Below are 55,571 nucleotides of genomic sequence, written 5' to 3' on the forward strand. Positions count from 1 at the left end.
CCGGCACGGCTCACGCCCAATACCCGGCAGGCGCGGCTGATCGATACGGCCTTCTTCTGCAACGCGCTGACTGCGTGATAGATCACTTCAGTTCGCGGGCGAAGAAGGCCGAGGCCTTTTTTAGGATCAGGTTGTCCTCCTTGAGCCGCCGGTTCTCCTCCTCCAGCTGGCGAATGCGCACCTGCTCCGGCGTGAGCGGCCTGCCCACGCCCTTGCCGCCGGCCAGCTCCACTTCGTATTGAGTCAGCCAGCGTCGCACCGCCGTCTCTCCAATACCCATGGTCTGGCACACGTGCGCCACTGAGAGGCCCTGGTCCTTAACCATCCGGACCACTTCCAGCTTGAAGTCGGGGTCGAATTTCCTGCGTGCTCTAGTCATCTGATTTCCTCGTCGATGGTGATTTTCCACCTATCGACCTGTCTGAGGAAATTGGACCACTACAGGGGAACACCGGGAGCAATGGAAACACCGCTGGTTTGCTCCCCTCGCCCGCTTGTGGGAGAGGGGGGAACACCGAAAGCATTGGAAACACCGCTGGTTTGCTCCCCTCGCCCGCTTGCGGGAGAGGGGCCGGGGGAGAGGGCAACGAGCGTCGGACTATCCCCACACCCCCTCAAGTCCTTCCCAGCCTTTCCCTCGTCAACGCCGCCACCCCACGGCACCAGGGCTCCGCTTCGCACCGCTGCCGTGCAAAGACCTCGATCTGCTGCCGGTATTCCAGCGATAGCCCGATCACGTCCACGCCAAGCCGGAACATGTCGTGATGCCGGGGCGAGATGGTAAAGCTGGCTTCGACGGATGGGCTGCGCACCCGCATCGCCTCCAGATCGATCGACACCGGTCCGCCGCCGTGCCGCTCGACGTCGTCCATCATCGCGGCCACCTGCTCGGGTGGCAGCATCACCAGCAGCAAGCGGTTGTTCATCGCGTTCGAGTAGAAGATCTCGCCGAAGCTTGGCGCGATCACCGCCCGCACGCCATATTGCAGCAGGCCCCAGACCGCATGCTCCCGGCTGGAGCCGCAGCCGAAATTCGCGCCGCCGATCAGGATGCGCGTATCGGCGAAGGTGGGCTGGTTCAGCACGAACGACGGGCGAGGGTTGCCTTGCGGATCGAAGCGCAGGTCATACAGCAGGCCCTGGGCCAGTCCCGACTTGTCGATGCCGCGCAGAAACTGCTTCGGCATGATCTGGTCGGTGTCCAGGTTCTCGATGCGAAGGGCGGCGGCGCGCCCCTCGATGCGCAGGGATTCAGACATGATGGCGCTCCAGCTTGCGAACGTCGGTGATCTTGCCGGTGACGGCGGCGGCAGCGGCCATCGCCGGGCTCATCAGGTGGGTGATGGCGCCACGGCCCTGGCGGCCCTCGAAATTGCGGTTGGTAGTGGACGCGCAGCGCGTGCCGGCGGCCAACACATCGTCGTTCATCGCCAGGCACATCGAGCACCCGGGCTGACGCCATTCGAAGCCTGCCTCGGCCAGCAGGGCAGCGATGCCTTCGGCTTCCGCCTGCGCCTTCACGGCACCGGAGCCGGGCACCACCATCGCCCGCACACCAGGCGCGACGCGGCGGCCGCGCACGACCTCGGCCACCGCGCGCAGATCCTCGATCCGTCCATTGGTGCAGGAACCGATGAACACATGCTGGATGGGCGTGCCGTCCAGCCGGCTGCCCGCGGCAAGGCCGGTGTAGGTCAGTGCCTGGGCGGCGCTGCGCCGCGCCGGTTCGTCAGCGAGGGTTTCGGGCGCGGGCACGGCGCCATCGACGGGCACCACCTGGTCCGGACTGGTCCCCCAGGTGACATGAGGGACCACCTCGGAGGCATCGAAGCGGTGCTCGATATCGAAGACGGCACCATCGTCGCTGTGCAGCGTTGCCCAATGCGCCAGCGCGCGCTCGCGCAGCTCGCCTTCGATATCCGGCGCGCGGCTCAGCACGTAGTCCATGGCGAGCCGGTCCGGCGCGACCAGCGCACCGCGCGCCCCGGCCTCCACCGCCATATTGCAGACGGTGAAGCGCGCTTCCACGCTCAGCGCCTCGATCGCCGAACCGCAGAATTCGACCACGTAGCCGCGCGCGCCCTGTGCGCCGATCCTGCCGATGATCATCAGCACCAGATCCTTGGCGGTGGTGCCAACCGGCAGCACGCCGTCGATGCGGATGCGCATGTCGCGGGCCATGCGGTAGACCAGGGTCTGCGTCGCCAACACGTGTTCGACCTCGGACGTACCGATGCCAAAGCCCAGTGCGCCAAGCGCGCCGTAGGTGGTGGTGTGGCTGTCGCCGCAGATCACCACCATGCCGGGGCGGATCATGCCGTGCTCGGGCGCGACCACATGCTCGATGCCCTGGAGCCGGTCATTGGTGTCGAACAGGGCGATGCCATGCCGCTCGCAGTTGGCCTTCAGGTTGGTGGCCTGCAGCGCGGAGGCCGGATCGGCGATCACCCGGACCGCGCCAGGGTGGGTCGGGATGATGTGGCTCACCACGGCGACATTCTGCCCAGGCATCAGCACCGGCCGGCCCTGTTCATGCAGGCCGGCAAAGGCCTGCGGGCTGGTGTACTCGTTCATCAGATGCAGGTCGCAGAACAACAGGACGTTGTCCTCGTCCAGCCGGGCGACCGTATGGGAATCGACGAGCTTGCGATATAGCGTGCGCGGGGTCATGCGGGATTCCAGGAGATTCGATGCGCCGGCAGTGGTATGCGACCGCCGGCATCCAGGGACGTCGATAGCGAAGCGGGATGACTCAGGGGATCATTCGGCGGTAATGCCGCGCTCCTTGATCAGCTTTGCCCACACCGGCATTTCCCTGGCCAGCCGCTCGCGCGCGGCCTCCGGGGTCGTCGGCATCGGGTCGAAGCCTTCTCGCACCATGCGCTCCTTCAGCGCAGGGGCGTTCAGCGCCGTATTGAGCGCGGCATTCAGCCGGGCGATCACCGGCTGCGGCGTGCCCGCCGGCGCGAACACCATGAACCACGTCTCGAAGGCGTAGTCGGGCAGCCCCGCCTCGGCGATGGTGGGCACAGTGGGCATCAGCGCCGAGCGTTTCGGTCCGGTCACGCCGATCGCGCGCAGCTTGCCGGCCTGCACCTGCTGCTGCGCGGCGGATAGCACCGGGAAGCTCATGTTGACCTGCCCGGCGATGGTGTCGACCAGGGCCGGGCCGCCGCCGCGGTAGGGAATATGTTCGATCGGAACGTTGGCTACGCTCTTGAACAGCTCCGCCGCCATATGGAAGGTACTGCCCGGTCCCGCCGAGCCGTAGGTGTACTTGCCGGGCTCGGCCTTGAGCATCGCCAGCAGGCCCTTCAGGTCCTGCGCGGGCAGCTTGTTGTTGACCACCAGCACGTGCTGCGAGCTGGCGACCATGCCGATTGGCGCCAGGTCCTTCTGCGTGTCATACGGCATGCGGGCGAACAGCGCCGGATTGATGGCCAGCGACACGGTCTGCAGGCCGATCGTGTAGCCGTCGGCGGCGGACTTGGCAACGGCGTCCACGCCGATATTGCCGCCCGCGCCGCCCTTGTTCTCGATCACGATGGTGCCACCCATGGCCTTGGCCCATTCGTCGGCCACCAGGCGCGCCGCGATATCGGCGCTGCCACCCGGCGCGTACGGCACCACCAGCTTGATCGGGCGTTCGGGGTATTTCGTTTGCGCCTGCGCCGCGCCAATCGCGCAACAGGACAGGACGAAGGTAGCGGCAAGCCATTGGGGTGTCATGGGCGTCTCCATCGTGGTGTGGTTATGCGAGGCATCCTATCATTGATAAAAACACGCATAATTTCCGGTTGGCACATTCTTGATTAACTGAAATTCATCAATGGACGGCTTCTCGGACATCGCGTTTTTCGCCATGCTCAATAAACACGGCAGCCTCGCCGCGGCGGCGCAGGAACTGGGCGTTACGCCGCCCGCGGTCAGCAAGCGGCTGGCGGCGCTCGAGCGGCGGCTCGGCGTGCGGCTGCTGCAGCGGACCACCCGCAGGTTGAGCCTGACGCCCGAAGGCGAAACCTATCTGGTGGAAGGCACGCGGGTGCTGGCGGAGCTGCAGGCGCTGGAGCAGACCGTGACGGGCAGCAGCGCGACGCCGCACGGCCTGCTGCGGGTCAGCGCGACACTCGGCTTCGGGCGGCGCCATGTCGCACCCGCGCTCGCGGCCTTTGCGCGGGCCTACCCGCGCGTCGAAGTGCAGATGCACCTCAGCGACCGCCCGGTCAATCTGGTCGAGCAGGGCTTCGACCTGCAGATCCGCTTCGGCGATCTGCCCGATGCCCGGCTCACGGCGCGCCTGCTCGCCAACAATCGCCGGCTGCTGTGCGCGACGCCCGGCTACCTGAAGGCGGCCGGCACGCCAGCCACGCCGCAGGACCTGACCCGGCACGACTGCATCTTCATCCGCGAGAGCGATGAAACCTTCGGTACCTGGCATCTGCGCAATGGTGCGCGCCACGAGACCGTGAAGGTGCGGGGACAGCTGAGCACCAACGATGGCGAATCGGCGCTGGCGTGGGCGCGCGAAGGCAGGGGGATCCTGCTGCGATCCGAATGGGACGTCGCGCCGCTGCTGCGCAGTGGCGAACTGCGCGTGGTGCTGCCGGAATGGTCGCTTCCCAATGCCGCCATCTATCTGGTCTTTCCCACGCGCAGCCACCTGTCGGCCAAGACGCGGGCGCTGGTGGACTTCCTGCTGGAGCGGTTCGCTGCGCACCGCCAACGCGGTACGCAGGCACCGTATCACGGCTGGTGACCGCCCCAAAGGCAGGCGGACGGGTCCCGCACCGGGCTTGACTGGCCCTCGAATCCCACTGCGCAACGCCGGCAGCTGTTGCCCTGGAGCAGATTCGGCGCCAGAGCCATCGATCAGGATGAGGATTCCCCGGGGCTGAATGCGCCAGCGGGGCCGGTGCTTCAGCCCACCCGGCGGTCGCGCCCCGCCCAGAACGGCTCGCGCACTTCCTTGCGCGAAATCTTGCCATTCGGATTGCGCGGCAGTTCGGCGACGAAATCGACCGACCTGGGCTTCTTGAAGTCGGCGAGCAGCGCGCGGCAGTGCTGGATCAATTCGCCTTCGCTGGCCTGCATGCCGGGACGCAGCACCACCACGGCTTTCACCGCTTCGCCGCAGGTCTCGTCGGGAACGCCGACGACGCATGCCTCGTAGACCGCCGGATGGCTGTACAGCGCCTGCTCGACTTCGGTGGGGTAGATATTGAACCCGCCGGAAATCACCATGTCCTTGCTGCGGTCCACGATGTAGATGTAGCCCTGGTCGTCCACGCGTGCCAGATCGCCGGTGCGCAGCCAGCCCTGTGCATCGAAGGCCTTCTGCGTCAGTTCGGAGCGGCCAGTTCGTCGATGCGGACATTTTGATGCACGAGGTCCGCGTGCCCGCGGCCAACCTGATCGGCAGGGAAGGAGACGGCTTCCGGATCGCCATGAATCGCATCAACGTCAACCGGCTGCTGCATTGCCCGACCATGATCGGCCTGGCCCGCCAGGCGCTGCGGCACACCATCGCCTATGCCAATACGCGACGCCAGTTCGGCGGCCCGATCAGCCGCTTCCAGGCGATCCAGCACATGATCGCCGACATGGCGACCGCGCTCTACGCCTGCGAACAGATGGTGCTGGCTACTGCCACACGCACCGATGCGGGCGAGGACATCCGTACCGAAGCCTCGATGTGCAAGCTGTTCGTATCCGAGCGTTGCTTCGAGATCGCGGACAAGGCAGTGCAGATCCACGGCAACGTTGGCGTTACCCGCAACCACCCGGTGGAGTTCGTCTTTCGCCGGCTGCGGATGTACCGCATCGTCACGGGCACCAGCGAGATCCAGCGCAATACCGTCGCCAAGGGCGTCCTTGCCGATGACGGCAGGGAATAGACCATGCGCTGGAAACGCAATTAACCGCCAGCGGCTTCGTTCACCCCGAACATTGGCCTGCAGGCAGACGGGCGGGCGCCCCGCTCCTGCGTCAGGTACCGCTGCGGCGCGGTAGACCCGGTTTGACCTGGCCCGCTTCGCGTCGCCGCCGCACCCCGTCCACCAGCGTTCGAACCATGGCATCGGCGAGGCGGTCCTTGCTTGCCGCGTCCCGGTCCGCCTCCGGCCGGTACCAGATCAGCGACCACTGGATGCCGCCGAGCAGGGTCTTGACCGCAACCGATACGTCCAGGTCTGGGGCCAGCGAACCGTCGTCCCTTGCCGCCTGCGCCTGATCCTTGAAGAGCTGCTCGAAGCGGTCGCGGCTGGCGATCAGCTCGTCGAGCGTCTGCCGCTGTGCCGGCGTGGTGGCGCCGAATCGATGCATCTGGACGCCTTGCGCCACCACGCTTTCGAAGGTGTGGTGCGTCAGTACCGCCATCGCATGCGCGCGCAGCATCGCCGCCAGCACCGTCATGGCATCCCCGCCTGCTTCCCGCGCCGGTTCGACTGCCTCGAACAGGCGGCGCATGCCCTCCCGATGCACGTCGAAGAACAGGTCGATCTTGGACGCGTAGTGGTGGTAAATGCGGCCCTTGGTCGCGCCGAGCCGGCGGGCGACATCGTCGATGCTGGTGGCGTGGAATCCCTGCTCCATGAAACAGGCGGCGGCTTGTTCCAGGATCTCTTGCTTGCTTGGAGTCATTCAGGTTCGGCGGGGGGACGAGCGGGAGCGATGGCAGGCGGCCTATCGTACACGATCGACGTCAGGTGTCCCCCCGTAAAGACCGGAATGCGGTGGTTGCGTTGCTAAAACCTACCGAGTAGTATGTTCCAGAAGAAGGGGCAGCAGTCCTCTCTGACACAACCGCCGGGTCCGACCGGCGGGCATGGGAGACAAGCGATGCGCGTGTTGATAACCGGTGCAGCGGGGTTCATCGGGGCGGCCTTGCTCAGGGCGCTCGCCTCGCAGCCCCGCCTGGTCGGCAGAAGCGGCGAGAGGGTGCCTGTCGAGGAGGTGGTGCTTGCTGACCGCGCCCAACCAGCGGTGCCAGCGTCGGCGCCATTTCAGATCCGCGCGGAGCAGGGCGATTTCGCCGACCCGGCCTTCATCGAGCGGCTGGCGGCATACCGGCCCGATACGGTCTTCCATCTCGCCGCCAGCCTGACGCTGGATGCGGAAACGGACGAGCCGCGCGCCTATGCGGTCAATGTGGAGGCGCTTCGTGCGTTGATACGGAGTACGTCGCGCGAGCCGATCCGGCTCGTGTTCGCCAGCTCGGTCGCGGTGTTCGGCGGCGTGCTGCCGCCCTCGGTGGACGAGAGCGTCCCGCCGGCACCCGATACGGTGTACGGCACGCACAAGGCCGTCGCCGAGCGTCTTCTCGCCGATGCCAGTCGGCGCGGCACCGTGGACGCCCGCGCGCTGCGGCTACCGGTGGTGCTGGTGCGCTCCGGCTCGGCCACGCCGTCGGTGTCGGACCGTATCGCCGCCATCGTGCGGGAGCCGCTCGCGGGCCGCGATGTGACCTGCGGCCTCGCGACGGATACGCCGATTGCAGTGGCCTCGGTGCAGGCCGTCGCCCGCGCGCTGATTGCCCTGCACGACGTTGCGCCTGACCGATTGCCTCACGGCCGCGTGCTGAACCTGCCGTCGCTGACAGCCACCGTGGGCGAGATGGTGGCGGCCGTGGCTCGCGCCGGCGGCGCGCAGGCCGCGGCGCGCATCCATTTCGAACCCGATGCCGGCCTGCAGCGCATCGTCCAGAGCTGGCCCCGCGCGCTGATTTCTCCGGCGGCGGAACGGCTGGGCCTGCGCGCCGACGCGAGCTTCGACCAGATCGTCGCCAACTATCGAAACAGCCAGGAGGGGCCATGACCGACCTCTTCGCGGGCGCCGCGCGAACCGGTAACGGCGACACAGCCGAAATACCCTCCGCCGCTGCCGGCGGGGCCGGATACGATGCCCATGCCCCGCGTGAGGCGCTGCCGGTTTGCATCGTGGGCGCAGGCTCTTCCGGCGTGGCGGCGGCCAAGGCGCTGAAGGAGCAGGGCGTCGCCTTCGATTGCTACGAGACGGGCTCTGCGATCGGCGGCATGTGGCGCTACCAGAACGACAACGGCATGTCGTCCGCCTACCGCAGCCTGCATATCGACACCAGCCGGATCAATCTCGGCTACTCAGATTTTCCGATTCCAGCGCACTACCCCGATTTCCTGTCCCATTTCGAGGTGATGGAGTACCTCGACGCGTATGCCGACCGCTTCGCCGTCAAGCCGCATATCCAGTTCCGCCGGCCCGTGAAGAGGATCGACCCGCTGAACGATGGCAGCTGGCGCGTGACGCTGGAAGACGGCGCCAGTCAGCGCTATCGCGCGGTGATCGTCGCCAACGGCCACCTGTGGGACCCGCGCTGGCCCAGCTTCGAGGGCGAGTTCAGCGGCGAGCAGATCCATTCGCACGACTACCGCACCGCCGATCCGTATCGGGACAAGACTGTTGTGGTCGTTGGCATCGGCAATTCCGCCGTGGATATCGCCGTGGATGTCTGCAAATCGGCGAAGCGGACCTTCCTGTCCACCCGGCGTAGCGCCTGGGTCATCCCCAAGTACATCATGGGGTATCCGACCGACCGGTGGTCCGCATTCTTCTCCCGCCGACTCAAGCTGCCGACGCGCGCGACCCGAACGCTGATTCGCTGGCTGGCATGGCTTGCCATTGGGGACCAGGCTCGCGTCGGCATCCCGCGGCCCGCACATCCGATCTGGCGCGAGCACGCCACGCTCAGTCAGGAACTGGTCCCCTATTGCGGGCACGGCTGGATCCGCATGAAGCCGAACATCGACCGGCTCGATGGCTCGTCTGTGCGATTCGCCGATGGCAGCCGCGAAGCGGTAGATGCCATCATCTACGCGACCGGTTACAAGACCACCTTCCCGTTTCTCGACCCCGGCGTGTTCCAGGTCGAAGACGGCAAGGCCGAACTGTATCGCCGCATCGTCGCCCCTGGCCGGCCGGGTCTGTTCCTGCTTGGCCTGGTGCAGCCGATCGGCCCAACGATTCCCCTGGTCGAGATTCAGTCCAAATGGATCGCCGCCGCGTTGTCGGGGCAGATGCGGCTGCCCGAAGCGCACGACATGGCAAGAGAGATCGACGCCCATCGGGCCGAGGTCGCACGCCGGTATGTCGGCTCCGCGCGCTATACGCTGGAAGTGGATTTCCGCGCGTATGCGCGGCAGATGGCGCGGGATATGCGGCGGGGCAGGGCAGGGGCCTAGCGGCCGGCACTGGCGGGAGACGCGCAGCCGCTGCCGCGCGTCCGCGCTGCGAGTCCATCAGACGGGGGCGGCGGCTGCGCGTTCCTCGAATGGCAGATACCAGAAGAGGGCGACTTCCCGGGTTCCCGGTTCCAGTCCCCGGTACAGATATCGGTCGTATCCGCCAAGGCGAAAGCCGTACCGGCGGTAGAAGCGGCACGCAGCGATATTGTTCGATTGGGTTTCGAGCCGCACCCCTGCAAGCGATGCGTCTTTTGCCCATGCAACGGCCGCGTCCATCAGCAGCCGGGCCGCGCCTGCGCCGCGGTAGGCGGCGTCCACAGCGAGGTCGTCGACGACGGCATAGCGGTTCCAGTCATGGGCGACTGCAAGGTAGCCAATCGCAGCGCCTGCAACCTCTGCTGTCCACAGCTGGCGATCAGGCCGCTCCAGGTACTCGGCGAGTTCGCCGGGATGGAAGGGATAGCGCTTTTGATAGGGCGGTTCAACCGGCACAGTGGTGTCCATGTCGAACGGTTCTACCAGCTCCGCCGCAACCTGAAAGGAAAAATCGCACCCCGCGAGCGAGGGCAGGGAATCTGCGTCGCCTTGCCTCACTGCGGGGGAGGCGCTGCGGATATGGAGTGGCCCTGTCGTGTCCATCGTTGTCTTGCCATCGGATCTGTCGCTGCCCGCGGCAGCGGATGTTCGGCGAGAGAAACGGCCGGCACCATGCCAGCCTGAAGGAGAGGGGTTTGAGTTTACGTTATCTTTCCATCATCGCCGTCACGTGAGTGTCCTGCCCATCTTCGCCATGCCAGCCGGTGAATTCCAGGTCCTTCCCAGCGCCATGCGCGGCGTGCTTGCCGTGCGGGCCAGCTCGCGCCATCGCTTTGCACGGCATACGCACGAGCAGTTCGGCATCGGCGTGCTCGAGCGCGGTGCACAGCGCTCGGCCAGTGGACGAGGGGAGGTCGAAGCGGTAGCGGGAGACATCATCACGGTCAATCCGGGCGAAGTGCATGACGGGGTGCCGCTTGACGATCGCGGCCGCGCCTGGCGCATTCTGTATTTCGATCCGGGTGTGCTGGCGCCCGTCTGCCAGGAAATCGACGAAAGCGGGCGCGCAGCGGGCGAGTTCACCCTGCCGGTACTGCGCGATGGCGCCACGGCGGCGACCCTGGTGCAGTTGTTCGATGCAATCACCTGCGGCAGCCGGAACGCGCCGACCGACGCGGCCTTGCACCGCGAGAGTCTGCTGCTGATGGTGATCGCCCGCGCCATGGACGAACCGAGCCTCCACCAAGGTGACCGTCCTCGCGTCGCCCAGACGCCGTCGTCCATCGTTCACGCGCTCGCACGCATTGACGACGATCCTGCCGCTCCTGTCGCGCTGGACGATCTGGCAGCGGCCAGTGGCCTGAGCCGGTTCCAGGTGCTGCGCGCCTTTACCCGGGCCACCGGCATGACGCCGCATGCTTACCTTGTGCAACGCCGCATCGATCTGGCGCGCCGGCTGATGGCTTCCGGTCTGGCTTTGGTGGATGCCGCAGCCGAAAGCGGCTTCGCCGACCAGAGCCACATGACGCGCGTTTTCGTGCGCAAGTACGGCCTGTCCCCTCGGGCATACGCCGCTGCCGTCGGTGGACTTGATCGGCGCTGACGCGGTTTTGCTTCGCGATCCACCGGCGGGCCGCGGCCCGCTGCAATTTCGTTCAAGACGCCCTCGACACCGCCGGGCTACGCTGCGACCGTCCAATCGTCGGGAGGCAGCGCACCATGTCCAGCAAGAGTCAAGGCTATCTGTATCTGACACTGGCGATGATGCTGGTCGGCAGCACCGTCATTGCAAGCAAGGTCATTGCCACCGGGCTGCCGCCGTTTACCGCGACGGCCCTTCGCTTTGCCGTGGCCCTGCCGGCCTTCGCCTTGCTGATGTGGCTGACCGGCACGGCGTGGCCCATCATCGCGCGCGCTGACTGGCCTCTGCTCGGGCTGCAGGCCGTAGCGGGCAGCGTTGGCTATACCACGCTGCTGATCTCGGGATTGCGGCTGACCTCGGCCGCGGACGCCGGGGTCATCATCGGCACCCTGCCAGTGGTGTCGGCCCTGGTTTCCATGGTGGTGCTGAAGGAGCGGCCCGGTCGTGCGGTCCTGCTCGCCATCGCGCTGGCCACGGCCGGCGTGCTGACGGTGGCCGTGCCGGGCGAGGGCGGCGGGGGCGGAGGAAACGCCGATAGCGCGGATAGCGCGCAGGCCGCCTGGGCGGGCAACGCCCTTGTGCTCGGCGCGGTGGTTTGCGAGAGCCTGTTCATTCTGTTGAACAAGCGGCTGCGGGAGCCACTGCAGCCGCTTGCCCTGTCTACCTTGATGACAGCGATCGGGCTGGCTGCTTCCCTGGGTTTCGCGCTGTTCGAGGCGCCGTGGTCGATGACAACGACGGCGGGCGCGGCAAGTGCCACGCGTGGAGAAGCGCTGGTTGCGGTGCTGTACTACGCCCTGCTGCCGACCGTCGCCGGTTTCCTGCTGTGGTACGCCGGCGCTGCGCGCACCAGCGGTACCGAGGCATCGTTGTTTACCGCGCTGGCGCCCGTGTCCGCCGTGGCGATGGCGTTCCTGCTGCTGGGCGAGCCGGTAACCGCGCTGCAGCTCGCCGGCATCGCGTGCGTGGTGGTCGCCGTGGTCACCCTGATGCTGGCGGGACGGCGGTCCTAGCGGGCCACCTCCATCGACGCATCCACCACCATCACGCCGTCGGGGTTCGCCATTACCGGGTTCAGGTCCACCGAGCGAACGGTCCCGCCCGCCTCATGCACCAATCGGCCGACCGCCACGGCGGTGCGGCACAAGGCGGCCAGGTCCACTGCCGCCTCGCCTCGCACACTGGCGAGCACAGGTGCGATCCGCAGGCCGCGCAGCGCCCGCTCGACTTCGTCCTCGGTGCAGGTCGCGAGCAGGACCGCGGTGTCCCGCACCACCTCCACATACTTGCCGCCATCGCCGACCACCAGCATGGCGCCGAACACCGGGTCCCAGCGCGCGCCAATCATGCATTCGCGCTGGCCGCGCACCAGCGCCGCGACGATCACCCCTTCGGCCTGCACGCCCATGCTGCGCAAGGTCGCCATCTGCTGCTCGAATGCCGCCGTTACCGTCGCTTCATCGTTGCAGCCCAGCGCGACCAGGCCGTGTTCGCTCTTGTGCGGCACGGCGGCCGCGCACGCCTTGACCGCCACGGGTCCGCCGAAGCCGCGCCATGCCGCTACGGCCTCCTCCGCGCTGCGGCACAGGCGATGCGGCACCACCGGCACCCCCGCTGCGGCGAGCTGCGCCAGGCTCGCGGCTTCGCTGAGCGTCGCCGTGCCGGCAGGCGTTTCCGCGCGGGCGGGACCGGGAAGGGCCGGTGGACGGGCCGCCAGCTGCACCAGCCGCAACCGATGCTGCCGCCATTGACTCAGGGCCGGCAGCGCTTCGCTGGCGTTGGCGAAGACCGGGACGCCTCGCCGACGGAAGGGCTCGGCCACGCCCGGCTGCCACGCCGCGACGGCGATCGGCTTGCCACTGCTGTCCGCAAAAGCGGCTGCGTCGGTGGCGAAGCGCTCGATGTCGTACCCCATGCCAGCGACCGGAATATCGAGCAGCACCATGTCGGCGGCGGCATCGCGCGCGATCATCGGCAGCACGTCGCCGAACAGCCCGCTGTTGGTCAGCAGTGCGGCGGTGACATCGACCGGATTGGCCGTCGCAGCGAAGCTCGGCAGACGGCCGGCCAGTGCCGCTTGCGTGTCGGTCGACAGCGGGGCCATCTCCAGCCCCGAGGTTTCAGCGGCATCGGCGGCCACCACGCAGCTCGCACCGGAGTTGCTCACCACCACCAGGCCGCGCCCCTTCGCCTGCCATTCGCGCAGATACAGCGGGGCGCAGCGTGCCAGCGCGTGGCCATCGTCCACGCGCCAGATGCCGTGATGCGCGAGGAAGGCATCGACCGCGCGGTCTTCGTTGGCCAGGGCGCCGGTGTGCGATGCGGCAGCCCGTTGCCCGGCACTGGTGCGCCCGGCCTTGACCGCAACTACCGGGACGCCGCGTTCGCGTGCCACCGCGGCCGCCTGGGCCAGCGTCGCCGGATCGGACAAGGTTTCCAGATACAGCAGCATCAGCCGGACGTCATCATCGTGCGCGACCGCCAGGGCCAGATCGCTGACGGTGACATCCGCCTGGTTGCCGGTCGCGTGCATGTGGCGCACACCCAGCCCTTGCTGCCTCAGCAGCCCATAGACCATGGCGCCCATGCCGCCGCTCTGGCTGATCACGGCGATCGGGCCGTCCTGCGGCGGCACCTCGATGAACATGGTCGAAAAGCTGGCGATTGCACCGCTGCCGAAGTTGGCCAGCCCCTGGCTGTTGGGACCGACCAGCCGCATTCCTGCAGCGCGGGCGAGGTCGACCATCTGCTGTTGCTGACGCTTGCCTTCCTCGCCGGCTTCGCCAAAGCCAGAGGCGATCACGATGGCCGCCGCCACGCCGAGCCCGGCGCAATCGCGCACGGCCTGCACCGCGGCCTCGCCGGAAACGACGACAATCGCCAGTTCGGGCGCTTCCGGCAGCGCGTCCAGCGACGGGAAGCTGCGCAGCCCCTGGATGGTGTCGCGCTGCGGATTGACCGGATATAGGGTGCCGCGATAACCGTGCTGCCGCATGTAGTAGATCGGCCGGCCGCCGATCTTGTGGATATGGTCCGACGCACCGATCACGGCAATCGAGCGTGGCGTCAGCAGGGCGTTCAGGTTCCCGGAAGGAGCGGATGGCATGGCGGCTGTCCTGATGCGCGAAAGAAAAGGTAGGGTCAGTCGATGGTGGCGCCGGAGGCCTTCACGACGCCGGCCCATTTGTCGATCTCGGTTGCCAGGAAGCGGCCGGTCGCGTCCGGCGCGGTCCATTCCGCGCCGAAGCCTTGCGCCGCGAAGCGCGAGCGGACGTCGGCTTCGTCCAGCACGCCGCGCAAGGCCTGGCTGATGCGCTCCACCACCGGCGCGGGGGTGCCGGCGGGCAGCAGCAACGCGTTCCAGGCGGTGGCCTCGTAGCCGGGCAGGCCCGATTCCGCGATGGTCGGAAGCTCCGGTGCGGCCGGGGAGCGGCTTGCTCCCGTCACGGCCAGCGCCCGCAGCTTGCCGTCGCGCACGAACGGCATGGCCGACAGCATGGTGTCGAACATGACCGTGGCCTGGCCCCCGATCACATCGGTCAGGGCCGGCGCGCTGCCCTTGTACGGTACGTGGGTCATCCGGATGCCGGCCATGGTGTTGAACAGTTCCGCCGACAGGTGCGTGGACTGACCGTTGCCTGAACTGGCGAAGGTCACCGCGCCCGGCTTGGCTTTCGCCAGGGCGATCAGCTCGCCAACGTTTTTTGCCGGCGTGGTCGGGGCGGTGACCAGCACCAGCGGGCCGCGCGTCAGCAGGCTGACCGGAGCGAAGTCGCGGCGCGTGTCGTAGCCCGGCTTGCGGAAGAGCGTCATGTTGATCGCGTGCGCCGTCGTGGCAACCAGCATGGTGTAGCCATCGGGCGCCGCGGTGGCCACCGCTTCCGCACCGATATTGCCGCCCGCGCCGGGCCGATTTTCCACCACCACGGTCTGCCCCAGCCGCTCGCCGAGCTTCTGCCCGACGACCCGCGCGACGATGTCCGTGGGGCCGCCGGGCGGGTAGGGCACCACCATCCGGATCGGCCGGGCGGGCCAGGCCTGGGCGAACGCATGCCGCGGCAACAGCGCGCACAGCGTCGCCAGCACCACCATGGCCAGCATTGCCTGCAACGATCCAGGCCACCACGACGGCGGGGACGGCACGGGGGCGAGCGCGGCCCGCCGAGGCTGGATGTTCGGTTGCATGGGTGTCTCCGGTCGGACAGTCGAAAGGGGGGGGCGCGTCGTTGCGCGTTGGCGTTGGGTGTGCGCGGCTATTCGCGCTGGAATCGCAGCAGCGTCCGCTCGCCGTGCCGGAAGAACCCGGCGCGAACGCGGTCGCCGATCGCCACGCCTGGCTCGGCATGTCCCATCACCCGCGGTCCTTCGTCCAGCGTGGCAATCACCAGGGTGTAGGGCACCAGCGCGCGGAAGCTGTCGTCGGGCGCCCGCGCGACCTCCGAGACCGCGTAGACCGTCGCCGTGCCGGCCGCGTCCCGCCAGTCGAGACGAACACTGCCGCAGCGCTGGCATGCGTGGCGCTCCAGCGATTGCGCGCTGCCGCAGTCCAGGCACGCCTGAAAGCGGACCCGTCCCCCTGACAGTCCTTCCGCATAGGGGTGCAGCGCGCACACTGCGACGGGATCGGTCGTCATGAGGCCGCCTCCAGCACCAGGCTCACGTGGGAAGACAGTACGCCGCCGTCGGCGTGGAACAGCGCCCGCCGGCGTGGCGAGATCTGCCGCGGTCCTGCGCGGCCCGCCAGCTGGCGAGCGGCCTCCGCCAGGTGCATCAGCCCTCCCGCCACACCCGAATGCCCGAACGCCAGCAGCCCGCCATGCGTGTTCAGTGGCAACTGGCCATTGGCCCCGAAGTCGCCAGCGAGCAGCCGCCCGTGCGCGCCACCGCGAGGCGCAATGCCGATCTCTTCCAGCAGCATCAGCAGCGTGATGGTGAACGAGTCGTAGATCGCCAGGTAGTCGATCTGCTCGACGCCGAACCCGGCTTCGCCCAGCGCTCGCTGGGCAGCATCGGCGGCGCCGGTGTGCATCACGCTGTCGATCGCGCACAGGTGCTGGTGACGATGCGCCTGACCGGCACCGGCGATACGCACTGGCCGGCCCCGACCCGGCTGCGCGGACACCACCACGGCCACGGCGCCGTCCGAGATCGGGCAGCAGTCGGACAGCAGCAATGGCGCGGCGACCGGCTTGGCGGCACGCGTTGCGGCGCGGCTCATCGACTCGCGCAGGTGGGCGTCCGGATGGCTGGCGGCATGCTCGCGCATCAGTACCGCGAAGTCCGCCAGCGCATCGCGGGGAAGGCCGGTTTCCATCAGGTAGCGCGACGCCAGCAGTGCGTAATAGGCGGGCACCGACGCGCCGTTGGGCACTTCGATCTGCGGCTCGCCCACCTGGGCCAGCGTCTGCACCGATTGATCGCGGCTCTGTCCGCTCAGCCGGTTCTCGCCGGCCACGACCAGCACATGGCGGCACCGGCCCGCGCGTACCAGCTCGCGCGCGAGCATCGCCATCGCGCCGCCGGTCGCACCACCCGCTGCCATGCCGTGTGCGTAGGCAGGGGTCAGGCTCGCGAACTCGCAGAAGCGGTCCGCCAGCATCAGGTGTGGCATCGTGGTGGCGTAGCCGCACAGCACGCCGTCGATCTCGCTGCGCGACAGTTCGGCGTCCGCCAGGGCCGCGTCCGCGGCGCGCGCCATCAGGGTCAGCGGCGTGCTGCCCGACAGGCGGCCGAAGGAGGTATTGCCCGTGCCGCGCACGAACGCAGTGGGCCCATGGGTGAACTGCATGCCGATCCCGTTGCTGGCTGGCTCAACGCTTGAGCAGCGGACACTTCGACCTGGACGGGGGCATGAACGCCTGGTCGCCCGGTACCGTGGCCAGCACCTTGTAGTAATCCCACGGGTACTTCGATTCCTCCGGCCGCTTTACCTCGAACAGATACATGTCGTGCACCATCCGCCCATCCTCGCGGATGCGGCCGTTGGCGGCGAAGAAGTCGTTGATCGGCGTCGACTTCATCTGTTTCATCACGGCGGCGGTCTCGTCGGTGCCCGCGGCCTGCACCGCCTTCAGGTAGTGCATTACCGACGAATAGACACCGGCCTGGCTCATGTTCGGCATCTTCTTGAGCTTGTCGAAATAGCGGCGCGACCACTTGCGCGTGGCATCGTTCATGTCCCAGTAGAACGCCTCGGTCAGCACCAGGCCCGCGGCCGTCTTCAGTCCGATGGCATGGATGTCGTTGATATAGAGCAGCAGGCCGGCCAGCTTCTGCTTGTTGCCGTTGGTCAGTCCGAATTCGTGGGCGGCCTTGATGGCACTGACGGAATCGCCACCGGCATTGGCAAGGGCGATCACCTCGGCCTTGCTGGCTTGCGCCTGCAGCAGGTAGGAGGCGAAATCGCTGGCCCCGATCGGATGCCGCGCCGCGCCGAGCACCTTGCCGCCCGCCTCGGTGACCACCGCGGTCGCAGACTCCTGCAAGGTATGACCGAAGGCATAGTCGGCGGTCAGGAAATACCAGGTCTTGCCGCCACGCTGCACCATCGCGCGCGCGGTGGTGTTGGCCAGAGCGTAGGTGTCATAGGCGTAGTGCACCGTCAGCGGCGTGCACAGGTCGTTGGTCAGACGCTCGCTGCCGGGGCCGGAGTACACCACGATGCGGTTTTTCTGCTTGGCCACTTCCAGCACTGCCAGCGCCGGTGCGGAGGCAGCGACATCGAGGATGGCGTCCACCTGCTCCGTGTCGAACCACTCGCGCGCCTTGTTGGCGGCGATATCCGCCTTGTTCTGGTGATCGGCCACCACCAGCTCGATCTTGCGCCCGAGCACCGTGCCGCCGAAATCGTCGATCGCCATCTGCGCGGCGGTCGCGCTGCCGCGGCCCGTCACGTCGGCATAGAGCCCGGTCATGTCGAGGATCAGCCCGATCTTCACCCTGTCGTCGGACAGGCTGCCCTTCGGCTTCGCCTGGGCGCTGGCTGGCAGCGGCGCCGCCGCGGCGAGCGCCAGCGAAGCAAGGCCAAGCAGACGGGCAAGGCGCGGGGCATGGCGTGGCTTCATGTCGGGTCTCCTCTGGATTGTTGTTTTGATGTCCTACACCGTGGCGATCGGTGTGGCGGGCGAACCCACCGCACCGGGCAGGCGCAGTGGCGGCGCCGTGAGCATGAAGCGCGTGCGCCCGTGATGCCGCAGCCAGTCCGCCAGCTCCCGCAGGTACCACAATTCGCCCAGCGGCAGACCGAGCTTGAACAGGCAATGGTGATGCAGCGGCAGCAGCGGATGCGGGCCCGGTCCGCTGGGCGGGCGCGCCGGATACCGCTCGACCGCGTAGTTGTCCGCGATGAGCGCGGCGATACCGGAATCGGTGATCCACTGCAGAAGCCTGTCGTCGCGCCCATCCAGTGCGCTGCAGCTGTGGTGCAGCACCGTTTCGTCCGGCTCGCGCTGCATGGACAGCACCACCTCTGCAAAGCCGGTGCGCAGCAGCAGCATGTCGCCGCGTTCGATCTCGACGCGATCCGCGTCCATCGCGCGCATCAGGTCGTCGTAGCCGATATTGCGAAAGTCGGTGCCGAACCAGTGCGCCAGATCGACCAGCACCCCTCGCCCCTGCATCCCCTTGACGGCGAAATTCTCGATACCCAATGCACGCGCTTCGCTGTGCTCGTGATTGCAGCCGTGCGCCGTGTAGTGGTCGTTGTCGTCGTAGTCCATCGGCCCGACGATATCGGTGTTGGCGCGGTAGCCGTTGTAGTAGACGCGCTCGGGCCGGCCGTCGCCATCCGCATCGAACAGGGCGCCGACGTGGGCCAGCGAGTCCCACTGGGTCGAATACTGCAGCGACAGCAGCACCTGGTCGTCGGAAATCACGTCGGTGGCGGCCGGGTCTACCTTGGCCAGCGGGAAGTTCAGATAGGGCAGGTCATCGCGGAAGGTCGGCCGCAACACCGGCGGATGGCGGCGCGGATTGAGCTTGTTGCCGCCGGGATAGTCGAGCGGCAGCGACAGGCAAAAGCTGAGCCCCGCCTGAATCTCCCGAGCGGCCTTGCGGACCTGCTCCGGACCGATCAGGTTCAGCCTGCCCAGTTGATCGTCGGCACCGAAGTCGCCCCACGTCGAGCCTTCGGGGCGCTGCTTCCAGCGGGCGTCGGATGTCTCCATGTCGATGTTCCTTGTTCTGTCGTGTGTGAGGATGTTCTTCGCCAACCGGCTAGCGCTGCGAGCCCCGGCGCTCTGTCATTGGGCGCCGGCAGCCAGCGCCGCACTGGCCGTCCGCGTCACGGCACCCCGGCGGGGCCAGCGATCGGGATAGGAAGGCACGATCGTGCCGAGGTTCGCTACGATGCCGTCGGCTTCGCGGCGCAGGGCCTTGGCCATGGCGATCTCGCGTGCGACGATCCGCTCGTTCAGTGCCGCGATGCTCAGCGCGGCGACCGGGTAGCCGTCCGGTCCCGGCAGGGCGATCGCGATGCCGCCCATGCGCTGGACTACGACGTCGAGCAGCACCGCATAGCCGCGTGTGCGAGTCGCTTCCACATGGCGGAGGAGCGCCGCCGCGCTCAGGTGGGGGTAGCGCTTCAAGGCCGGCGCCACGCAACCCAGCACGGCCTCGACTTCGTCGTCGGGCAGCGCGGCCAGTAGCGCGAGACTGCCGGCGCCAACGCCCAGCGGACGGCGGCTGCCGACGTCCAGATAGTTGGCGCGGATGGGGAAATTGCCGAAGCGCAGCTCGGCGCAGACCGACTCCCAGCCGCTGGGCACGGACAGGATCGCCGTGTCCTCGAATGCCGATGCAAGGCGGATCAGGGAAGGGCGGGCGAGCGGACGCAGGTCCAGGCGCCGCAGGGAAGCGGCTTGCATGACCAGCCATTCCGGTCCCGGGCTGAATGCCTTGGTAAGCGGATCGCGCGATACCAGGCCCTCGGCCGAGAGCGTGTCGAGCAGTCGAAGCGCCGACGCCTTGTCGACGCCGGAGGCCTGTGCCAGGTCGGTCAGGCGCGAGTTGCGCGGGTCCGTCAGGGCCCTGAGCAGGGCGCACGCCTTGCGCAACGACGATCCGTGGCCCGCCATCGACTGTCCCCCAAGTATTGTTTGTTTTGCGCGGTGAAACCGCAGAGGACGTTATAGGCGGTGGAAGCGGCGCCGTCATTTTGCGACGCATCAAAGTTTTGCGGAGTGAAACGGCAAGACGCCATGCCACCATGCGCGGCGCCAGCCGGTGCCGGGTGCCCTTCGGTGATCGTGTAGAGTGTCGCGCGACATCGATCGACAGATCTTCTTTCCCATGACATCAAGAATCCTTGTGAGCGCCTGTCTTCTCGGCCGGCCAGTTCGCTACAACGGCCAGGCAAAGCCCGTCCTGCACGCCGCTCTGGACAGGTGGCAGCGTGAGGGAAGACTTGTGTCGGTCTGTCCGGAATTGAGCGCCGGCTTCCCCGTACCACGTCCGCCGGCCGAAATTGCAAACGGTCAGTCCGGGGAGGATGTTCTGTCCGACCGTGCCCGCGTGGTGGAGGCAACCGGAGCGGATGTCACCGATCTCTATCTGCAGGGAGCATGGGCCGCCTTGTCGGTGGCGCAGGAACATCGTTGCCGCTTTGCCTTGCTGGCCGATGGCAGTCCGTCATGCGGCAGCAGCTTCATCTACGACGGCCAGTTCGCCGGGCGAAAGCACGAAGGGGCGGGGGTGACGGCCGCGCTCCTGCGACGACATGGCATCGAGGTCTTCGCGGAATCGGAGATCGAGGCATTGGTGCGCCGGGTCGAAGGCAACGCGGCAGCGGAGTAACGCAGGCCCGGCATCCCCGGTCCCGCGGCAGCAGCGAGGCGATCATCAAGTTGTCGCGTGGTCGCGCTTGCGCTCGGTCAGCTTGAGGCTGAGCAGGACGGAGATCAGGATCACCGAGCCGACGACAGCCAGCGACCATTGCACGGGCAGGTGGAACCATGGTGCCGCCAGCATCTTGCCCCCGATGAACACCAGCACGAGCGCGAGGCCGTACTTGAGCAGATGAAAGCGCCCGGCCATGTCGGCGAGCAGGAAGTACAGCGCGCGCAGCCCCATGATGGCGAAGATGTTGGAGGTGAAGACGATGAACGGGTCGGTCGTCACGGCAAAGATGGCCGGGATGCTGTCCACCGCGAAGACGAGGTCGCTCGCCTCGATCATCATCAGAACCAGGAACATCGGCGTGGCCCAGCGCACGCCGTCGATGCGCACGAAGAACTTCTCCCGGTGGAACACCGGCGTGATGCGCATATGGCCACGCAGCCAGCGCAGCAGTGGATTTTTCTCCAGATCGGGCTGGTGATCGGCGAAGATCAGCATCTTGATGCCGGTCACGATCAGGAACGCACCGAATACGTAGAGGATCCACGAGAATTCCTGCACCAGCCAGACGCCGGCCAGGATCATTGCCGCCCGCATGACGATGGCGCCAAGGACGCCGTACAGCAGCACGCGCCGCTGCAGTTCCGGCGGCACGGCGAAATAGGTGAAGATCATCACGAACACGAACATGTTGTCGACCGACAGCGACTGTTCGATCAGATAGCCGGTGATGAACTCCAGGGCCTTGCTGTTGGCGACTTCCCGCCCGGCGGTACCATCCAGATACCACCACAGCAGCGCCGCAAAGGTGAAGGCCATGGACACCCAGGCGGCAACCCAGCTGCCGGCCTCCTTGACGGAAACCCGGTGCGCCTTGTTGCCGCCGAGGACGAACAGGTCCAGCGCCAGCATGGCGATGACGAAGGCAATGAAGCCGGCCCACATCGGACCGGTGGCAAAGGATTCGATCATGGTCGGTTCAGGAGGCAGTGGCCCAGAGCAACGCCATTCCCGCGCCCACGCCAGCCGGAATGCCAATCCTCTCGATCATGCCCGCCGGCGCGCCGGCGACCACCTCGACGGGAACCGGGCAGCAGTCGAGCAACTGGTTGGTCAAGGAGTGCTCCACCGCGCGAACCAGCGCGCTTTTGCGGGCAGTGCCGATGACAACGCGGTCGCAGTGCAGCCGGCGCGCCAGCTCGACGATGCAGTGAGCCTTGTCGCCCACCTCCCGATGGACGAAATAGAGCACGTCGGCGCCATCGAGCAGGCGCCGCGCCTCGGCAAGCTCCTCGTCGGCGCGTTCACGCTGGAAGTCGGCGCGCAACTGCCGGCCCACGTGGCGCGCTACGTAGTGCGAGAAGGGCGGCTGCACATTCAGCAGATGCACTCGCTGCGCCTCGCCGCGGTGGAACTCGTCGATCGCGTGACGGACGGCAAGCAGGGCGCTTGGCGAGCCGTCGCACGGCAAAAGGAGCGTGGCCATGTCGGTGCCTCCTGATGATGTGGGTTGCCCATTGACGCAGCGACGACACCTGGTGTGCAGCGGCTGGACAATGGAAATCTAGGCCACCGAAATGTCAGCGAAAAGCAGATTGTTTGGATAACATCATCCGAGAAAGCCGAAGATTTCCGGCTGCTTCCGACGCTTTCCGGGGGAGGGTTCTGGCGATGAACTACAAGCATCTTCACTACTTCTTCCAGGTGGCCAAACTGGGCGGCGTGCTACGCGCCAGCGAGCGTCTTCATCTGGCGCCGCAAACCATCAGCAGCCAGATCCAGTCGCTGGAGGAAGCACTGGGCACCCCGCTGTTCGCCCGGAACGGGCGTGGGCTGGTGCTGACCGATGCGGGACAAATGGTCCTCGGCTATGCGGAGGCGATTTTCTCCATCGGCGCCGAGCTTGAGGCGGCCGTGCGCGAGCAACCCGCCAAGGGAAAGGTGCTGGAATTTCGCGTGGGGGTCGCCGATGCGGTACCGAAGACTATCGCCTGCCGCCTGATCGCGCCGGCTTCGCAACTGCCCGAGCCGGTGCGCATGGTTTGCCGGGAGTGGAAGCTGGACACGCTGCTCGGTGAGCTGGCGCTGCACCGGATCGACCTGGTGATCGCCGATGCGCCAATCCCCTCGGACGTCAGCGTGCGCGCGTTCAATCATCGATTGGGCGGCTCTGGCATCAGCTTTTTCGCCGCGCCGGCGCTGCTCGCCTCGTGCCGCGGGCCGTTCCCGGGCTGCCTGGAAGGCGCGCCCATGCTCATGCCCGCGGCCGAGTCGGCGCTGGGCAAGCGGCTGCGCAACTGGTTGCAGGCGCAGTCGCTGCGGCCTCGTGTCGTTGCCGAATGCGACGACAGTGCGCTGGCCAAGGAATTCGGCCGGCGCGGCATGGGCATCTTTGTAGCGGCCACGGTGCTGGAGAGGGACATCGAGAAGCAGTACGCGGTGCGCGCGCTCGGCGCAACCGCCGATGTCGTGGAGGAGTTCTTCGCGATCTCGGTCGAGCGCCGCATCACGCATCCGTGCGTGACGGCGATCACGGAAGCCGCGCGCAACGAGCTGTTCGCGACCTCGGTGCGGCGGCGTGGCAGGCGCGGCGCTGGCTGAGGGCTTGGCGGCAGCGCAGCCCGCCTCCCGCGTGGACTGGCCGGTTCGTGGGGTGTACCCAAGAGAACGACCGTTCCGCTACACGGATCGGAAGCGGTGTGCCCCAGCGGCCCTGCCGGTCGGATTTGCTACACTCGCGCCTCGGCAATCAGTCAAAAAAACCCATGAGCGACGCGCAATCCGGCGAGTCTTCCACCACGGCAACCGACGGCGTCGCCGCCGTCGACAGGGCATTGTCCATCGCACTCGCGCTGGCACGGGCGGCGGCGCCGATGCAGCTGTCTGAGCTGTCGCGGGCCACGGGGCTCTACAAGAGCACGCTGCTGCGGCTGCTCGCGTCGCTCGAGCGGGCTAATCTGGTGACGCGCCGGACGGACCGGCGTTACACCCTGGGACCGCTCGCATTTCTGTTCGGGCGCGCCTTCGACGCTTCCAACGGCCTGCGTGAAGGACTGACGCCAATCCTGGACTGGCTGGTCGCGCATGGCACCGAAAGCCCGTCCTTCCATATCCAGCACGGCCCGGAGCAGCGGCTCTGCCTGTTGCGGCTCGATTCCGCCCACTCCACCCTGGATCGGGTTCGGGTGGGCGACATCCTGCCCCTGCATCGTGGTGCGGCAGGCAAGGTATTGCTGGCGTTCCGGGAAGACCCGCCGACAGTCGACAGCACGCTGATCTTCACCTCGTTCGGCGAGCGCGATCCGCTGTGCGGGGCTGTGGCTTGCCCGGTGTTCGGTCCCTTTGGCATGCTGCTGGGCGCGCTGTCGCTGTCCGGGCCGCTGGAGCGGTTCTCGCCGGCGGCGGTCGAGCGGATGAGTACGCTGCTGCTGCAGGCCGGCGAGCGCGCGACGCACGCGCTGGGCGGCAATTGGCCGCGTCATCCGCCAGCGCCGGGCGCTTGACGCCGGCGCTGGCGGTCTTTCCGCACCCCCCGGCAACGCTGCCCGCGCTCATTTCGCATTGGCAGTAATCGGCTGCCTGCTGTCCTTCTCTCTCTCTTCCTCCGTTGTCCTCCTGCCCCATTGCCAGCGCGACCGGCAGGCGACGTTGCACGTCTGAAGTTCGGGAATTGACTTTCGCATCACCCTTACGTATTCTCTCTAGCGGAACGAACGGTCTGGTGTGCAGACCGGCCAAGAAAAACGGACAGGTCCGCAATAACCGGAGACAAACATGAACGCGAACAGTCGATATTCCCGTCTGCCTGCCTTGCTGGCGTCGGCCCTTGTGCTGGCAGCGGCGGGGGCAGCCCACGCACAGCCCGGCTTTCCGTCCAAGCCCGTGCGCCTGGTGGTGCCTTACGCCGCTGGAGGCGCGACGGATACGGTTGCCCGCGCACTCGCGGAGCGCCTGACGCAGGTATGGCAGCAGCCGGTCGTGGTCGACAACCGCCCGGGTGCCGGTACGACGCTGGCGGCCGATGCGATCGCACGGTCGGCTCCGGACGGCTACACGCTGTTCATGACCACCTCGGCGCACACCATTAGTCCGAGCCTGTACAAGAAGCTGCAGTACGACACGCTGAAGGACTTCACGCCCATCACGCTGGTGACCACGGTCCCGCTCGTGCTGGTTTCCGGGCCGGGGATCAAGGTCGACACGGCATCGGCGCTGGTCGCGGCGGCGAAGCAGAAGCCGAAGGACATCGCCTTCGCCTCGCCGGGCAATGGCACCGCGCAGCATCTGGCGGGCGAGCTGTTCAAGGCGGCGCACCAGGTCGACATGGTCCATGTCCCTTACAAGGGCGATGCGCCGGCCATCACGGACCTGCTCGCTGGACAGGTGCAGATCATGTTCGCCACCACGACCGCGGTGCTGCCGCAGATCGGTGCAGGCAAGCTCAAGCCGCTCGCGCTGGCCAACCCCAAGCGGTTGCCGGTGCTGCCCGATGTGCCGACCTTCCGGGAGGCCGGGCTGGGCGAGTTCGATGCCGCGACGTGGTTCGGGTTGCTGGCGCCGGCAAAGCTGCCGGCCGACCTGCGGCAGAAGATCTACGGCGACGTATCGAAGATCGTCGCCACGCCCGAGATGAAGCAAAAGATCGAGGCGCTTGGCGGCGAGGTCAACAACACCAGCCCCGAGCAGTTCGAGAAGTTCATGCGCAGCGAGCAGACCAAGTGGGCGAAGGCAGCCTCGATCTCCGGCGCCCGGATCGATTGATCCCCGGCGTGCTTCGCCGGCCGTCGGCAACCCTCTTTCTGGAATTTCTCATGTCCACATCCTCCTCGGACCAACTGAAGCCGATGCTGATCGGCGACCAGTGGGTGGTGCGCGAAGACGACGCGCTCGAATCGATCAATCCGGCCACTGGCGCACTCAATTACCGCGTATCGGTGGCCGACGCCGCGCTGGTGGACGAGGCCGTTGCCACCGCACGTGCGGCGGCTGCGTCCAGGACATGGCGCGACATGCTGCCCCATGTACGAGCCCAGGTGTTGGGCCGGATTTCCGATGGCATCCGGGCCAATGCCGAGGAGCTGGCGCGCCTGCAGATGATCGAGAATGGCAAGGTCTGGAGCGAATGCCAGGCGCAGGTCGCCAGCGCCGCGGCGACCTATCGCTATTACGCCGCCGTCTGCGAGACGCTGGGCGCCGAGGTCACGCCGTCGCGGGGCGATTACCTGTCGATGACGGCCTATGAACCGTACGGCGTGGTGGCAGCCATCACGCCGTGGAACTCGCCGATGACGATGGAGGCGCAGAAGATCGCGCCGGCGCTGGCCGCGGGCAATGCGGTCGTACTGAAGCCCTCCGAGGTTACGCCGGCGGTCGGCCTGGCGGTGGGGCGCATCGCGCTGGAAGCGGGGTTGCCGCCCGGCATCCTCAATGTGCTGCCCGGCACGGGGTCGCAGACCGGAAAGGCGCTGATCGGCCATCGCGACGTGCGGATGATCTCATTCACGGGCGGCACCATCACGGGACGGCATATCGCCGCCGTCGCTGCGCAACGGCTGATTCCCGTTGCGCTCGAGCTGGGCGGCAAATCTCCCCACATCATCTTTGACGATGCCAACCTGCAGGCGGCCGTGGATGGCGTTGTGGATGGCATCTTCGAAGGCAGCGGTCAATCCTGCGTGGCGGGATCGCGCCTGTTCGTGCAGCGCAGCGTGCTCGACCAGGTCCTGGAGCGGCTGGTGGCGCGCGCGAACAGCATCCGCGTCGATCTGCCCGATGCGCAGGGCGCGCAAATGGGGCCGGTTGCCGGCTTTCGGCATCGGGAGCGGATCGAGTCGCTGGTGGACTCGGCCCGGCGGGAGAAGGGCGAGGTGCTGGCCGGCGGTCGGCGTCCGGAAGGCGAGCGTTTCGAACGGGGCTCGTTCTACCTGCCGACCGTAATTGCAGGGCTGTCGAACCAGGCCACCGCGGTGCGGGAGGAGATCTTCGGGCCAGTAGTGTGCGTGCTGCCCTTCGACGACGAAGACGACCTGATCGCCCAGGCCAACGATACGGTGTTCGGGCTGGCCTCCGGCGTGTGGACAGCCAACTACCAGCGGGCATGGCGTATCGCCCGCGCGCTGGAGGCCGGCGTCGTCTGGATCAATACCTACAAGCAGCTGTCGATCGCCACGCCGTTCGGCGGCTTCAAGGAAAGCGGCATCGGCCGCGAGAAGGGCGTTACCGGCGTGCGCCTGTATCAGCAGAGCAAGGGCATCTACTGGAGCATGAATCCAGCCAATCTGCCGGCATGAACCGCTTCGAAACCGTGGGAAACAGCATGACGAATCAACAGGTGGTGGTCGGCTTCATCGGGGTCGGCGTGATGGGCGAGCCGATCTGCCGGCATATCGCCAACAAGAGCGGTGCGCGCGTATTGGCCTTCGATACCAACGTGGAGCCCCTGCAACGGCTCGCCGCGCACGGGGTGGAGGCGGTCAGCCCCGACGTGCTCGCGGAGCAGGCGTCGATCGTGTTCCTGTCGCTGCCGTCCGGGGAAATCATGCAGCAGGTCGTCGCCGGGCCCGATGGACTGGCGCAACGCCTGTCCGCGGGCAAGACCATCGTCGATCTGAGCACGTCCTCGGTAGAGGTCACCCTGGAGACGGCGCGCGAGCTCCAGCGCAGGGGCATCGTGTTCGCCGATGCGCCCGTCATGCGGACCCGCGCAGCCGCGGAAGCCGGTACGCTGGCGGTGCCGGTGGGCGCCGACGCGGGGGTATTTGCCCGAATCGAGCCCTTCATCCGGACCTTCGCCAGTGACGTCACCCATGCCGGTGGCGTCAGCGCGGGCCAGGTCGTGAAGATCCTGAACAACATGGTGCTCTACGAGACCGTGCTGGCGCTGGCAGAGGCGGCGGCCATCGGCCGGCGTGCAGGAGTGCAGCCCGACGTTCTGTTCCAGGCGTTTTCCACGGGATCGGCGGACAGTTTCGCCTTGCGCAACCATGGCATGAAAGCGATCGCACCGCAGCGGTTCCCGGAGAAGGCGTTTCCCGTCACCTATGCGAAAAAGGACATCTCCTACGCCGTTGCACTGGCGGAGCAGGTTGGCGTGGACGCCAGTGGCGCGCGCAACCTGATCGAGACGTTACAGAAGGCGATCGAGGCAGGGCACGGCGACAAGTATGCCCCCGCCATCAGCCTGGTGTTCGAGGCGCAGGGCAAGGCATGAGCGGATGGCCCCGGCCAGGCGCAGGCAGGGCCGTATGTGCCGCCCCGGTGGGGCGCCGGTGTTACCATGCGCGCCACGCCTGCGCGTACGTCAGGTACCCGCCGCCTCACCGACAATGGAACTGCGCCAACTCCGCTACTTCACCAAGGTCTGCGAACTCGGCAGCTTCGGCAAGGCTGCGCTGGAGCTCGGACTTGCGACGTCCGCGCTGAGCCAGCAGATCAGCAAGCTGGAACGCGAACTGTCCACGCGGCTGCTGCAGCGTCAGTCCACCGGGGTCGTGCCCACCGATGCCGGTCTGGCATTTCTGCAACGGGCCCAGCTGATCCTGCGGCACGCCGACGATGCCGTGCAGTCGGCGCAGCAGGCCAGGCTCTCCGGGCACGTCAACATTGGTCTGGCTTCCACGACGGCAGCGGTGCTGGGCGTGCCGCTGCTGCGCGCGATGCAGGCCCGCTATCCGGAAGTGCGCGTGCGCCTTGTCGAGGCGTTGTCCGGGCATCTGACCGAGATGCTCAATGCGCGCCGGCTCGATCTCGCTGTCATTTTTCGTACCGACACCGCGCGTCGGTGGAGCGTGACGCCGCTGCTCGACGAGAGGCTCTACCTCCTCGGGGCCGCGGGCTTGCCCAATCTGCCCAAGGGCGGACGCATACGCCTGGCCGAGCTGGGCGAGTTGCCGCTGATCCTGCCCAGCGGGTCGCATGGCTTGCGCGCCTTGCTCGACGCCGCGTTCGCCCGCCTGCGGGTGTCGCCTCGGGTAGTGGCCGAGATCGACGGGCTGTCGGTGTTGATGGATGCCGTGCACGACGGCTTCGGTGCGACGATCCAGCCCGGAGCCGCTACCGCGCGTCTGCGGGATGAAACGCTGGTCCGCTCGCTGATCGTCGACGCGCAGGCCGGGCGCCATAGCATGCTGGCCAGTCTGTCCGACGACGAATTGTCCCCGGCCGCGCTCGCCGCAAGGGTGGTGCTCGCCCATGTCGCGCGTTCGCTGGTGCGGGACGGCAAGTGGTTCGGCGCGACGATTCTCCCTTCGGCGAGCCGTTGATGGAAAAAGGGCTTCACCCCGTTGATGGGTGAAGCCCTTGGTGGCGCCGGGTCGGGGGCGCTCAGTTGACGGTGATCTTGCGTTCCTTGACGATGCCACCCCACTTGGCGCTTTCTTTCTTCATGAACGACAGCAGCTCCGCGCGCGTGGTCGGCTGCGGCGTCAAGCCGTGCTTGTTCAGCGCGTCCTTCACGCCAGGGTCGTTCAGCACCTTGACGATTTCCTTGTTCCAGCGGTCGAGCACGGGCGCGGGCGTCTTGCCGGGTGCGACAAAGGCGTACCAGTTCAGTGCCTCGAAGCCGGGAAAGCCCGACTCGGCCACCGTAGGAATGTTCGGCAGATAATCCGGGCGCGCCGAACCGGTGGTCGCGAGGGGCACCAGTTTCCCGCTTTCGACGTGCGGCATTGCAGTGGGCGGGGCAGCGAAGTACGAGGTCACGCGTTCGCCCAGCAGATCCTGCAGGGCCGGCGCGCCGCCCTTGTAGGGGATGTGGACCATCTCCACGCCGGCGCGCTGGTTGAACAACTCCCCGGCCAGGTGGGAGGCAGAGCCGGCGCCGGTGGACGCATAGTCGACCGCCCCCGGCTTCTTCTTCGCCAATGCGACGAAGTCGGCGAGGTTCTTCACGCCGGTCCCCTTGTGCACGACCAGCACGTTGGGGAAGTTCACCCCGCCCGATACCGGCGCAAGATCCTTGAATGGGTCATAGGGCAGCTTCATCAGGTGCGGCGCGATAGTCAGCGGTCCGATCGAGCCGAACAGCAGCATGCTGCCGTCCGCCGGGCCGTTTGCGACCTGCTGGTGGGCGATATTTCCGCCCGCGCCGCCGCGGTTGTCCACCACCACCGACTGCCCCAGGTTCTCCGCCAGTTTTTTCGCGATCAGCCGGGCCGCGGCATCGGCAGCGCCGCCTGCGGCGAAACCCACGACCAGCGTGACCGGCTTGCCTCCCGCGATCGGCTCGGCCTGCGCGAGCCCTCCGGTCAGGGGGAAGCTCAGTGCGGCGGTCGCCGTGGCCAGCAGAATCTGTCGACGCTTCATGAAAGGGGTCTCCTCGTTGTCCTTGTGGGGAATCGAATCCTGAATCGGGCTGGACTGTATGCAAAGCCGGATGGACACGAAAGGCCGCCACAATGAAGGGCCGTTCACTTTTTGTGAAGGCGTGCCAAGGAGGGGACAGCGGCGATGGTGACATGCCGACGTTCGGCGCCACCGGCGATGCCTCGGGGCTGGCCGTACTCGTCGTGCCGGCGCCACCAGACGCCGGCCTGGTTGCGCCCCTTGGGGGCGCCATGTGCGCCCGGGAGCGGCCCATCTGGTTCTCGGCGCGCCTTGGGGCTGGTGGCGGCCGTGCTAGATTAGGCGCCGTTCCGTGCAGCAGGGAGTGAGAACCGTGGCGCGATTCGAATGGACCCGCTCGAGGCAGCAGCCCGGGCGCTGACGGCCGGCGACCCGCTCGGCGCGCTGAACTGCGTCGCCTTGCGCGACGACGCACCCGCGCTCGCGCTGCGCGGCATCGCCCTGGCGCAGCTGGGCGACCTGACCCGGGCGAAGACCCTGGTGCGTCGCGCCGCCCGCGCCTTCGGCGGCCGCGCGCCGCTGGCCCGTGCCCGCTGCGTGGTCGCCGAAGCCGAGATCGCGCTGGCGGTGCGCGACCTTGGCTGGCCGCCGCGGGTGCTCGATGCCGCGCGAGCCACGCTGGAGGCGGCCGGCGACCGGGTGAACGCCGCGCATGCTCGCTACCTGGCAAGCCGTCGCCTGCTGCTGATCGGTCGGCTCGACGAGGCCGAACGGATGCTGGCAGGAGCGGCGCCGGACACCTTGCCGCCTGCGCTGCGTACCGCTCACGAACTGGTGGTCGCCGGCATCGCGATACGGCGCATGCAGTCTGGCGCGGCCCGCGCTTCCCTCGCTCGCGCCGCAGCGGCCGCGCGGCGCGCGGCCATTCCCGCACTGCTGACCGAGGTCGAGCGGGCAGTCGCCTTGCTCGAGGCGCCCGTGGCACGCCGGATCGACCGGGGCAACAGCCGCCCGCTCCGTCTTGCCGAGGTTGAAGCGCTGCTCGCGTCCGAAGCGCTGGTCATCGACGCCTGCCGGCACGCGGTGTGCCAGGCCGGCGCGGTTATCCCGTTGTCGAGGCGACCGGTGCTGTTCGCACTTGCCCGCGAGCTGGCCGAAGCATTCCCAAGGGATGTTCCTCGTGATGTCCTGATCGAACGGGCTTTCCGCATGCGGCACGTCGATGCCACACATCGGGCGCGCCTGCGCGTCGAGATGGGCCGCCTGCGCGCCGCCCTCCGAAGCGTGGCGAAGGTCGGCGCCACGCCGGCCGGTTATGCACTGGTTCCCGGGCAAGGCCGGGCGGTTGTCGTTCTCGCGCGTACCGCCGAAGAGCGCCATGCAGCGGTGCTGGCACTGCTGGCCGACGGAGAATCGTGGTCCAGTTCCGCCCTGGCGCTTGCGCTGGGCGCAAGCCAGCGGACCGTGCAACGCGCCCTCGATGCCCTCGCGGCGTCCGGCAAGGTCCAGCCGATCGGGCACGGGCGGGCACGGCGCTGGGCCACGCCGGTGCCCGAAATCACGACGACCTTGTTACTCCCCGCGCTGTCGCCGTCCCAGTAGCATGCAGGCATGACACCGGCCGATCAGGCAATTCGCACCGGTCGCGTGTCCTTCGCAGTGCAACCCACTACCAAGGATGCCAGCATGAAAACAGCCAACGCAGAGATTCTCCGCGAGTACGGCCCGTTCCCCGGCGTGGAAGCAGTCCACGGCGTGTCCTTCGACGGCCGGCACGTCTGGTTCGCGACAGGAGACAAGCTTCTCGCCATGGACCCGGGCGACGGCAAGACGGTGCGCGCGCTCGATGTCACCGCCAATGCCGGCACCGCGTTCGACGGGCGTTACCTGTACCAGATCGCGAACGACCGTATCCAGAAGATCGACCCGCAGACGGGCGAAGTGGTCGGCACCATCCCCGCGCCGACGGACGGCTGCAATTCGGGACTGGCATGGGCAGAAGGCAGCCTGTGGGTCGGCGAGTACGAAGCCCGCAAGATTCATCAGCTCGACCCCGAGACCGGGGCGATCCAGCGCACGTTGACCTCCGACCGGTTCGTCACCGGCGTGACGTGGGTCGATGGCGAGCTGTGGCACGGGACATGGGAAGGCGATGTGAGCGATCTGCGCCGCGTCGACCCCGGGACCGGCGAGGTGATCGAGCGCATCGAGATGCCTGCCGGCGCCGGCGTATCCGGGCTTGAGTCGGACGGCGGCGATCGCTTCTTCTGCGGCGGCGGCCGCAGCGCAAAGGTGAGGGCGGTGCGGCGCCATCCGGGCGAAGCGTCCGCGGAGAAGCACTGACAGGGCAGCGCATCGCGACGCAGGACACCCTCGGCAACATGCTGTCGCCAAAGACGAGGGCGCCGGAGGCTGCCGGGGATAGTGTCCTCGTTGCGTTCGGCCAGCACCGGTCGGTCAGATCATCCCTGCGCGCCACGACGGACGGCCATCCGTCTTCCCATCGACTGCAATATCGGCGCGGGCAGCCCTTGCGCCCGAGCGAACACCTCGCGCTCCTCGCGATCGACATGCTCGACATAGCGGGACGCGAACAGGAACAGCGCCTCGGGCGCAGGGCCGGCGCTTCCTTGCTGCACCGCCTCCAGCCATGGAAGGACCTGCTTCCATAGCGCCTCCAGCGCGTCGTGGTCCCCCTCCAGGTCCTGCATCGAGGAGGTCAGGCCGTCATCGCCCAGGGCGCGCAACGCGGGAAACAGGTCTTCCTCCTCGTCGGCATGATGCAGGGGCGCGGCAATCGTGAAGTACCGCACGATGCTGGCCGCGGCCGTGCTCGCCTGCTCGTCGGCGCCGTGCTCGGCAGTGTGCCGGGCCAGCCGTTCGCAGAGGCGGGCGAAGCGCCGGATCTTGCCGTGACAGGCGGTCAGCATGTCGAGCGCGGAATCGAAGGACGGAATGGCCGGGCCGTTGGGCAGCATGGCGACGATATTACACCCGTGGCGGCCTCGGCGAATCGGCGGGGCAGGGCATCGAAATCGGGGAATCCCAGTGTCGCCGCTGCGACAACGCTGGCGGACAGGTGCAGCATGTAGAATAGCGGGCGACGCTTCGCGTTGTCCGGCCGAAGCCGTCCTGACAACCTGCGAGCGCGCGCCCTCGGATATGGCCAATGACGAGGACTGGCATAACCGCCGCACAGCCGCAATACAAGATGTCCCCCTCTATCCAGTACCGCAATAACGTCAATACCGTTGGCAAGGGACCGGTGACTCTTGTCTTCGCCCACGGCTTCGGCTGCGATCAAACGATGTGGCGCTACATGGCGCTGGCGTTCGAGCAACGGTACCGCATCGTCCTGTTCGACCTGGTTGGCAGCGGCAAGTCCGACCTTTCCGCCTACGACTACCGGAAGTACGACACGCTCCACGGCTACGCCGATGACGTGTGCGAGATCGTGGAGCATTTTGCGCAAGGCCCTGTCGTCTTCGTCGGCCACTCGGTCAGCGCGACGATCGGTATGCTGGCGGCGGTCAAGCGGCCCGAGCAGTTCATGGCACAGGTCTGGGTGGGTCCGTCTCCCTGTTACATCAACGACGGCCCCTACGTCGGCGGCTTCACGGCTGCCGATATCGACGGCTTGCTGGAGACGCTGGAAAGCAATTATCTCGGCTGGTCCAGCACCATGGCGCCAGCGATCATGGGGGCGCCCGACCAGCCGGAACTGGCGGAGGAATTGACGAACAGCTTCTGCCGCACCGACCCCGATATCGCCAAGCACTTCGCGCGCGTGACGTTCCTGTCCGATCATCGCGCCGAGGTGTCACGGGTGCAGTGCCCGACCCTGGTCCTGCAATGCAGCGACGACCTGATCGCACCGCTCTCGGTGGGGGAATTCCTGCATCGCGAATTGCCGCGCGGCACCCTTCGCATCATCGACAACGTCGGGCACTGCCCGCATCTGAGCGCGCCAAGTGAGAGCGTGAGTGCGATGGAGCAGTTCCTCGCCAAACTGGACCTCTGAGGTGCAGCCCGGGCACGCCGAACCCGAACGCGATTCCGCGCTATACGAGCAGGCCCCTTGCGGACTGCTGGTGACCGACGTCAATGGGACGATCCTGCGGATCAACGCCACCTTCTGCCGTTGGGTAGGATACGAAGCCGGCGAGCTGCTCGGCAAACGCCTGAGCACGTTGTTGACGATGGGCGGGCGACTGTTCCACCAGACGCACTGGGTACCTTTGCTGCAGATCCAGGGCTCGATTGCCGAGGTCAAGCTGGACGTGCTGCATCGGCAAGGGCATACCGTGCCGATGCTGTTCAATGCGCAAGTGCGCAAGCAGGGAGACGAGGTCCGGCACGAGATCGGCACGATGGTCGTCAACGACCGCCACGCCTACGAGCGGGAGCTGCTGATCGCCCGCAAGAAGGCCGAGCAGGCGCTGGCCGCGCAGCGAGAAGCGCAAACCGAGCTGGAGCGCAGCCGCGATGCGCTGGCGCTTGCCGATCGGCGCAAGGACGAATTCCTCGCGACGCTCGCTCACGAACTGCGCAACCCGCTGTCCCCGATCCGCAACGCGCTTGACCTGATCCGAACGGCCGGCGCCGACCCAGAACGGCAATCGCGCCTATGGTCCATCGTCGATCGACAGGCGCGGGTGTTGTCCCACCTGGTGGACGATCTGCTCGATATTTCCCGCATCGCGGGCGGCAAGGTGCCATTGCGCAAGCAGACCTTGCTCGTCGCCGATGCACTGCAGCAGGCTATCGAGGCCGCGGAGCCGATCATCCTTGCCGCCCAGCACCGGTTATCCGTCACGCCACCGGAAGCGGACATGGCAGTGCAAGCGGACCCGGTGCGCCTGCAGCAGATCGTATCCAACCTGCTGACCAACGCGGCCAAATACACGCCCCCCGGCGGACATATCGATATCCGCGCGGAGCGCGACGGCGATGCGGTGCAAATCACGGTCAGCGATACCGGTGTCGGCATTCCCGCCCAGCACCTGGAAACCGTATTCGAGATGTTCTCGCAGTTGACACCGGCACTCGAGCGGTCGCAGGGTGGCCTGGGCATCGGACTGGCACTGGTGCGCGGTCTGGTGCATCTGCATGGCGGCACGATCGAAGCGCGCAGCGCCGGTGAGGGGCTGGGCAGCCAGTTCATTGTCCGGTTGCCGCTGACGACCGCGTCGCCGCGCCCCGATCCCGCTGCCAGCCTGCCGGCGGAAGCGCCCGCGCCTGCATCGGAACGGCGTTCCCGGGTTGTGCTCGTCGACGATAACGAGGACGCGCTGGAGAGCCTGGCGCTGCTGCTCGAGAGCGTCGGATGGGAGGTGCATGCCGCGACGGATGGCACCAGTGGCCTGGAACTGATCCTGTCGGTTCAGCCCGACGCGGTCCTGCTGGACATCGGCTTGCCCGGCATGTCGGGCTACGACGTCGCCCGCGGTGTGCGGCAGCGCGAGAAGGAAAAGCGGACCCTGCTCATCGCACTATCCGGCTGGGGACAAGAGCAGGACAAGCAGGCAGCGGCGCTGGCGGGCTTCGACCATCATTTGACAAAGCCGGTGGACTTTGCTGCATTGAGCGCGCTGTTGACAGCGGGCAGCCGCCGGTAGTGCGGTAGCGCGGACGCGCCGCGCCTTGTTCTCCGCCCCCCGGCCCCCGAGGGCCGGCACCTTCCGTTCGACCTTCCGATCCCGACCTTCACCTGCAGCCCTCCCTGCCGAGAGCCTCGGGAATAACCCTTGTACGGGTTCAAATACATCACGGCGTGATGTAAGGTTCAGTCCTGCGGTCAACGAAGACACGCAACCAACGGCTGTGGAATCTTGCGGCGTTTGCCGACGAGCCTGCACGCCTTCCATCGCGATCCCTCTCGCCGCAGTTGGGGAGGGTCGCTGTCGCCGTGCGCCTGCACCGCGGCAATCCTTGCGGTATCGCCCACCAGTCTGCCGGTCCAACCGGCGGCGATGGCTTCGTTCAACCCTCCGCTTGGCCAGAGACAACGTCATGCGCATCAACAGGCAAACCGATTTCGCTTCCGGGCTCATGTTCATCCTCGTGGGCCTGGGTTTTTCCATGGTGGCCCGCGGCTACACGATGGGCACGGCCGCCCGCATGGGTCCGGGCTACTTCCCCTTCTGGCTGGGCATCCTGCTGGCCATCCTGGGCGCTGTCGTGGCGTTCGGCGCGTTCTCGCCAAAAGGGACCGGCGACCGCATCGCGCGGGTGGACCTGCGCACCCTGCTGTGGGTGCTCGGCTCCGTGGTGTTGTTCGCACTGGTGCTCAAGCCGCTTGGCATGGTGCTGTCCGTGGTCGTGCTCGTCATCACGTCGTCCATGGCGAGTCACGAGTTCAGCTGGAAGGGCGCGGTGTGCAACGCCGTGGTGCTGGTGGCGATCAGCCTGGTGGCCTTTGTCTACGGCATCAACCTGCAAATGCCGGTGTGGCCGGCCTTCCTGTCAGCCTGAGGCCGTGCAGCCCCGACATCTGAAGAAACCTGGCATCTGCATGCCACCGAGGCAATCAAGGAGACATTGAGATGGAATTGTTGGAACACCTCGCGCTGGGATTCTCCACCGCGCTGACGGTGCAGAATCTGGCGTACTCGTTCCTGGGCTGCCTGCTTGGAACGCTCATCGGCGTGCTGCCCGGCCTGGGACCGCTGGCGACGATCGCGATGCTGCTGCCCATCACCTATACCCTGCCGCCAGTCGCGGCGTTGATCATGCTGGCCGGCATCTACTACGGTGCCCAGTATGGCGGGTCCACCACCGCCATTCTGGTCAATCTCCCCGGGGAATCGTCGGCCGTGGTGACGACGCTGGACGGCTACCAGATGGCGCGCCGAGGCCGCGCAGGGGTGGCGTTGGCAACCGCCGGCATCGGCTCGTTCTTTGCCGGTTGCGTCGCCACGCTGATTCTCGCGGCGTTTGCCACGCCGCTGTCCGAGCTTGCGTTCAAGTTCGGCCCGGCAGAGTACTTCTCGCTGATGGTGCTCGGCCTGATCGGTGCAGTGGTGCTGGCGTCGGGATCGCTGGTCAAGGCCATCGGCATGATCGTGCTCGGCCTGTTGATCGGCCTGATCGGCACGGATGTCAATTCCGGTGTGGCGCGGTTCTCCTTCGACGTGCCGGAGCTGACCGACGGGATCAACATCACGGGCCTTGCCATGGGGCTGTTCGGCTTCGCCGAGATCATCGCCAATCTGGAACAGCGGGAGCATCGGGAGACGTTCACCGATCGGGTGACCGGCCTGTTCCCCTCCCGCGCGGACTTCCGCCGAATGATTCCGGCAGTGCTGCGCGGCACAGCGCTGGGCTCCGCGCTCGGTGTGCTGCCCGGTGGCGGCGCGTCGCTCTCGTCCTTTGCCTCCTATTCTCTCGAGAAGAAGACATCCAGGTACTCGCACGAGTTTGGCAAGGGGGCAATCGAAGGCGTCGCCGGTCCGGAATCGGCCAACAATGCGGCGGCGCAGACCTCCTTCATTCCGCTGCTGACGCTGGGCATTCCTTCGAATGCCGTGATGGCGCTGATGGTCGGCGCGATGACCATCCACAATATCCAGCCCGGCCCGCAGGTAATGACCAGCGACCCCGCGCTGTTCTGGGGCCTGATCGCCTCGATGTGGATTGGCAACCTGACGCTGATCGTGCTCAACCTGCCGCTGATCGGGCTGTGGGTGAAGCTGCTGAAGGTGCCGTACCGCTTCCTGTTCCCGGCGATCCTGACCTTCTGCTGCATCGGCGTCTACTCGGTCAACAACTCGGTGTTCGACGTCTTCGTCGCGGCAGCCTGCGGCGCGATCGGCTACGTCTTCATGAAGCTGCACTGCGAACCGGCGCCCCTGCTGCTCGGCTTCGTGCTCGGACCGATGATGGAGGAGAACTTCCGCCGTACGCTGCTGCTCTCGCGCGGCGACTTCCATGTGTTCGTCGAGCGACCGCTGTCGTTGAGCCTGCTGGTTGCAGCGGCGGCGCTGGTGGCGGTGGTCGCGCTGCCGACCATCAAGGCCAAACGCGAAGAGGCGTTCCAGGAGGAGTAGGCTGGGCCGCTCATGGGATTGGTCGAGCATGCAGCAATCGTCCGGCAGCTCGGCCAAGGACCGTCGGCATGCTTGGCCTCAATCTCGCTGCAACTCCCATTGCCAGACCAGTCCATCCTCCGGATGGATGACCTCGCCCGCGCGACGGAAGCCGAGCTTCTGCAGGATTGCCGTGGAGGCGCCCGGCTCGGGCAAGGTCTGCGCGACAACGACGGCCACGCCCTCGCGCTGCGCGATGCCGATCAGTTGCCGTGCCATCCGTGTCGCGACGCCGCGGCCCTCCTGGCCCGGAAAGGTGAAATAGGCGATCTCGACCTGGCCAGACTGCGGCGGGGTCTTGTACGCACAGGTGCCGACAAACTGGCCGTCCTCTTCGGCAAGATATCCGCCCCACGGCAGAGGGGCCACGGTACCGGGGTACATCGCCAGCGTGCTTTCGCAGACGGCCCGCAGCAGTTCCGATGCGACGACGCGCTCGCAGCGAGTCGTTTCGGCGGTGATGGGATGGAGAGTCACTTGTGGCTGGAGTAGTCGTCATGGATGTCCCGCGGGTTGAAGGATGCTGGGGCTATTCCCGGCCGCAGACTTCGTCGAGCCAGTTCGCGAGGTGCCGGAGGGCGGCGGCCGAAGGGGTAGGGTCCAGCCTTGCGTATTCGTCCAGTGCTCCGGTGTTCGCTTCCTGCAGCAGGTGGTTATGGCGCGCCAGTATGCAGGCCCTCGCCAGAGGATGGCGGGCGGTTGCCGCCCGGAACGATCGTAAATTGCAATCGGCTTCCACTTGCTGATCGTACTCACCGAAGATTGCGGCGAGCGCGTGCGGAAAGGAACGAAGCAGTGCCGCCGGATCCTGGACCAGCAGCGTGCGGAAGTCTGCTGCAGTTACGGTAGACGCCATCTGGGCGGCGGTGGCCGCGAGATCCGCGCTGCGGTCCCATGGTGGGTCGGGCCAGCCACTCAACGCGTCGAGGATAAGCTGGGTCGCGCGGTAGTGCAGGGAAGCGCTGGCGGGATCGGCCTTGATCAGCGCGAAAACGCGCGCATTCATCGACCGCTCGTACTCCAGTTGCGCTGGCGTAGCACCGGAGGAGGCCGAGACTTTCCAAGCTTGCCGATGCAGCAGCTCTTCGATTGGCACCGCGGGCCCGGCAAGCATGGCCACCGCGGACCCGGTCCTGCGGCCGCAGGCAAGCGCCGTCAGTGCGCCTTCGCTGTGCCCTATCAGGACGATCCGCTCGCGGTCAATCCGCGCATCGGCACGCAGGAAGGCATGCGCCGCCTGCAGATCCTGCACCTTGGTGTCGAACGTCGTTTCGGCGGTCGTTCCGCCCGACGCACCGACGCCCCGGCTGTCGAAGCGAAGCACCGCATAGCCGCCCTGCGCGAGATGGTTCGCGATAGCGAGAAACGGCCTCTTGCCGCAGACGGTCTCGTCCCGGTCGTGATGGCCGGATCCAGCGGCGAGGATCACCGTGGGGGCGCGCCCGCGGCAGTCCGGAATGGTCAGTGTGCCGGCAAGTTCGATTCCATCGCTGCGGAATGCCACCTCATCGGATCGCATGCTGGATCGCCTTTGCCACGCCTTGCGCGTCCTGCGGCTGCAGGTCAGGAATTCGCAGTCCGGCCAGCACCCTCTCGGCGGGCAGTAACGCCAGCAGCGGATCGAACCATTCCTTGCGTCCCGAGCCGCCGTGCCCAAATACAATTGGCTCTCCTCTCCCTTGCGTCTTGAAACTGTGCGGGAGACCATCGATCTGCAGCGACCTTGTCATGGTCTTCATGCCTTCCACTTGTCGGATTCCGAATCGCAGCTCACCCGTTGGAATTGGACGTCAGCCCGGCGGTGCGGTCGAGCCCGCCAACAGACCGCCATCGATCTGTAGCTCGGCGCCAGTGATATACGCCGATTCATCCGCAGCCAGCATTGCAGCGACTGCCGCGACCTCTTCTGGCAATCCGAAGCGCTTGAGGGGGGTATCGGAAACAAGCGCGGCCATCCTGGCTTCGCGGTCCGGTCCCGTGCCCAGCATCGGCTGCCACATGGGCGTCAGGATTGCAGCGGGATGGATCGAGTTGCACCGCATCCTCCAACCCTGCTGCGCGCAGTACAGGGCCACCGATTTCGTATGATTTCGCACGGCCGCTTTCGACGACGCGTAGGCAGCCGCGAGAGGGACTCCAACAATGCCGGAGCGGGAAGAGATGTTGATGATGGATCCGGTGCCTTTTCCCTTCATCGCCCGGATGGCATACCGGCAACCCAGAAAGGTCCCATCAAGGTTCACGCTGTGGACCGCTCGCCAGGCGCCAAGGGTAGCGTTCTCGGGGTCATGATCCACCGCTCCCTCTTCAAACCCCGTGACGCCGGCGTTGTTCACCACCACGTCGGCGACCGGAACGGAGTCGGCAAGACGCAGCCAATCGGCTTCCTCTCGTACGTCGAGCTCGTAGAAGGCCGCGCCCAGCGATTGCGCCGCCTGCCGACCCGTGTCGCCATCCCGGTCCGTCAGGATGACGGTCGCTCCTTCCGCACGGAAGCGCGTGGCAATTGCAAAGCCGATGCCCCGCGCCGCGCCCGTGATCACGCAGATCTTTCCATCGAGTCGTCTCAATTGGGTTGCTCCTCAAAACGTTCGGGTGGTCTCGATGCGCAGGAAAGTCCGACTGCCGGGCGTCGGCGAGCTTTCCCTGCCATTGCCGGCCGTCCTCAAAGGGAGGGATTGGCTGGACGACCTTGTGTCGATCCCGTGTGGCTGTTCTGGCCGAGGGTCTTCTCCATCTTGAAGCGCGTGAATACCTGCCCATTGCGCAGAACCGTTTCGGGTTCCACGACGGTGAACCCCATCCGCTCGAAGAATGGCCTGGCCGTTATGCTGACCTCGGAATAGAGCCGCCCGATTCCCTCTTCCAGCGCCCGGCTCTGGGCAGCGGAAAGCAGGGCCTTCCCGACACCGCGGCCACCGAAGCGGGGATGGACGTACATCATGTCGATGTGGCCGTCGGCTTCCAGATCCGTCAGACCTGCTACCGTCTGGTCCACCTCCGCCACCCATGTCGGCTTGCTCGATCGTCGCGCCTTCCAGATGTCGCGGTCAGCCTGCGCCCATGCAGCGACCTGCGCGGGCGAATAGTCGCGCGATGCCGTCTCGCGGATCGCCAGCAGGAAGAGCTCGATGACGGCATCCAGGTCGTCGGGGCGATAGGGTCGGATGATCAAGGCAAGCTCCATTTGCTCAAGGAATATGGAAGAAGGCAGCGAGGTAGTTTTCGAAGTGAAGGTATTCCAGAACTTCCATTAGCGGGATCAGCAACAGGAAGACGAGTGCTTCCCGAAGCGTCCTCTTCAGCGCCTTTACCGAGATGGTGATTTCCGCCGGCGAGCACAGGCTGGAGAGCCGTGGCCAGAACAATGGCGTCACGCAGGCGTAGGCCGCGTACTCCATGCCATAGCGGTACGCCAGGTACCTGGCCTCGCGTCTGGCAGTGAAGGAGAAAATGACCAGCCCGCCCAGCAGCACCGCGCCGGCGACCAGCGCGGAGCCAAACATCAGGCTGGCGCCGAACATTGCCATCAGCGAAAAGAAGTACAGCGGGTTCCTCGTCATCGCATAAGGCCCGGTGGTAACCAATTGCTCGTTCTTCTTGCCACCGATATAGAGCGTACTCCACAGTCTTCCCAATACGCCGGCCAGGATCAGGAATGCGCCCGAAATATCGAGCACGACATCCATCACGCTTTCTTCGTTCAGATTGGGCCGGGATATTATCAGTACGGCAAGCACCGCGACGCTGAAAAGCCAAAGCGCCACGATGCGCTTCTTCTGATGGAAGGGGCCAATGGTTGAGGACATCGCCACGAGGATGCTCCAGCAATAGGTAGGGGTTCAGGGCAGATTGCCTGCCCGCCCGGCACGCCGCCAGCGGACTGCACGGCCTGGCTTCAAGGGAACGTGTGCAAAACGCACATATTATGGGGTCGCGCCGAGTCCGTCAACGGTCGCTGCCTGGCGCGCCAGCGCATAATTGGCGCGCGGCAGGGCCGCGGCAGGTCGGGCCCGCATGCAGGCCGCGGTATCACAAACAGGGAAGGAAGAGGCAGGAGCAGTCTTGGCGAAGATCAGTAAGAAGGACTTCAAGTCATTGCACGGCGCAATGGTGGACCTATTCGCATTGATGAACCTGCCGGGTCGGGACGATGTCCTGCTGCGCGAGGCAGGCTTGTCCCTGGATCGGGCGCTGTTCCCCTTGCTGGTGGGCATCGATCGGTATGGCCCGATCGGCGTGGTGGCACTGGCGGAGCGGGCAGGTCGGGACTACACCACCGTGAGCCGGCAGGTCACGCGGCTTGAGAGCCTGGGCCTGGTCGAGCGCAAGCCAAACCCGGTCGACCGTCGGGTAAACGAGGCTGTTCTGACGGCCGAGGGGCGAAAGATGACGGACGCGCTCGATGCCGCCCGGATTCGCCTTGCAGCGCCCGCGCTTGCCGAATGGAGCGATGACGATTTTCGCGACCTCGTACGGCTATTGCGGCGGTTTGTCGATGGACTGATGACACAGCCGAACGAGCCGTAGTCTGCTGGGCTTCTGCCACTTCTGTGACGCGCCTCACAATTCGTGGAGGCCGAAGCAGGCGCTTTCGTCGATAACTGATGTGACCGAAACGAAGGGTGCTCGCCGACGTCCAGGCGGACGCGCCACCGATAGGTAATGTCCCCAGAGCCGTCCCCTGTGGGGCCGTTCCCGGCCTCACGGGAACACGGCCGTTCAATGAACCGGAGGAGCCAACCATGTCGATGTCCAACGCCGTCCTTCGTACGCCGCCGGAGCGCGCGCACGTTGTCGTAGTGGGGCCGGTACGCAATTGCGGGCGTACCATCGTCGCGGAAATCGGTCGACTGCGGGAGGTGTTCGCCTCTGTCTTCGCTTCGGTCAGCTTCCTGCTGGTCGAGAGCGATTCCACCGACGATTCGCTGGACAAGCTGCGCCAGCTCGAACTGCAGATACCCGGCTTTGCATTCCTGTCGATGGGGACCCTCAGGGAGCGCTACCCCATCCGCTGCGATCGCATCGCAGCGTGCCGCAATCTGTATATCGAGCGGATTGCCAACGACCCCCGCTATGCCCATATCGACTATGTACTGGGCGCGGACCTGGACGGCGTCAACGAGAAGCTGGACGCGGATGCGATCCGCAGTTGCTGGCGCACCGACGTCGACTGGAGCGTGATGACTGCCAATCAGCGCCTGGGCTACTACGATATCTGGGCGCTGCGTCATCCGGCCTGGTCGCCGGTGGACTGCTGGCAGGCCTATCAGCGCATCGTCGATGTCACCGGACCGAACCAGGCGCTGGAAATGTGCGTGACGTCCAAGCAGGTCCGGATTCCCCCGGATGCGCCACCGATCGAAGTCGAATCGGCCTTCGCCGGCTTCGCGGTCTATCGGCGCGATGCGTTCGTGCTTGGGAGATATGTCGGGGTCGACGAGCACGGCAAGGAGGTCAACGAACACATCGCCTTCTATGCCGCGCTGCGTCAGCACGGGCATCGCGTCTATATCAATCCCGCCATGATCAATGCCGACTACACCGAACACACCTACTACAAGACCCGTGTCGGCCATCTGCGCAAGCGGTTGATGCTGACCCTGCGCGAAACGGCAGACCGGCTCCGGTGCCGGGACAAGCTGGAAGGGGCGGTCGATGCGCTGAAGCGGCTGGGCAGCTGGACCCTGCAGCATGCCGATCTAGACAAGCCAAGGTGAGGGGCGGCTGGAAGCGGTTCTGGCGGTCGCAGGCGTCTCGGTGCCTGCGACCAGCCAGGAATTTCGAGGACTAATCCCGGGCCATCCCCGAACCGGTCTCGCGCTCGAGCACCTCCCCGGGCAATCCATCGAAATCCCGGAACTCTCGAGATGCGAAGCCGTTGTTGATCAGGATCTTCCGGGACGGGAGATTGGCCGGGTCGATGATGGCGAACAGGCTTCGCAGTCCGCGCTGCTCCTCGGCCCTCGCAATCAGCTGCCTTGCAATCCGGCTCCCGATTCCCCGACCCCAATACTCGGGGAGGATCATGTATCCCAGTTCTGCGGTGTCCGCGTCTGCCGTGGGCAGCTCGAGTTTCGCCAGGCCAACGAAGCGCCTGTGCTCGCTGTCAAGAATCCTGAATTGGCCGAATTCCGGATGGATATCGTTGGTCGCCAGCAAAGTCCTGTAATCGCGCCTGGCTTCATCCACCGGAATGGCCCGTTCCGTGATCATGGCCATCACCCTGGCATCGCTGACGAGCCGGAAGTAGTCGTCAAAGTCGCCAGGGCCGAATTTCTGCAATACCAGTTCCATGGGGGCAGTCGGGATTGAGTCATGTCAGCCGAGATCATGACATCAATCCGGGGCGGAATCTCCATGCTGCAGCAATCGAGGCTACCGCGGCCGGCGCGACGCCCTCCGTCAAATAGCAAGGTCGGGATCCTTGCGCGGCGCGGGCTGGTTCTTCTGCCCAGGGGTCCCAGGGGCCGTGGTCGGCGGTTTGCCTGCCGGCTTCCCGACACTGACTTCGGGAGGCGGCCACAGCTGCAGCACCTGGCTGGTATTGGCCCAGGCTTGACGGACCTTCTCCGGGTCGTCGTTCAGATGGGTGCCATAGCTGGGCACCATCGCCCGGACCTTCTTCTGCCATTCCGGCGTGGCCATCTGCTTGCGGAAGACGGTCTCCAGCATGGTCAGCATGATCGGCGGTGCCGTGGACGCGCCCGGCGATGCCCCAAGCAGCGCCGCGATCGTGCCGTCCTTCGAGGCGACGATTTCGGTACCAAGCTTCAGTACGCCGCCGCCGTCCTTGTCGCGCTTGATGATCTGTACCCGCTGCCCCGCCTGCCAGAGCCGCCAGTCCGCTTCCTTTGCCTGGGGGAAATACTCGCGCAGGGCGTTGAAGCGGTCCTCGTCAGACTGCATCAATTGTCCGGCGAGATACTGCACCAGGTCGAACTCCTCGATGCCGACATCGACCATCGGCCGCACGTTATGGAAGGTGGCGCTGGCCAGCAGGTCCATGTACGAGCCCTGCTTGAGGAACTTGGTAGAGAAGGTGGCGAAGGGTCCGAACAGCAGGATCTGCTTGCCGTCCAGTACACGGGTGTCCAGGTGCGGCACCGACATGGGCGGAGAGCCGACCGACGCCTTGCCGTACGCCTTGGCGAGGTGCTGCTTCACCACGGCAGGGTTCTCGGTCACCAGGAAAGACCCGCCCACAGGAAAGGCGGCATAGTCCTTTCCCTCGGGAATGCCGGATTTCTGCAACAGGTGGATGGCACCACCGCCCGCGCCGATAAAGACAAACTTCGCGTCGACGTGTGTCTTTTCTCCGCCGCCCCTGGTGCTGGCATAGGTAACGCGCCAGGTACCGTCCTCGTTGCGCTTGAGGTCTCGCACCTCGTTCGACAGCGCCAGCTGGAAGTTGGGTCGACCCTGCAGGTAGGCGACGTACTGGCGCGTCAGCTCTCCGAAATTGACGTCGGTGCCCAGCGGCGACCACGTTGCGGCCAGCTTCTGCGCCGGGTCACGGCCTTCCATCATCAGCGGTACCCACTTGCGGATCTGCTCGTGATCCTCCGAGTACAGCATCCCGCTGAAGAGCGGGCTGGCTTTCAGCGCCTCGTAGCGCTTCTTCAGGTAGCGCACGTTGTCCTCGCCCCAGACGAAGCTCATGTGCGGCGTGGAGTTGATGAAGGAGTGGGGGTTCTTCAGCACGCCGCGCTGGACCTGATGCGCCCAGAACTGCCGGGAGGTCTGGAACCATTCATTGATCTCGACGGCCTTGGAGATATCGATGGAGCCGTCCGGGCGCTCTGGGGTGTAGTTCAGCTCCGCCAGTGCCGAGTGGCCGGTGCCGGCATTGTTCCAGCCGTTCGAGCTTTCCTCGGCCACGCCATCGAGCCGCTCCACCATCACCATCGACCAGTCCGGTTGCAGCTCCTCCAGTACGACGCCCAGGGTGGCGCTCATGATCCCGGCGCCAACCAGCACGACGTCCGCCTTTCGCGTCTGGTCCGCGTACACGGTGACGGTGGTGACGCACAGCAGGATTGCCACCAACATCGATTTGATTGTCTTGGCCACGGTGATCTTCCTCATCTGGACAGGGCGTGTCCCGGCTTGACTGTCGGGTGCCATCGCACTCCATCGCATGGCTCGTGCCAGCGAAAATAGAACGGCGAATGACGTTTACCTTCCCCAGAATGCGGACGTCCGCGGGAATTCGTGCACTATCTACACGTTGCGGGTCAATCCACGCGAGCGCCGGTGTCCTTCACCACCTTGGCCCATCGCACCAGTTCTCGCTCGATATGCGCCTGCAGCGCCTCGGGCGTGGAGCCCACCGCTTCGTAGCCACCGCTTTCCATCTGCTTCTGCATGGCGGGCTGCTTCAGCGCCACGGCGATCGCTTCGCTGAGCTTGGTCCGGATCGGCGCAGGGGTGCCGGCGGGGCCGAGCACGGCATACCACCCGGTCACGTCGAATCCTGCGATTCCCTGTTCCTGGATGGTCGGCACATCCGGGGCCAGCGCCGAGCGGCGGGGGCTCGTCACGGCGATCGCATGCATGCGGCCACTGCGGATGTGCGGCATCGAGGTCGAGATGCTGTCGAAGGTCAGGTCGATCTCGCCCGCCAGCATCGCCGTGACCACGTTGGCGCTCCCCTTGTAGGGGACATGCATCATCTTGATGCCCGTCACGCTGCTGAAATACTCCGCGGCCAGATGTCCCGTGTTGCCGTTGCCGGCGGAGCCGAAGGTCAGCTTGCCCGGCGCCGCCTTGGCGACTTCGATCAGCTCGCGTACGTTCCGCGCAGGCAGCTTGCTGCTGGCGGCGACGATCATGGGCAGGTTGGCGACCAGCGAAACGGGGGCGAAGTCCTTGCGCGTATCGTAGGGCAGGTTGGGGTAGAGGCTGTCATTGATGGCATGCGCGGCAAGCACCATCAGGAGCGTGTAGCCGTCCGGCTTTGCCCGGGCGACATACTGCGATGCCACGGTCCCCCCGGCCCCAGGCTTGTACTCCAGTACGACCGGCTGTTTCAGTTGCTGCTGCAATTGCAGCGCCAGAGGCCGGGCGAGCAGGTCGGCACTGCCTCCGGGCGGATAGGGGATGACCAGCTGGATTGGCTTGTCGGGCCACTGTGCTGCGGTCGCCGCGGGCAGTGCGGAAGCGGCGCAGGCGAGCGCAAGGCCAAGCAGCACGGCCCGGCGGCGGGTAGGGGTCTGTCGATCAGGCATGAGAGTCTCCTTGTTCCCTGCCGGGCAGCGGCGTCTCGGCATTCAACGACTGCGATTGCAGATATTGCTCGCGCAGGTCGCGCTTGAGCACCTTGCCGATCTCGCTGCGCGGCAGGCTTTTCACCAGGAAGAGCGCCGAGACACGCTGGATCTTGCCAACGCGTGCATTGAGCCAGTCCCGCAAGAGTTCGGCCTCCGGCTGCGCTCCCTGGCGTGGCACGGCATAGGCCACCGGTGTCTCGCCCCATTGTTGCGAGGGCACGGCAATCACCGCGCAATCGCCGACGTCAGGGTGGGCAAGGAGGACGCTCTCGATATCGCTCGGATAGACGTTGAACCCGCCCGTGATGATCATGTCCTTGCGCCGGTCGCTCAGCACGATGAAGCCATCGTCATCCAGCCGGCCGATATCGCCGCTGCGGATGAAGCGAATCCCGCGGCGGTCGTGCCATTCGGCTTCGCGGCTTCTTTCCGGCTCGCGGTAGTAGCCGCTCATCATGCCCGCCGAGCGGCCAACGATTTCCCCCTGCGCGCCGGGAGGCAGTTCGTTTCCGTGCTCATCGATAAAGCGCACCTCGGCACCTGCCGCGGGGCGCCCCACAGTGTGCAGCTTGTCGGGATGCGCATGGCAGTGGAGCTCGCAGCGCACGCCGCCTTCGGTCATGCCGTAGTACTCGATCAGTGTGCCCGGCCAGCGCCGCAGGACCTCGGCCTTCAGCGCCGCACTGAAGGGAGCGCTGGTGCAGAACTTGTGCTGCAACGCGCTCAGGTCGGTCTGGTCGAATTCGGGGCACTGCAGCAGGCGTTGATACTGCACGGGCACCAGCATGGTGTGGGTTGCACGGTGCGCCTGGGCGAGCGCCAGGAACCGCGTCGCGCTGAACTTGCGCATCAGGACCAGCGTGCCGCCCAGCGCCAGCGTGGGGAGCGCCGCCACCAGCGTGGTGTTGGAGTAGAGCGGCGTCGCGCACAACGACACAGCGTCCGGACCGTAGCCGTTGGCGACCGCCCGGTGCACGTGCGCCCAACGCATGGCCCACGATTGCACGATCCCCTTCGGCACGCCGGTCGTGCCGGAGGAGTAGATCACGTTGAACGGCCAATCGCGCTCCGGTGCGATCGGCTCGGGTGCGAACTCGCCGGTCGCCAGCCACCGGGACCAGGGCTGGCCGGCTTCCGGCCGGTCATCCAGCGCCACGCACTGCAATCCCGGCCGTGCCTGTACCGGCCATTGGCGCGCCACTTCCTGGTCGCGCATTACGAGCGTCGCCCCGCAATTGTCCAGCATGGCACTGAGGTGGTCTGCGGTTGCAGAGGGGGCGAGCGGGGCGACCGCGACGCCGGCCCGCAGGGCGCCAAGGAACGCGAGCAGGTATTGAAAGGAAGTGCCGGCACAGATCGCGATGACATGGCCTGGGCCAACGCCGTTGCGCTGCAGGGTCGCGGCCACGCGCTCCATACCCGCTCGCAGCCCGGCGAAGTCCAGGCGCTCGTCGTCCAGGATCAACGCAGGATGATCGGGGCGGCGGGCCGCCTGTCGTTCGATCAGGGCCGGTATCGAGCCGAAGGGCTGGGCCAGCAGGTTGTCGATGTCCTGCCTCATGGTCATTCGAGCGACAGGCCCGCGGCCTTGACGATCTGCGCCCATGCCTTGCGCTCCCTGGCGATGAAGGCGTCATACTCCGCGGGTGTCTCTCCGCCGGGGACCCCGCCCAGCTCCGCGAAGCGCTGCTGTACTTCCTGCGTCTGCATGGCCTTGCGTGCCGACTGCTGCAGCTTCGTGACCAGGGCATCCGGCGTGCCCGCTGGCGCCAGCAAGCCGAACCAGGCGGTCACCTCCATCGGCACGCCCGCCTCGGTCATGGTAGGCACGTTCGGCAATTGCGCGGAGCGCGCGCTGCTCGTGATGGCAAGCGCGCGGAACTTGCCGGACTTGATGTGAGGCATCGAACTGGGCAGGTTGTCGATCATGAAATCGACCTGCCGGCCGAGCAATGCCGTCACGGCGGGCGCGGCACCGGGGAACGGTACCAGCGTCACATCGATGCCGGTGGTCTGGCGGAACATCTCGGTCGACATATGCGGGGATTGTCCAACGCCCGAGGTGGATGCGTTCAGCCGGCGGGTCTTGGCCAGTTGCACCAGTTCGTCCACGTTGCGCACCGGCGAGTCGGCATGGACCACCAGCACATTGGGAACCGAGATCACGTTGGTGATGCCGCGCAGGTCGCTCTCCCTGTACGGCAACTGCTTGTAGAGACTGAAATTGATCGCGACCGGGCCGATGTTGCCCATCAACAGCGTATGGCCGTCCGGTTTTGCCCGGGCAACCTGCGCGGTACCGATGCTCCCGCCGCCGCCGCCCTTGTTCTCCACGATAATGGAGACGCCAAGGTCCCGCGTCATCTTTTCCGCGACGACGCGGGCTGCGATGTCGGTCGTGCCGCCTGCGGCAGCTGGCACGACGATGGTGATGGGGCGACTGAAGGATGTGGAATCCGCGCGGGCGGCGGGGATCACGAGGGTGGCCCCCGCGATGGCAAGCGTTGTCACCGCGGCAAGGCGGCGGGCAAGAGCGGGCATGTCTCCTCCTTACGGGATGCCTTGCACCGCGGCGCGAGCGCTCGGGCATGGCAGCCGGAGCGGATTGCTTGTCGTTGTCTCGCGCCCGGAGCACCGTGCGTGGTCGGGTGCGAGCCATACTAGCCCTTCGGTTTGCGGAGGGAGAATCTTGATTTTGCGAAGTGGGGCTTTGGGTTTTCCTTATCTGGTTGCTTGGGTGTGCTCCAGCCAGACGGAAGGGGTGATCCGCCGGGCGGGGCAGGGCAGTGCGCGCTCCTTGCTCGAACCGGCGCAGCCGCCATGGCCGGCGCGTGCAACCGACGCAGCTGACCTGCGGCTCAGCGGGCGCTGCGGGTTGACCCTGACGTTGCGGCAGGCTCGATCATCGCGGCTTTTCACAAAGTAGGAAGCCGACGTGCCTGACAATCCCGCATTCAGCGACATGCCCGCAAGCCGGTCCGCACTGACCATGGCGCGGCTTCGCGCTGCCCACCAGTTGCTCGACGAGCCAACCGTGCTCGACGACCCGTTCGCCTTCTGCGTCCTTGGCGATGCGCTGGCCCGCCAGACCATAGCCGATCCCTATCCCTGTAACGATCCCATGCTGCGCACGATGCGGGCGGCCGTGGTCGCCCGCAGCCGCTTCTGCGAGGACCGGCTTCAGACAGCGATGGGCGCCGGCGTGCGGCAGGTAGTGGTGCTGGGCGCGGGCCTGGATACCCTGTCGCTGCGCGTCCCGGCCGACGTTCGATGCGTCGAAGTGGACCGAGCGGACGTCCAGCGTTGGAAGCTGGACCGCCTGTCGGATGCCGGGATCGCTGTGCCGTTCAATGTTGCCTTCGCAGCAGCGGACCTCGCGGCAGTGGATCTGCGCGAACTTCTCGCCCGCCATGGCGTCCGTCCGGGTGCTCCCACGTTTATCAGCTGCCTGGGCGTCCTGCCCTACCTGGATCCGGACCCTGCGATGGCGTTGCTGGATGTGGCGGCCGGGTACCCGGCGGGCAGCGAGATCGTCTTCGATGCAAGAGTGCCCCGGGATTCGCTACCGCCTGTCGAACAATGGATGGACGACGTCGCCGCCAAGTGGTTCGCCGCTTCCGGCGAGCCGTGGTTGAGCGACTTCGATCCGCAGCAGCTGCAGACGGCCTTGCTTGGGCGCGGGTTCTGCGAAGTGGAGTGCTTGTCCGCTGGTCAACTCAATGCTCGGTATTTCGCTCGTCGGCGCGATGGCTTGCAATCAGTAGGGGGCGGATTGCGCTTGTACCGTGCTACGGTAGGATAGCTCCGGGATTTCAATCGTAGCCAATCACCCCGTAATTCTCACCATGACGTTGCTTATAGACGAAGCGCATTCTGGCGAGGTGCCGATGCACCTCCTGCTATTGGCCGACCCATCCGAATCGCGCATCCGCTCTTACCTGGCTGACTCGGACTGCCTTGTCGCGCGCCGGGGCAACACAGTGGTCGGTGCTTGCGTGATCCAGCGGAAAGAGCAGAGCGCCTATGAGTTGATGGCCATCGCGACGGCGCCGGAGCATCAACGCTCCGGGGTCGGCGCACGGCTTCTGAAACAAGCGATCGCGCGATGCGAGGAGCAGGGCGCCAGCCGGCTGGAGGTAGGGACAGGAAGCTTCGGATACCAGTTGCGCTTCTATCAGAAGCATGGCTTTCGGGTCTGCGGTATCGAGCGGGATTTCTTTCTCAGGAACTACGATGCGCCGATCGTCGAAGACGGCGTTCTGCTCCTGGACATGTTGAGGCTTGAGCTGTCATTTACCGATAAGCCGGCAAGTTGAGGCGGCGACAGCAAGTTCGGCTACACCGAGAGCAACGAGAACCTCGTGCCCTACGGTCTGCTCAAGCAGTGCACAAGCCCTGGATCGCCACGACGGTCGAGTGGCTGAGCGGTTGAGCGGCGGCAGGGCGGCAGGGCTGGTGTTCAGGCCTCACCTGCTTCAGCGGCCGGACTGCTGCACCAGCCGCAGCAGCGCATCCGGATTGATCGGCTTGACCAGATGCTCGGCAAAACCGGCGGCCTTGCTGCGCTCTCGGTCGGCCTGCTGCCCGTAGCCGGTCAGCGCGACGAACCGGCACGAATGCTCGCCAAGCGTTTGGCGCAGACGGCGCACGAGTTCATAGCCGTCCATCACCGGCAGTCCGATGTCGAGGACGGCGACATCGGGTGCAAATTGCTGGACCAGTTCCAGCGCCGAGACGGGATCGTGCGCCACCTCCACGGAATGGCCATACGCCTTGAGCAACTCGGCGAGCGCTTGCGCCGCATCCACGTTGTCGTCAACCAGCAGCACGCGGCGCACCTCGTCGGGAACGACTGTCGGGTGCGCCTTGCCGGAGGCCGACGCCTGTTCCGCACCCGCCCCGGCTGGCAGCCGGATCGTGAAGACGCTGCCACGGTCGGGGCCGTCGCTTGCCGCGGTCACCGAGCCGCCATGGAGTTCCACCAGATTCTTGACCAGCGCCAGGCCGATGCCGAGCCCGCCTTCCTGGCGGTCGATCTTGCGCGGCCCCTGATAGAACAGGTCGAACAAACGGGGCAGCATGTCGGCGGTGATGCCGACGCCGTTGTCGCGCACCTCGATCACGATCGTGCCTCCGCGCTCATTGCCCGGCCCGGTGTATGGCCGGCTGTCCTTCCCGCCGTCCGCGCCGCGGCCCTCATCGATCCATGCAGACAGGCGGATGTCGCCGCCCGCGTCCGTGTAGCGCGCGGCATTGATCAACAGGTTGGCGACGGCCTGCGCCAGCCGCACCGGATCCCCTTGGCAGACCAGCTCTTGGTCGACCGCGACGGTCAGCCGATGGCTGCGCTGCTCCAATAGGTGGCTGGCCATTTCCACGGCCTTGCTCAGCACGTCGGCGAGGCGCACGGTGTCGATCTTCAGAACGATGTTGCCCCGCGTAATGCGCGAAACGTCGAGCAGATCGTCGATCAGCCGCACCAGATGATCGACCTGCCGTTCGATGATCGCCTGTTCGCGCTCGGTGCCGGCATTTCCGCGCATCCGCATCAAATGCAGCGCCGTAACGATGGGCGACAGCGGATTGCGCAGCTCGTGCCCGAGCATCGCCAGAAATTCGTCCTTCGCCCGATTCGCGTGCTCCAGTTCGCGCAGCAGCCGTTCGCGCTGCTGTTCGGCCAGCTCGCGCGCGACGCGGTCGGTGGCATCGCGCGTGAAGCAGCGCGTATACCGCAGCTCGCCATTCTCGAAGCATCCATTCGAATGGATCAGCACATGCTTGATGCTGCCGTCCTTGCAGCGCAGCCGAGCGGGCTGGTCGTATAGCGTCTTGCCGGCCTTCAGGCTGTCGAGAATGTGGGTGATGACTGCACGGTCAACATGAAAGTCGCTGATGGGGCGGCCCACATACTCGTCGTAGGTGTAGCCCAGCATCTTGAGCTCCGCCGCATTTGCCCACAGGATGGTGCCGTCGCCAGCCACACGGTGCAGGCCCTCGGCGGCGTTGTCCAGGAAGTCGCCGAGTTCCTTCTCGCGCCGGCGCAGCGTAGCTTCGGCTTGCCGCAGCCGCCCGACCTCGTTCTCGAGCGCCAGCGCCTTCTGCTGCCACACGGCGGCCTGCAGGTCGACGTCGTCGATCTGCGTGGTGTAGCCCGCAGCGGTCGCGTAGTAGTCCGTATGTACATCGCAGACGCAGCGAAAGTGGCGGGCATGCTCCGGACTGCCGAAGACGCGCTGGGGATAGGCGCACAGCAGCTTGAAGGCATGATCGCGCAGCAGGCCGTTCCACATTGCTTCAAGCCGAAGCGCCGCCTCATGCAGCCCCTGCTCGCACAATAGCGCTACCATTTCGCCGAAGGCGTGGACCGGCGTCGACTGCCGTGCCTGCTTTGCCACCAGCTCACCGACCGTCTCCATGAAGCGCCGCTCGTCGGGCCAGCCGTCAACCATGAAGCGGTCCAGGGCGGCCTGGGCCGGCAGTGCGATCAGCTTGCCGCTGAACCACGGCTGGTTGCCTCGGCCGGGCCCGAGCCCGTGCAACATCGGCACCAGCCTGGCCAGGTGCTCCTCGGTCGCAATCAGGATGGCGCTGCCGCCGCGGCGCAGCGCTTCGTCGGCGAAGTCGCGTACGTCGCCGATCAGCAAGGCGTCGTCTTCATAGAAGCGGACGACGTGGGTGTCGTCGGGGTGCGCCAGCAGCGGGAGAGTCGAATTTGACATAGGGCAGTGTGGGCGCTGCGCGAAGTCCAGGCCGCTATGATACGCCCGTGCTGCTTGACATCGGACCGAGCAATCGAGTCGTCTGCGTTCTCTGTATGAGCCGTCTATTGTTGCGCACGATTCAAGCGGCGCTGGATATGAACGACAATTGCGGAATCCGCACCAATCCGTACTTCACGGACTTGCGGTGGCGGGCATCGAAGCCATCCGCCGCGAGCACCGCGCCAACCGAGAAAAATCCAATGCCCTTCATCATCGAGACCTTTGACAAGCCGGCGCACCAGCATGTGCGTCAGTCCAATCGGCCGGCGCACCTCGCCTTTCTCGAACAGAACAAGCGGCTTTTGCTTGCCTGCGGTGCGAAGCTGAACGATGACGGCAGCGACGCCGGTGGCGGCGTGTATATCGTCGATGTGGAAACCCGTGAGGCCGCGCAGGCGCTGATCGAGGCCGATCCGTTCCATCAGGCTGGATTGTTTGGCGAGGTTCGCATTACGCGCTGGCGCAAGGCGTATCTGGACGGCATCTGCTGTCTTTGACGCGCCGGGCCGCAAGCGATCGGGATCGCGATGCAGCCAACATGGTCGCTGGCGTTGGTCGGCACGTCCTAGGCAAACGCAGCGGCGGTCCTGCTGGCCCGGAACTCTGCGAACGCCATCAGTGCCACAAAGCCGGCTTGCCCGATCAGAAAGATCCAGCCAATCAGATTCGGCGACACTATCCCTGCCATCGGCAATACAAGGCTGCACAGCGTCCATCCGATATTACCGATAATCACGACGCCCGCGGCCCAGCCCGGCACTGGGGTCAATCGCGCGGAGAAGGCCATGAACAACGCGATCGGTAGCAGCAGAATGCCGGCCCATGTGAGAAGCGGGGAGGGCAGGTTCGTCCAGTGTCCGAGTTCGCGTGCCGCGACGATCAAGCCAACGCCCATGCCGGCGCAACTGATCGCATCAATGTTGAGGAGGACAGGAAGCGAGCGCAGCTTGGCATGAAGAGTCATGGTTTTTCCTCTAGGCTGAGCATCCGAACCGTTCGGTGCCATCACGCTCATGATTCGCAAATCCTGTTCTGGCGTCGATTACCTTGGGCGTAATTCCACAGGAGTGGGGTGGACGGAACACGTTGGAGGCGTCCAGCGTTGGGCTACTGCGTATCAGTGCGCGCTTCAAGCTGAGCGGCCTCGGTTAACGCAATACCAAGCGTAACGTGTAAAGCCGCCGGTCAGACGGGGGCACTAGGGAACGAGGTTAAAGGCTATCGCTCCGGACATACGAACGGACAAGCGCTTTCGGCGTAGTGAGCCTCCGAACACGACGGATTCGCGCCTACTTTCGCAGCATCAGCCGGATGGCCGCCACGACATCTTCCCGCACCGCCTTCAACGGGACCTGTTTGGGATTGAGCAAGTATTGCATCGCCACCCCGCGCAGCATGCCCAGGATCAGGATAGCCACCCGCTCGGGATCGACATCGGCACG

Annotated in this window: 54 protein-coding genes and 2 pseudogenes (1 of these 56 running past the window's edge); 24 read left to right on the forward strand and 32 right to left on the reverse strand. The window is 66.2% G+C overall.

Translation table 11 applies throughout. The features are described 5' to 3' along the window. Window positions 1-82: 82 nt before the first annotated feature. The 4 genes from K6V06_RS08365 to K6V06_RS08380 all read right to left on the reverse strand — a co-directional run bounded on the left by K6V06_RS08365 (window position 83) and on the right by K6V06_RS08380 (window position 3,729). Window positions 83-379, reverse strand: a complete 297-nt coding sequence (locus K6V06_RS08365; RefSeq protein ID WP_222242076.1) for a transposase — start codon at window positions 377-379, stop codon at window positions 83-85. Between the two features lie 235 nt (window positions 380-614). After that, window positions 615-1,259, reverse strand: coding sequence for a 3-isopropylmalate dehydratase small subunit (gene leuD, locus K6V06_RS08370; RefSeq protein WP_222242078.1), 645 nt, complete (start codon window positions 1,257-1,259; stop codon window positions 615-617). Continuing rightward, on the reverse strand, window positions 1,252-2,670 hold the full coding sequence (leuC, locus tag K6V06_RS08375) for a 3-isopropylmalate dehydratase large subunit (protein ID WP_222242080.1): 1,419 nt from the start codon (window positions 2,668-2,670) through the stop codon (window positions 1,252-1,254). The genes leuD and leuC overlap by 8 nt, the downstream gene beginning before the upstream one ends. Before the next feature lie 90 nt (window positions 2,671-2,760). Beyond that, complete coding sequence (locus tag K6V06_RS08380; RefSeq protein WP_222242082.1) at window positions 2,761-3,729, reverse strand: tripartite tricarboxylate transporter substrate binding protein; 969 nt, start codon at window positions 3,727-3,729, stop codon at window positions 2,761-2,763. A gap of 100 nt (window positions 3,730-3,829) precedes the next feature. Here K6V06_RS08380 and K6V06_RS08385 point away from each other — a divergent pair, with 100 nt between their 5' ends. Continuing rightward, window positions 3,830-4,756, forward strand: coding sequence for a LysR family transcriptional regulator (locus tag K6V06_RS08385; protein ID WP_222242084.1), 927 nt, complete (start codon window positions 3,830-3,832; stop codon window positions 4,754-4,756). A gap of 161 nt (window positions 4,757-4,917) precedes the next feature. On the opposite strand, the pseudogene K6V06_RS08390 reads toward K6V06_RS08385, so the two are convergent. After that, window positions 4,918-5,346 (reverse strand): annotated as a pseudogene (locus K6V06_RS08390) (class I adenylate-forming enzyme family protein); the annotation flags it as partial. 2 nt (window positions 5,347-5,348) lie between these two features. Here K6V06_RS08390 and K6V06_RS08395 point away from each other — a divergent pair. Beyond that, window positions 5,349-5,894 (forward strand): annotated as a pseudogene (locus tag K6V06_RS08395) (acyl-CoA dehydrogenase family protein); the annotation flags it as partial. A 91-nt stretch (window positions 5,895-5,985) separates the two neighbouring features. On the opposite strand, the gene K6V06_RS08400 reads toward K6V06_RS08395, so the two are convergent. After that, window positions 5,986-6,639, reverse strand: coding sequence for a TetR/AcrR family transcriptional regulator (locus tag K6V06_RS08400; RefSeq protein ID WP_222242088.1), 654 nt, complete (start codon window positions 6,637-6,639; stop codon window positions 5,986-5,988). Between the two features lie 198 nt (window positions 6,640-6,837). Between K6V06_RS08400 and K6V06_RS08405 the strand changes: the two genes are divergently transcribed. Together K6V06_RS08405 and K6V06_RS08410 are read left to right on the forward strand one after the other, a co-directional pair. Then, window positions 6,838-7,812 (forward strand): NAD-dependent epimerase/dehydratase family protein, encoded by a 975-nt coding sequence (locus tag K6V06_RS08405; protein ID WP_222242091.1) that lies wholly within the window; start codon window positions 6,838-6,840, stop codon window positions 7,810-7,812. Then, the gene (locus tag K6V06_RS08410) at window positions 7,809-9,212 is read left to right on the forward strand and encodes an NAD(P)/FAD-dependent oxidoreductase (RefSeq protein ID WP_222242101.1); all 1,404 of its coding nucleotides are present in this window, start codon (window positions 7,809-7,811) and stop codon (window positions 9,210-9,212) included. Before K6V06_RS08405 ends, K6V06_RS08410 begins: the two co-directional genes overlap by 4 nt. Window positions 9,213-9,269: 57 nt before the next feature. Here K6V06_RS08410 and K6V06_RS08415 read toward each other — a convergent pair whose 3' ends face one another. Further along, window positions 9,270-9,854 carry a GNAT family N-acetyltransferase gene (locus K6V06_RS08415; protein WP_222242103.1) on the reverse strand — a complete coding sequence of 195 codons (585 nt, stop codon included), beginning with the start codon at window positions 9,852-9,854 and terminating at the stop codon, window positions 9,270-9,272. A gap of 151 nt (window positions 9,855-10,005) precedes the next feature. Between K6V06_RS08415 and K6V06_RS08420 the strand changes: the two genes are divergently transcribed. Continuing rightward, window positions 10,006-10,854, forward strand: coding sequence for an AraC family transcriptional regulator (locus K6V06_RS08420; protein WP_222242518.1), 849 nt, complete (start codon window positions 10,006-10,008; stop codon window positions 10,852-10,854). Window positions 10,855-10,970: 116 nt separating this feature from the next. Next, on the forward strand, window positions 10,971-11,906 hold the full coding sequence (locus K6V06_RS08425) for a DMT family transporter (RefSeq protein ID WP_222242105.1): 936 nt from the start codon (window positions 10,971-10,973) through the stop codon (window positions 11,904-11,906). Here the strand turns inward: K6V06_RS08425 and K6V06_RS08430 are convergent. From K6V06_RS08430 to K6V06_RS08460, 7 genes are all read right to left on the reverse strand, one after another. Beyond that, window positions 11,903-13,999: an acetate--CoA ligase family protein gene (locus K6V06_RS08430; protein ID WP_222242107.1), complete on the reverse strand. Its 2,097-nt coding sequence runs from the start codon at window positions 13,997-13,999 to the stop codon at window positions 11,903-11,905. The genes K6V06_RS08425 and K6V06_RS08430 overlap by 4 nt on opposite strands. Before the next feature lie 35 nt (window positions 14,000-14,034). Beyond that, window positions 14,035-14,994 carry a tripartite tricarboxylate transporter substrate binding protein gene (locus K6V06_RS08435; RefSeq protein ID WP_370637428.1) on the reverse strand — a complete coding sequence of 320 codons (960 nt, stop codon included), beginning with the start codon at window positions 14,992-14,994 and terminating at the stop codon, window positions 14,035-14,037. Between the two features lie 152 nt (window positions 14,995-15,146). Next, window positions 15,147-15,527, reverse strand: coding sequence for a Zn-ribbon domain-containing OB-fold protein (locus tag K6V06_RS08440; protein ID WP_222242111.1), 381 nt, complete (start codon window positions 15,525-15,527; stop codon window positions 15,147-15,149). Beyond that, window positions 15,524-16,681, reverse strand: a complete 1,158-nt coding sequence (locus K6V06_RS08445) for a thiolase family protein (RefSeq protein WP_222242113.1) — start codon at window positions 16,679-16,681, stop codon at window positions 15,524-15,526. Before K6V06_RS08445 ends, K6V06_RS08440 begins: the two co-directional genes overlap by 4 nt. A 22-nt stretch (window positions 16,682-16,703) precedes the next feature. Then, window positions 16,704-17,957 carry an ABC transporter substrate-binding protein gene (locus K6V06_RS08450; RefSeq protein WP_222242115.1) on the reverse strand — a complete coding sequence of 418 codons (1,254 nt, stop codon included), beginning with the start codon at window positions 17,955-17,957 and terminating at the stop codon, window positions 16,704-16,706. A gap of 33 nt (window positions 17,958-17,990) precedes the next feature. Continuing rightward, a complete protein-coding gene (locus K6V06_RS08455) occupies window positions 17,991-19,058 on the reverse strand; it encodes a cyclase family protein (protein ID WP_222242117.1) in 1,068 nt (355 codons plus the stop codon). 75 nt (window positions 19,059-19,133) lie between these two features. Then, window positions 19,134-19,967: an IclR family transcriptional regulator gene (locus tag K6V06_RS08460; RefSeq protein WP_222242119.1), complete on the reverse strand. Its 834-nt coding sequence runs from the start codon at window positions 19,965-19,967 to the stop codon at window positions 19,134-19,136. A 214-nt stretch (window positions 19,968-20,181) separates the two neighbouring features. On the opposite strand from K6V06_RS08460, the gene K6V06_RS08465 reads away from it, so the two are divergent. Continuing rightward, window positions 20,182-20,685, forward strand: coding sequence for a DUF523 domain-containing protein (locus K6V06_RS08465; RefSeq protein ID WP_222242520.1), 504 nt, complete (start codon window positions 20,182-20,184; stop codon window positions 20,683-20,685). 45 nt (window positions 20,686-20,730) lie between these two features. Here the strand turns inward: K6V06_RS08465 and K6V06_RS08470 are convergent, their stop codons facing one another. Together K6V06_RS08470 and K6V06_RS08475 are read right to left on the reverse strand one after the other, a co-directional pair. Further along, a complete protein-coding gene (locus K6V06_RS08470) occupies window positions 20,731-21,699 on the reverse strand; it encodes a TerC family protein (RefSeq protein WP_222242121.1) in 969 nt (322 codons plus the stop codon). Between the two features lie 7 nt (window positions 21,700-21,706). Then, window positions 21,707-22,213, reverse strand: coding sequence for a universal stress protein (locus tag K6V06_RS08475; protein WP_222242123.1), 507 nt, complete (start codon window positions 22,211-22,213; stop codon window positions 21,707-21,709). Window positions 22,214-22,398: 185 nt separating this feature from the next. Here K6V06_RS08475 and nhaR point away from each other — a divergent pair, with 185 nt between their 5' ends. From nhaR to K6V06_RS08505, 6 genes are all read left to right on the forward strand, one after another. Beyond that, window positions 22,399-23,328 (forward strand): transcriptional activator NhaR, encoded by a 930-nt coding sequence (nhaR, locus tag K6V06_RS08480; protein ID WP_222242124.1) that lies wholly within the window; start codon window positions 22,399-22,401, stop codon window positions 23,326-23,328. Between the two features lie 164 nt (window positions 23,329-23,492). Next, on the forward strand, window positions 23,493-24,230 hold the full coding sequence (locus K6V06_RS08485) for an IclR family transcriptional regulator (protein WP_222242126.1): 738 nt from the start codon (window positions 23,493-23,495) through the stop codon (window positions 24,228-24,230). A gap of 271 nt (window positions 24,231-24,501) precedes the next feature. After that, window positions 24,502-25,488: a tripartite tricarboxylate transporter substrate binding protein gene (locus K6V06_RS08490; RefSeq protein WP_222242128.1), complete on the forward strand. Its 987-nt coding sequence runs from the start codon at window positions 24,502-24,504 to the stop codon at window positions 25,486-25,488. A gap of 50 nt (window positions 25,489-25,538) precedes the next feature. Next, a complete protein-coding gene (locus K6V06_RS08495; protein ID WP_370637419.1) occupies window positions 25,539-27,017 on the forward strand; it encodes an aldehyde dehydrogenase in 1,479 nt (492 codons plus the stop codon). A gap of 26 nt (window positions 27,018-27,043) precedes the next feature. Beyond that, entirely contained in the window at window positions 27,044-27,937 is an 894-nt protein-coding gene (locus tag K6V06_RS08500) for an NAD(P)-dependent oxidoreductase (RefSeq protein ID WP_255581713.1), read from the forward strand. A gap of 115 nt (window positions 27,938-28,052) precedes the next feature. After that, on the forward strand, window positions 28,053-28,988 hold the full coding sequence (locus K6V06_RS08505; protein ID WP_222242131.1) for a LysR substrate-binding domain-containing protein: 936 nt from the start codon (window positions 28,053-28,055) through the stop codon (window positions 28,986-28,988). 61 nt (window positions 28,989-29,049) lie between these two features. Here the strand turns inward: K6V06_RS08505 and K6V06_RS08510 are convergent, their stop codons facing one another. After that, window positions 29,050-30,030 carry a tripartite tricarboxylate transporter substrate binding protein gene (locus K6V06_RS08510; protein WP_222242133.1) on the reverse strand — a complete coding sequence of 327 codons (981 nt, stop codon included), beginning with the start codon at window positions 30,028-30,030 and terminating at the stop codon, window positions 29,050-29,052. A 366-nt stretch (window positions 30,031-30,396) separates the two neighbouring features. Here K6V06_RS08510 and K6V06_RS08515 point away from each other — a divergent pair, with 366 nt between their 5' ends. Next, window positions 30,397-31,611: a helix-turn-helix domain-containing protein gene (locus tag K6V06_RS08515; protein ID WP_222242135.1), complete on the forward strand. Its 1,215-nt coding sequence runs from the start codon at window positions 30,397-30,399 to the stop codon at window positions 31,609-31,611. Window positions 31,612-31,695: 84 nt separating this feature from the next. Continuing rightward, window positions 31,696-32,352, forward strand: a complete 657-nt coding sequence (locus K6V06_RS08520) for a glutamine cyclotransferase (protein ID WP_222242137.1) — start codon at window positions 31,696-31,698, stop codon at window positions 32,350-32,352. 119 nt (window positions 32,353-32,471) lie between these two features. On the opposite strand, the gene K6V06_RS08525 is transcribed toward K6V06_RS08520, so the two are convergent. After that, the gene (locus K6V06_RS08525; protein WP_222242139.1) at window positions 32,472-32,987 is read right to left on the reverse strand and encodes a hemerythrin domain-containing protein; all 516 of its coding nucleotides are present in this window, start codon (window positions 32,985-32,987) and stop codon (window positions 32,472-32,474) included. Window positions 32,988-33,220: 233 nt separating this feature from the next. Here K6V06_RS08525 and K6V06_RS08530 point away from each other — a divergent pair, with 233 nt between their 5' ends. From K6V06_RS08530 to K6V06_RS08545, 4 genes are all read left to right on the forward strand, one after another. After that, complete coding sequence (locus tag K6V06_RS08530; protein WP_222242141.1) at window positions 33,221-34,030, forward strand: alpha/beta fold hydrolase; 810 nt, start codon at window positions 33,221-33,223, stop codon at window positions 34,028-34,030. A 1-nt stretch (window position 34,031) separates the two neighbouring features. Beyond that, entirely contained in the window at window positions 34,032-35,627 is a 1,596-nt protein-coding gene (locus K6V06_RS08535; RefSeq protein WP_222242143.1) for an ATP-binding protein, read from the forward strand. Between the two features lie 394 nt (window positions 35,628-36,021). After that, window positions 36,022-36,483, forward strand: coding sequence for a tripartite tricarboxylate transporter TctB family protein (locus K6V06_RS08540; protein ID WP_222242145.1), 462 nt, complete (start codon window positions 36,022-36,024; stop codon window positions 36,481-36,483). 71 nt (window positions 36,484-36,554) lie between these two features. After that, a complete protein-coding gene (locus tag K6V06_RS08545; protein ID WP_222242147.1) occupies window positions 36,555-38,057 on the forward strand; it encodes a tripartite tricarboxylate transporter permease in 1,503 nt (500 codons plus the stop codon). Window positions 38,058-38,135: 78 nt separating this feature from the next. Here K6V06_RS08545 and K6V06_RS08550 read toward each other — a convergent pair whose 3' ends face one another. The 6 genes from K6V06_RS08550 to K6V06_RS08575 form a co-directional block, all read right to left on the reverse strand. Continuing rightward, window positions 38,136-38,573 carry a GNAT family N-acetyltransferase gene (locus K6V06_RS08550; RefSeq protein ID WP_222242149.1) on the reverse strand — a complete coding sequence of 146 codons (438 nt, stop codon included), beginning with the start codon at window positions 38,571-38,573 and terminating at the stop codon, window positions 38,136-38,138. A gap of 52 nt (window positions 38,574-38,625) precedes the next feature. Then, window positions 38,626-39,615, reverse strand: a complete 990-nt coding sequence (locus tag K6V06_RS08555; protein WP_222242151.1) for an alpha/beta fold hydrolase — start codon at window positions 39,613-39,615, stop codon at window positions 38,626-38,628. Further along, complete coding sequence (locus K6V06_RS08560; protein WP_222242153.1) at window positions 39,602-39,835, reverse strand: alpha/beta fold hydrolase; 234 nt, start codon at window positions 39,833-39,835, stop codon at window positions 39,602-39,604. The genes K6V06_RS08555 and K6V06_RS08560 overlap by 14 nt, the downstream gene beginning before the upstream one ends. Window positions 39,836-39,886: 51 nt before the next feature. After that, a complete protein-coding gene (locus K6V06_RS08565; protein WP_222242155.1) occupies window positions 39,887-40,666 on the reverse strand; it encodes an SDR family oxidoreductase in 780 nt (259 codons plus the stop codon). A gap of 95 nt (window positions 40,667-40,761) precedes the next feature. Continuing rightward, complete coding sequence (locus tag K6V06_RS08570; protein ID WP_222242157.1) at window positions 40,762-41,271, reverse strand: GNAT family N-acetyltransferase; 510 nt, start codon at window positions 41,269-41,271, stop codon at window positions 40,762-40,764. Between the two features lie 16 nt (window positions 41,272-41,287). Continuing rightward, window positions 41,288-41,905 carry an isoprenylcysteine carboxylmethyltransferase family protein gene (locus tag K6V06_RS08575; protein WP_255581727.1) on the reverse strand — a complete coding sequence of 206 codons (618 nt, stop codon included), beginning with the start codon at window positions 41,903-41,905 and terminating at the stop codon, window positions 41,288-41,290. Between the two features lie 256 nt (window positions 41,906-42,161). On the opposite strand from K6V06_RS08575, the gene K6V06_RS08580 reads away from it, so the two are divergent. Further along, window positions 42,162-42,626 (forward strand): MarR family winged helix-turn-helix transcriptional regulator, encoded by a 465-nt coding sequence (locus tag K6V06_RS08580; RefSeq protein WP_255581714.1) that lies wholly within the window; start codon window positions 42,162-42,164, stop codon window positions 42,624-42,626. Between the two features lie 215 nt (window positions 42,627-42,841). Then, window positions 42,842-43,816, forward strand: coding sequence for a hypothetical protein (locus K6V06_RS08585; protein ID WP_222242163.1), 975 nt, complete (start codon window positions 42,842-42,844; stop codon window positions 43,814-43,816). A 70-nt stretch (window positions 43,817-43,886) separates the two neighbouring features. On the opposite strand, the gene K6V06_RS08590 is transcribed toward K6V06_RS08585, so the two are convergent. From K6V06_RS08590 to K6V06_RS08610, 5 genes are all read right to left on the reverse strand, one after another. Beyond that, the gene (locus K6V06_RS08590; protein ID WP_222242165.1) at window positions 43,887-44,393 is read right to left on the reverse strand and encodes a GNAT family N-acetyltransferase; all 507 of its coding nucleotides are present in this window, start codon (window positions 44,391-44,393) and stop codon (window positions 43,887-43,889) included. Between the two features lie 108 nt (window positions 44,394-44,501). Further along, on the reverse strand, window positions 44,502-46,148 hold the full coding sequence (gene mqo, locus K6V06_RS08595; RefSeq protein ID WP_370637429.1) for a malate dehydrogenase (quinone): 1,647 nt from the start codon (window positions 46,146-46,148) through the stop codon (window positions 44,502-44,504). Window positions 46,149-46,333: 185 nt separating this feature from the next. Beyond that, window positions 46,334-47,326 carry a tripartite tricarboxylate transporter substrate binding protein gene (locus K6V06_RS08600; RefSeq protein WP_222242169.1) on the reverse strand — a complete coding sequence of 331 codons (993 nt, stop codon included), beginning with the start codon at window positions 47,324-47,326 and terminating at the stop codon, window positions 46,334-46,336. Then, complete coding sequence (locus K6V06_RS08605; protein ID WP_222242171.1) at window positions 47,319-48,929, reverse strand: class I adenylate-forming enzyme family protein; 1,611 nt, start codon at window positions 48,927-48,929, stop codon at window positions 47,319-47,321. Before K6V06_RS08605 ends, K6V06_RS08600 begins: the two co-directional genes overlap by 8 nt. 2 nt (window positions 48,930-48,931) lie before the next feature. Then, the gene (locus K6V06_RS08610; protein WP_222242173.1) at window positions 48,932-49,909 is read right to left on the reverse strand and encodes a tripartite tricarboxylate transporter substrate binding protein; all 978 of its coding nucleotides are present in this window, start codon (window positions 49,907-49,909) and stop codon (window positions 48,932-48,934) included. A 421-nt stretch (window positions 49,910-50,330) separates the two neighbouring features. On the opposite strand from K6V06_RS08610, the gene K6V06_RS08615 reads away from it, so the two are divergent. Together K6V06_RS08615 and K6V06_RS08620 are read left to right on the forward strand one after the other, a co-directional pair. Continuing rightward, window positions 50,331-51,170: an SAM-dependent methyltransferase gene (locus tag K6V06_RS08615; RefSeq protein ID WP_222242524.1), complete on the forward strand. Its 840-nt coding sequence runs from the start codon at window positions 50,331-50,333 to the stop codon at window positions 51,168-51,170. A 43-nt stretch (window positions 51,171-51,213) separates the two neighbouring features. Beyond that, window positions 51,214-51,684, forward strand: coding sequence for a GNAT family N-acetyltransferase (locus K6V06_RS08620; RefSeq protein WP_222242176.1), 471 nt, complete (start codon window positions 51,214-51,216; stop codon window positions 51,682-51,684). Between the two features lie 159 nt (window positions 51,685-51,843). Here K6V06_RS08620 and K6V06_RS08625 read toward each other — a convergent pair whose 3' ends face one another. Then, a complete protein-coding gene (locus K6V06_RS08625) occupies window positions 51,844-54,087 on the reverse strand; it encodes an ATP-binding protein (protein ID WP_222242178.1) in 2,244 nt (747 codons plus the stop codon). Between the two features lie 242 nt (window positions 54,088-54,329). Here K6V06_RS08625 and K6V06_RS08630 point away from each other — a divergent pair, with 242 nt between their 5' ends. After that, window positions 54,330-54,626: a YciI family protein gene (locus tag K6V06_RS08630; protein WP_222242534.1), complete on the forward strand. Its 297-nt coding sequence runs from the start codon at window positions 54,330-54,332 to the stop codon at window positions 54,624-54,626. Window positions 54,627-54,694: 68 nt separating this feature from the next. Here K6V06_RS08630 and K6V06_RS08635 read toward each other — a convergent pair whose 3' ends face one another. Together K6V06_RS08635 and K6V06_RS08640 are read right to left on the reverse strand one after the other, a co-directional pair. Further along, on the reverse strand, window positions 54,695-55,144 hold the full coding sequence (locus tag K6V06_RS08635) for a hypothetical protein (protein ID WP_222242180.1): 450 nt from the start codon (window positions 55,142-55,144) through the stop codon (window positions 54,695-54,697). Between the two features lie 274 nt (window positions 55,145-55,418). Continuing rightward, on the reverse strand, window positions 55,419-55,571 hold the final stretch of the coding sequence (locus K6V06_RS08640) for a TetR/AcrR family transcriptional regulator (RefSeq protein WP_222242182.1). The gene runs 474 nt beyond the window's last position; only the last 153 of its 627 coding nucleotides appear in the window; its start codon lies beyond the right edge, outside the window — the gene reads right to left on this strand; it ends in the stop codon at window positions 55,419-55,421.

The sequence above is a fragment of the Cupriavidus sp. AU9028 genome (assembly GCF_019795295.1).
GTDB lineage: Bacteria > Pseudomonadota > Gammaproteobacteria > Burkholderiales > Burkholderiaceae > Cupriavidus.

Bases quoted from the DNA above. Each gene is read 5' to 3' on its own strand.
- K6V06_RS08365 (WP_222242076.1), bottom strand. From the start codon at position 379: ATGACTAGAGCACGCAGGAAATTCGACCCCGACTTCAAGCTGGAAGTG.
- leuD (WP_222242078.1), bottom strand. From the start codon at position 1,259: ATGTCTGAATCCCTGCGCATCGAGGGGCGCGCCGCCGCCCTTCGCATC.
- leuC (WP_222242080.1), bottom strand. From the start codon at position 2,670: ATGACCCCGCGCACGCTATATCGCAAGCTCGTCGATTCCCATACGGTC.
- K6V06_RS08380 (WP_222242082.1), bottom strand. From the start codon at position 3,729: ATGACACCCCAATGGCTTGCCGCTACCTTCGTCCTGTCCTGTTGCGCG.
- K6V06_RS08385 (WP_222242084.1), top strand. From the start codon at position 3,830: ATGGACGGCTTCTCGGACATCGCGTTTTTCGCCATGCTCAATAAACAC.
- K6V06_RS08400 (WP_222242088.1), bottom strand. From the start codon at position 6,639: ATGACTCCAAGCAAGCAAGAGATCCTGGAACAAGCCGCCGCCTGTTTC.
- K6V06_RS08405 (WP_222242091.1), top strand. From the start codon at position 6,838: ATGCGCGTGTTGATAACCGGTGCAGCGGGGTTCATCGGGGCGGCCTTG.
- K6V06_RS08410 (WP_222242101.1), top strand. From the start codon at position 7,809: ATGACCGACCTCTTCGCGGGCGCCGCGCGAACCGGTAACGGCGACACA.
- K6V06_RS08415 (WP_222242103.1), bottom strand. From the start codon at position 9,854: ATGGACACGACAGGGCCACTCCATATCCGCAGCGCCTCCCCCGCAGTG.
- K6V06_RS08420 (WP_222242518.1), top strand. From the start codon at position 10,006: ATGCCAGCCGGTGAATTCCAGGTCCTTCCCAGCGCCATGCGCGGCGTG.
- K6V06_RS08425 (WP_222242105.1), top strand. From the start codon at position 10,971: ATGTCCAGCAAGAGTCAAGGCTATCTGTATCTGACACTGGCGATGATG.
- K6V06_RS08430 (WP_222242107.1), bottom strand. From the start codon at position 13,999: ATGCCATCCGCTCCTTCCGGGAACCTGAACGCCCTGCTGACGCCACGC.
- K6V06_RS08435 (WP_370637428.1), bottom strand. From the start codon at position 14,994: ATGCTGGCCATGGTGGTGCTGGCGACGCTGTGCGCGCTGTTGCCGCGG.
- K6V06_RS08440 (WP_222242111.1), bottom strand. From the start codon at position 15,527: ATGACGACCGATCCCGTCGCAGTGTGCGCGCTGCACCCCTATGCGGAA.
- K6V06_RS08445 (WP_222242113.1), bottom strand. From the start codon at position 16,681: ATGCAGTTCACCCATGGGCCCACTGCGTTCGTGCGCGGCACGGGCAAT.
- K6V06_RS08450 (WP_222242115.1), bottom strand. From the start codon at position 17,957: ATGAAGCCACGCCATGCCCCGCGCCTTGCCCGTCTGCTTGGCCTTGCT.
- K6V06_RS08455 (WP_222242117.1), bottom strand. From the start codon at position 19,058: ATGGAGACATCCGACGCCCGCTGGAAGCAGCGCCCCGAAGGCTCGACG.
- K6V06_RS08460 (WP_222242119.1), bottom strand. From the start codon at position 19,967: ATGGCGGGCCACGGATCGTCGTTGCGCAAGGCGTGCGCCCTGCTCAGG.
- K6V06_RS08465 (WP_222242520.1), top strand. From the start codon at position 20,182: ATGACATCAAGAATCCTTGTGAGCGCCTGTCTTCTCGGCCGGCCAGTT.
- K6V06_RS08470 (WP_222242121.1), bottom strand. From the start codon at position 21,699: ATGATCGAATCCTTTGCCACCGGTCCGATGTGGGCCGGCTTCATTGCC.
- K6V06_RS08475 (WP_222242123.1), bottom strand. From the start codon at position 22,213: ATGGCCACGCTCCTTTTGCCGTGCGACGGCTCGCCAAGCGCCCTGCTT.
- nhaR (WP_222242124.1), top strand. From the start codon at position 22,399: ATGAACTACAAGCATCTTCACTACTTCTTCCAGGTGGCCAAACTGGGC.
- K6V06_RS08485 (WP_222242126.1), top strand. From the start codon at position 23,493: ATGAGCGACGCGCAATCCGGCGAGTCTTCCACCACGGCAACCGACGGC.
- K6V06_RS08490 (WP_222242128.1), top strand. From the start codon at position 24,502: ATGAACGCGAACAGTCGATATTCCCGTCTGCCTGCCTTGCTGGCGTCG.
- K6V06_RS08495 (WP_370637419.1), top strand. From the start codon at position 25,539: ATGTCCACATCCTCCTCGGACCAACTGAAGCCGATGCTGATCGGCGAC.
- K6V06_RS08500 (WP_255581713.1), top strand. From the start codon at position 27,044: ATGACGAATCAACAGGTGGTGGTCGGCTTCATCGGGGTCGGCGTGATG.
- K6V06_RS08505 (WP_222242131.1), top strand. From the start codon at position 28,053: ATGGAACTGCGCCAACTCCGCTACTTCACCAAGGTCTGCGAACTCGGC.
- K6V06_RS08510 (WP_222242133.1), bottom strand. From the start codon at position 30,030: ATGAAGCGTCGACAGATTCTGCTGGCCACGGCGACCGCCGCACTGAGC.
- K6V06_RS08515 (WP_222242135.1), top strand. From the start codon at position 30,397: ATGGACCCGCTCGAGGCAGCAGCCCGGGCGCTGACGGCCGGCGACCCG.
- K6V06_RS08520 (WP_222242137.1), top strand. From the start codon at position 31,696: ATGAAAACAGCCAACGCAGAGATTCTCCGCGAGTACGGCCCGTTCCCC.
- K6V06_RS08525 (WP_222242139.1), bottom strand. From the start codon at position 32,987: ATGCTGCCCAACGGCCCGGCCATTCCGTCCTTCGATTCCGCGCTCGAC.
- K6V06_RS08530 (WP_222242141.1), top strand. From the start codon at position 33,221: ATGTCCCCCTCTATCCAGTACCGCAATAACGTCAATACCGTTGGCAAG.
- K6V06_RS08540 (WP_222242145.1), top strand. From the start codon at position 36,022: ATGCGCATCAACAGGCAAACCGATTTCGCTTCCGGGCTCATGTTCATC.
- K6V06_RS08545 (WP_222242147.1), top strand. From the start codon at position 36,555: ATGGAATTGTTGGAACACCTCGCGCTGGGATTCTCCACCGCGCTGACG.
- K6V06_RS08555 (WP_222242151.1), bottom strand. From the start codon at position 39,615: ATGCGATCCGATGAGGTGGCATTCCGCAGCGATGGAATCGAACTTGCC.
- K6V06_RS08560 (WP_222242153.1), bottom strand. From the start codon at position 39,835: ATGAAGACCATGACAAGGTCGCTGCAGATCGATGGTCTCCCGCACAGT.
- K6V06_RS08575 (WP_255581727.1), bottom strand. From the start codon at position 41,905: ATGTCCTCAACCATTGGCCCCTTCCATCAGAAGAAGCGCATCGTGGCG.
- K6V06_RS08585 (WP_222242163.1), top strand. From the start codon at position 42,842: ATGTCGATGTCCAACGCCGTCCTTCGTACGCCGCCGGAGCGCGCGCAC.
- K6V06_RS08590 (WP_222242165.1), bottom strand. From the start codon at position 44,393: ATGGAACTGGTATTGCAGAAATTCGGCCCTGGCGACTTTGACGACTAC.
- mqo (WP_370637429.1), bottom strand. From the start codon at position 46,148: ATGTTGGTGGCAATCCTGCTGTGCGTCACCACCGTCACCGTGTACGCG.
- K6V06_RS08600 (WP_222242169.1), bottom strand. From the start codon at position 47,326: ATGCCTGATCGACAGACCCCTACCCGCCGCCGGGCCGTGCTGCTTGGC.
- K6V06_RS08605 (WP_222242171.1), bottom strand. From the start codon at position 48,929: ATGAGGCAGGACATCGACAACCTGCTGGCCCAGCCCTTCGGCTCGATA.
- K6V06_RS08610 (WP_222242173.1), bottom strand. From the start codon at position 49,909: ATGCCCGCTCTTGCCCGCCGCCTTGCCGCGGTGACAACGCTTGCCATC.
- K6V06_RS08615 (WP_222242524.1), top strand. From the start codon at position 50,331: ATGCCCGCAAGCCGGTCCGCACTGACCATGGCGCGGCTTCGCGCTGCC.
- K6V06_RS08620 (WP_222242176.1), top strand. From the start codon at position 51,214: ATGACGTTGCTTATAGACGAAGCGCATTCTGGCGAGGTGCCGATGCAC.
- K6V06_RS08625 (WP_222242178.1), bottom strand. From the start codon at position 54,087: ATGTCAAATTCGACTCTCCCGCTGCTGGCGCACCCCGACGACACCCAC.
- K6V06_RS08630 (WP_222242534.1), top strand. From the start codon at position 54,330: ATGCCCTTCATCATCGAGACCTTTGACAAGCCGGCGCACCAGCATGTG.
- K6V06_RS08635 (WP_222242180.1), bottom strand. From the start codon at position 55,144: ATGAGCGTGATGGCACCGAACGGTTCGGATGCTCAGCCTAGAGGAAAA.